The sequence below is a fragment of the Streptomyces acidicola genome (assembly GCF_009377235.1).
Lineage (GTDB): Bacteria > Actinomycetota > Actinomycetes > Streptomycetales > Streptomycetaceae > Streptomyces > Streptomyces acidicola.
This window is the reverse complement of the sequence record NZ_VMNX01000005.1, coordinates 56383-114053: the sequence shown is the minus strand read 5'-3', so window position 1 is coordinate 114053 and position 57671 is coordinate 56383. Positions and strand designations below refer to the sequence as shown.

Below are 57671 nucleotides of genomic sequence, written 5' to 3'. Positions count from 1 at the left end.
GAGTCGGGCAAGGTGCTGCGCGCCCAGGGCGAGAAGACCGTCAAGGGCACGCACTACTTCACGTTCCGTGCGCTGAAGACCGGCTCGGCGCGCATCGTGCTGAAGGAGACCGACGGCGACCGCACCATGACGTACCCGGTCGAGGTCAAGGACACCATCCAGGGCACCGTCGTGACGAAGGACGCCGAAGGGGCGTACAGCGAGGCGTACGAACCGTCCGAGTCCCGCAAGTTCGACGGGGACTTCGCGGGCACCGTCACCGTGCGCCCCGGCGAGCGGTTCCTCGTCGCCAACCGCTACTCCAACCAGCCGGGCTACACCTGGAAGGTCACCGGGGAGCCGGACGGCGCGGTGGCAGGGCTGGAGCCCGGCCCACCGCACACCACCGGCGACCCGGCCGCCGAACGGCAGGACTGGTACAGCTTCACCGCCCGGGAGAAGGGCACGACCACGGTCGAGCTCTTCGGCTGCTACCGCTGCGGGTACGACAGCGAGCCCACGTCGCCCGAGAGCGAGAAGTTCTCCGTGACGAAGACGCTGATGGTGGTGGTGCGCTGAGGCACCCGGCGACGCGTCGGCGGAGGCCCGGCCGCCGCGCGCAGGACTCGCACGATCCGGTGCATGTCCTCCAGCGCGTCACGGCCGGTGTCGGCGATCGCCTTCAGCGCCGAACCAGCCTTGTCGGGATCCGACTTGAGGGCGTAGCCTGCCCCGTCGGCCTGCAGAATCATCACCGCCAGACTGTGGGCCACCACATCGTGCAGCTCCCTGGCGATCTCCGCGCGCTCCTCGGCCGCCGCGATCTGCACCAGGTGCTCACGCTCCCGTTCGGCCGTGGCAGCACGCGCTTCCAGACTGGCCACGTAGAGCCGGCGTGTCCGCAGCACCATGGCGGTCAGCCACACGGCCGCACAGACACCGCCGATGGCGACGATGTCGCCGACGCTCTCGCCCAACTCCTCGCCGAACGGCAGGAGCCCGCCGAAAGTCACCACCACGCCCAGCAGCACGATCGCGCCCGCCGTGTAGGCGTCCCGCATCGACCGGGCATGGGTGACCACCGAAACCATCGCGATGAGCAGCGCCGCGTCGTACATGGCCGGGGCGGTCGCCAGCACGGACTGGATCAGCGCAAGCCCCGTGACCAGCCACATCACCTTCATCGGCCGGTGCGGCGGAACAACAGCACCAGGGCCATCGCCCCACCGATGACCGGGTCGAAGGCCTGGTCGTAGGACGAGGTCATATAGACCACCAGCACCGCGAGAGCGACGTCGTACACCGTGTGTATCCACGGCAGGGCCAGTAAGCGGCGCACCATGGCCGACAGGCTACGACACCAAGTGGTCAACTCGCGGCCCGCGCCCATGACTTCGGCGCTCACGCAAAACCGAAGGCCGTGCGGCGCTCATCACGTACTGCACACCGTCCGCGGTGCCGCGTGTCTGGAGGGCTGCGCCTCCTGCACCTGCTGTACGTCTTCGAGGAGGCCCCGTATGTCGAGGTCCTCGTCGGCGGCGGCCCTGGCGATGGTCAGCAGGACGGCCTCGTAGAAGGCGTCCCGCACAGCGGGTGCCATGACGTCCGAGGCGTCCAGGCAGAGGGGGACGTCACCGGTGAGCCGTTTGGCGATGTCGCGCTCGGCCGGGCCGTCCTTCGGCCGCACCTGGCGGTTCGCCGAGAAGACGTCCGCGGTTTTGGCCCACTCCTGCTGGCCCTTGCGGGAGGCCAGCCGTTTGATCAGGTCCAGGGCCCGCGGGCTGCTGCTGAACAGCGCGGCGAAGTCGCCGGTCACCTGGTGGGCGCGGACCGAGTACGGGCCTCCGGGCAGCAGCGGAGCGGAGTCCTTCAGGCGCGCGTGCTTGCGCTCCCCCCGGTAGAAGGAGCGGGCGAAGGAGCCCTGGTGCTCCAGGGTGCACCCGTCCCGGCCCTCGAACAGCAGTCCGTTGCGTTCGGGGTCACCGCGGTGATCGGTGAGCAGGGCGTGCTCGGCCGCCTTCCTGTTCTGCTGGAGCAGGCCGGCCCACGCCTCCCATGCGGTGCGCACCGCGTTCCCGGTCCACTTCACGTCGTCGTCCCCCCGCGCCCACTTCCCGTAGACGCCCGGGCCCTCCCGTTGCAGCACGAGGTCCTCGATCCAGTCGCTGCCGGGCCAACCGGAGGCTCCGTCCTCCCCCATGCCGATGCACCAGCTCTCCATCGGTGCCGGTGAGTTGGCGGGCTTGTTGCCCTCGCGGTACCAGACGATGCTCTTCAGGTCCGCCTTGACCGGGACCCAGTACACGTGTCCGCGGCGCGTGCTCGCCGCGTTCCAGGGAGAGCCGTACTCCTCCTCTTCGTAGTAGCCGTTCAGCGGTTTGAGGCGCTGCTGCTCCGCGTACTCGGCGAGTTCGCCGACGCCCGGCATGATCGCGATGTCCGGAGGCTCCCCCGACTGCACCTTGGACAGCAGCACCTCGCGCTGGGCCGCGGTGCCCTGGTACTCAAAGGGGATGCCGAAGCCGTCCAACAGCTCCTTGAACTGCTTTTCCTGGTCGTCGGTCCACGGGCCCAGGATGGTCACCGGCTCGTCGTCCGGCCGTGCCCAGACCGCCACCAGGCTGCCGGCACAGACCAGCAGCACCGTGAGGAGCGCCAGCACCTTGAAACGCCGGGTCACGGTCGCCTCCCGTAGTCGCTGTCGAGCCGAAGACCGAGCCCCACCACGGGCAGGACGACGACCAGGAGGCCGCCGGTCAGGGTGCCCTGGTACACCCGGTCGGTCCAGGTTTCATCGGCCAGTTGCCGCCGGATGTCTTCGGACTTCTCCGTGACGGTCTGCTGTGCCTCGGCCAGGGCATCGACGCTGCAGGATCGCAGGGAGGGCCCGTCGCAGGATTGCCGGGAGACCAAGGTGATCTGCTGCAGATCCCCGACCGCGCCGTCGAGGTCGTCCTGGGCGGAGAACATCGTCAGCAGCGGGACCACCGCGAGCAGCACGGTGAGGGCGAAGGCGACGAGCAGATACGGGGTCCAGTCGCGGCCGCAGCGGTCGCGCAGCACGAACAGCGCGGAGAGCAGGGTCAGCGCCAGGGCCGCCAGGGCGAGTTCGGCGAGCCACCAGCCGCCGCGCTGCAGCCACCCCATGGTGGCGGTGGCTTCGGCGTGCCTCATCTGTATCCGCCGCAGTTCGTCCAGGCGGGGCACGAGTCCCACGTCCGGGCGGGTGAGCAGCGAGTGCGCCTCTTCGAGCTTCTGCTGCCGCATGAGGGGCCGGTCTCGGTACATGGCCGTGCCGAGGTTGATCGAGTTGCTGTAGGAGGCGAGCAGACCGTTGACGGTGCCGAGGTCCTGGTCCGTCCGGTCCGCGATCCGGGACAGGCCCTGGTCGGCGGCGGAGAGCTGGGCCCGGTAGGTCTCGCCCAGGCCCGCGACGCCGACGAGTGTCAGGTCATCCCGGTCATCCAGGCCACGGGCCTCCCGGTCATCCAGGTCACGGGCCTCCCGGTCATCCAGGTCATCGGCCTCCTCGTAGGCGCGCAGCACCGCGAGGCGAGCGGCGGCGAGCCCCTGCACGGCCGACGCCTCGCGGGACGCGACCGCCTCGGTGCCGTCCAGGACCTGACGGCAGGAGACGAGCAGGGCGCTCACTCCCACGGCCGCGCACACCGCCAGGACCAGCAGGTGCGCCTGCAGCAGCCGACGGGTCCGGAAGGGGCTCAGGCGCCTGCGCCAGAAAGCGGCAGGCGAGTAACTGCGCCAGGAGGCGGCGCGTGCGGTCGTCACAGCAGCTTCTCCCCACAGACGATGCAGTAACGGGCCTCGCTCCCGGCCGGGGCGTCGCAGTGACCGCAGCGCGGACCCTGCTGCGGACCGGCGGTGTCCGGCAGCGGTGCGCCAGGTAGGGACCCGGCGCGCAGGATCATCGAGCCGAGCGTGTCGGCCGCGACGGCGGGTCGCAGCTGGACCCGCCCCGAGGCCGCGTCCTCGATGTCGGCGACCAGACCGATCTCGCGCAGAACCCAGTCCTCGCCGAGCCGCACCGCCAGGCGTGCGGCCTGCCCCAAGTAGCGTTTGGCTGCGTCAGGTTGGTGTTCCCAGAGGGTGAGTCCCTGGCGCAGGGCGTCCCTCATCACGGCGGTGGCCTTCAGGGTGGACACGCCGTCACTGCCCGCGGGGACGTGGGGCGGTGGCCGCCGGGGGCGGTGCCAGCGGGCGGTGACGGGCGCGTGGACATCGCCGATGGAGACCATGGCGAACTGCAGGTCGGTCTCCAGCGGGTCGGCGTGGGCGTCGGCGACGAGGGTGAGCAGGTAGTCGCGACGGCCCTGCTCCCACTGGTACGTCGGGAAGCTCCAGTGGCGCGGCCCGCCGGGCTGGGACAGTCCGCGCAGACGGTGCGGCCGGGGCGCCTTCTCGCTCAGCGCGACCTGACGCACCGAGGGCCGCACGGTCACCTCGACCGGCAGTTGGGGCGCGTGCACCCGGCGCAGCCGCCGGATGGCGGCGGTGATCTCCCGGCCGAGGCCGTCGTCCACGAACTGGGCGGTGCCGTGCAGCCGTTCTGCGAGGGTCAGCAGGGGGTCGGGCGTCCAGTCGGCGCCCACGGCGAACACGTCGCAGGTGAAGTGTCCGGCGCAGGCGTCCAGTTCCTCCTCCAGACGGGTCTCGCCCGGGGCGCTGGACCCGTCGGTGATCAGCAGCAGATGGCGTACGGACAGCGGGCGGCCGGCGAGCAGGGCGCGTGACCTGGCCGCCCAGGGGGCGTACCCGGCGGGGCGCGGACCGTCCCGGTGCAGCGGGACCGCGCCCGCGGCGAAGACGGCCCGGCGCTTCTCGTCCTCGTCGGCTACGGCCCACTCGGCGCCGCCTCGCGGATAGCACCCGACGGGCTCGGGGCCACCGCCGAGCACGATGAAGGAGATGCCGTCGGGCAGGGCGCGCAGTGCGGCCGGCAGGGCGTGCCGGACGGCCGCCCTGAGGGGCTCGGCGACATCCACCGCGATGACCACGGCGAGTTCGACCGCGGGCAGATCGGCGGGAGCGCCGGTGGCGGCCACCTCGACCCTCAGATGTGCCTCGATCTTCGCGCTGCGGTGCGGGCGCAGGTAGCCGTCGAGGTCGACGTGCAGCCGGATGTCCGGCTGCGTCGGCCGGGTGTGGCTGCTCATGTCGTACGTCACCGCTCCTTCCCCTTCGTCACCGTCCGGACCCGGGTGGGGGGCCGTGCGGGCTTTCGCTTGCCGTCCGGTCTGTCGTTGCCGTCCGGTCTGTCGTTGCCATGCGGTCTGTCGTTGCCATGCGGTCTGTCGTTGCCATGCGGTCTCGCTGCCGCACGGTGTCGCCGCTGTGCGGTGTCGCTGCCGTGCGGTGTCGCTGCCGTGCGGTCGGTCCCTGCTGTGCGGTCGGTCCCTGCTGTGCGGTCGGTCCCTGCTGTGCGGTCAGAACACGGTCTGAGGTCGTACCGCGTGCAAGAGGTCCACGAGGTGTTCGTGGGCGGTGGCCGACTCCCGGTGACGTGCGGCCAGTTGCCGGTAGTGCGCCTCGATCCGTTCGCGCAGCCCGCGTTCCTGCGCGCTCAGGTGCCTCAGGCCGCGAGCGTCGAGCCGTCCGGCGCCTCTTCCCCGGGGGCCGGGCCGGTCGCTGCTGCTGTACAGCGCGTCCAGCTTCCATTCGTCCAGTTCGGTGCGCAGGCGCAGTGCCTCGTCCTCGGACAGGCTCGGCTCGCCGGCGCCCGGTTTCTGGCGTACGAGGGCGTCCAGTTCGGCGAGCGCCGCGTCGACCTCGGTGGGCGCGGGCAGCGGATCGCCGTCTCCGGGCAGCCGGGCCGCGCGGATGCGCAGGGAGGCGATGCGCACGACGGTGTGGTCCAGGGTGCCGGGGCGGACCCGGCCGAGCACGTCGAGGGCCGCCCGGCGGTCTCCCGCGCGGAGCGCGAGCCGGGCCAGGCCGAGGGCGGCGCCGCCGTGCGCGGGGTTGCGGGCGAACACCGCCTCGTACAGTTCCCTGGCGCTGGGCCCGGCCGTGTCGTCGCCGAGCCGCTCCCCGCAGTAGGCGAGGGCGAGTTTGGGCGCGTACTCGCCGGGCACTTCGAGGCGGACCCGCGTGAAGTGGGTCTTGGCCTCGGCGACCCGCCGTGGGGCGTCGTCGAGGTCGGCGCGGCGCAGCGCGACCAGGGCGCGGTGCCACTCAAGCCGCCACCGGCGCACGGCGGACGGCCCCGGAAGGGAGTCGGCGGTGTCGAGTTCCTCCTGGGCCCGCTCCAGGTCCTCCCGTGTGTTCCGGCCCAGCAGGACGCGTACGTTGTGGAGGCGGATCTCCACCGAGGGCGGCTTCTCGCCCTCCTGGCCGAGGAGCTGGCCCGGGTCGTAGCCGCTGCTCACCTCGAACCGCGCGGTCTGCGGATCGCCCGGATAACGCCTCGGCACCGGCAGCCAGCGGGCGATCTCGGTGGGGGTGGGCGCGCCGAGGTCGAGGGCGGGGGCCACGGGCGGCGCGTACCGGTCGCGGCGGGGGCGGTCCAGCCAGTGCTCGATGCCCGGCACCGTGCCGAGCCGGGCGCCGAGCAGCTGCGGGGACGGCGAGAAGTAGTCGGAGGGCTCGGGCGGGTCGGTCTTGCCGCGCAGCGCCCGGATCTCCCGCAGTGCGCCCCGCAGTTGGGCCGCCATCTCGCGGGCGTCGGCGAAGCGCAGCCCCGGGTCGCTCCGGGTGGCGCGCGCGACGACGCCGCGGAAGGAGGCGGTGCCGAGGCCGGGTACCTCGTCGACGGCCCAGCCGGCGAGTTCCCGCAGGGTGACACCGACCGTGTGCAGGTCGTGGGCGACGGTGGGCACGGCCGAGGACCCGGTCTCGGGCGCCATGTAGTCGGGTGTGACATGGGCGGGCGGCTGGCTCTGGCCCTGCTCGCGCATGCCGCCGAGATCGATGACCTTGACGCCGTCCCCGTGGTGCACGACGTTCGAGGGCTTCATGTCCCCGTACACGAAGACCCGTTCGCCGCCGGCGTGCAGATGGACCAGGGCTTCGAGGATCTGGCAGCCGTACGCGGCGACGTGCTCGATGTCGAGGACCGACTCTCCGCGCCGGGTCTCCTCGACGACCTTTTCGAGGGTGCCGTCGCCGACGTCGTCCATGACGATGTAGCCGCCGGTGACCTGCCCGGTGTCGTCGCGGCGGGCGACGAAGTCGCGGATCTGGACGATGCGGGGGTGGCGGATGGCGACCAGGTTGCGTCGTTCGACGTCGGCGAGCCGGGCGCCGTCCTGCTCGTAGCGGTTGAGCAGTCCCTTGACGGCGACGACGTCACCGAGATGCGTGTCCTCGGCGAGATAGACCCAGCCCTGGCCGCCGTGCGCGATGGGGCCCATGATCCGGTACTGGTCGCGCAGCACATCGCCCCCGGCGAGTTCGGGCCGGTACGAGTACGGGTCGCCGCAGGCCGGGCAGTGGCCCTCCATCGGCACCGGGCCCACGGTGTAGGGCGGCGCGAAGGTGATGCCGCACCCGGAGGACGAGCAGCTCATGCGGATGCGCAGCGACGCCTCGGGATGGATGAGGCGTTCCTGTGCGGGGCGCGGCGCGCGCTCGGGCAGTGCGAGGAGCTCGTGCGGGCCGAAGTCCCGTGGGTCCTCGGGCAGGGCGGGCAGCCCGGGGCCGTTCTTCGCGCGGCCGCACTCGGCGCAGTGGCCGGTGGGCAGCAGGGTGCCGCCGCAGGGGGCTCCGGTGAAGCGCCGGTGCGGGCAGACCGCCGTCTTCTCGTCGTCCTCCTGCCCGGGCCGGGCGGAGCTCTTCATGACCGTCCTCCGGAGCGTCCCAGGTCGGCTCGCAGGGTCCTGATCAGCCGGCGCGACCGGGCGAGCTGCTGCTGCGGGTCCGTCAGGTCGTCGATTGCGCGGCGCTCGCCCCGGCGCCGGTCGGCCGTCTCCGACACGGAACCGAGGGAGGCGCTGTCGACGACGTCGAAACGGACCGCCCGGCTGAACTCCGCGCGCTCCAGTCGGGCGAGCAGCGCGTCCGCGTGGCCGAGGAGTGCGGGCCGCAGCAGGTCGTCGCGGGCCGCGCTCCAGCCGGTGCCGCCCTCGTGACGGAAGACGAGCAGCAACCGGAAACCCAACACCCGCAGCCGGGCGAGGAGTTCGATCAGTGGACCCGGCTCGGGCTCCTCGTCGAGTCCGTCGACGAGGACGGTGACCTGGCGGCCGGGGGCGAGCGCGGGCACCTGCGCGGGCGGGGGCTTGGTGCCGAGCAGCCAGTCCCAGTACGCCAGGTACTGGCCCGGCGGGAAGTCGATGTGGCTGAGGGCGTGGTCGGCGAGGTCCGGCCTGCTGGAACCGCCGCCGCGGCAGACGAGGTGGGCGCGGTGCAGCAGATGCCGCAGCGAGCGGTCCTTGCCGCTGCCCGGGGACACCACGGTGATCTTCACCGGGTCCTCGTCCGGATCGTCGAACCACCGGGCCAGCCGCTTCTCGAAGCCGTGATCCCATGCTGCCGGACTGCTCAACTCCCTTATGGCTGGTGAGAGTTCGGCGATGCGGTCGATGGGGATCAGATACGAGAAGGCGAGCCGGTTGTTCTCGGGCAGCAACGCGCCCATGTCACCGCGCCAGCTGACGACGAGGCCGACCACGCGGGCGGGACGTCCTTCGTGCGGCCGGGTGCACACGCCGGCGCCGCTGAAGCCCTTGCGCACCACCTCCGCCCTGGTGACGGCGTCGAGCTGCACCCGCTCGCCGCTGGCCCCGGCGACACGGCCCCACAGGGTCATTCCCTCGTCGAAGCCCTCCGCGTAGCCGGTCGCGTACACCTCCATGCCGCTCCACAGCCTGGGTTCCAGCGGGGCCGGGCGCGCCCGTGGGCGCGGGCTGTCCAGGCGCAGTACGGCGACGTCCTCGCGGCCCTCGCTCTTCGGCAGCCAGCCGCCGGGCGGGACGCGTGCGGCCACCGGTTCGAGGCCGCTGTTCTCCGCGAACTCCAGCCACATCACGGCGTCCGGCCTGCCCACCACGTGTGCGCAGGTCAGTGCCGTGTACTGGTCGACGAGCACGCCGGCACCACAGATGGGTCCGTACGCGTCCTCGCGCCGCAGCCTGAGTCTCCAGTCGGCACGCAGTTCCCCCATACCGCCTCAGACTACGCGCGGAGCAACGTACGTCCCTAGACTTCGGACCAAGTTCGATTGGTCGATCAATCGGTCAATCAACGGAAGTCGGCGGTGTGTTGACATGGGGGATACGGAACCGGTCGGTCTCGCGGAGGCCATCGGCACGGTCCGTGCGGAGCCGGCGCGGGTCCAGGACCTGGGTGCCGCGAGCCGCCATCACGAGGTGAGCCGCGGCCGGCCGGAAGCCCGGGCGAGCACTCTCAGCGGTCGGTAAGCAGCCCGGCGTCGTGTGCGAGGACGGCGGCCTGTACGCGGTTGGCGCAGCCGGTGCGGGTGAGGATGCGGCTGATGTGCGCCTTGACCGTGCCGGCACTCAGGTGCAGCTGGTCGGCGATCTCCGCGTTGGACAGGCCCGTACCGAGCAGCCGCAGGACGTCCCGTTCGGCCGGGGTCAGCTCCTCGATCCTGCCCAGGGCGGCCTCGGTGTCCCGGCCGGACCGTACATGCCGGTCCAGCAGTTGCCGGGTGATCCGGGGTGCCAGTACCGGCTCTCCCCTCGCGGCGAGCTGCACGGCACGGATCAGGTCGGCGGGACCGGTGTCCTTGAGGAGGAAACCGCTCGCCCCTGCCCGCAGGGCGCGCGTCACGCTGGCTTCCTCGCCGAACGCCGTCAGCATCACCACACAGGTGCGGGGCGAGAGACGGGCGATGTCCTCGGCGGCCGCGATTCCGTCCAGGGCCGGCATCTGGATGTCGAGCAGGGCGACGTCGATGTCCTGGGCGCGGCAGGCCGCGACGGCCTCCCGGCCGTCGCCCGCCTCGGCGACCACCTCGATGTCCTCGGCGTTCTCCAGGATCAGCCGGATTCCCACGCGCATCAGCGCCTCGTCGTCGGCGACCAGGACTCGGATCATCAACTCATCTTAGGACTGCCTCGTCTTAGAACTGGCTCATCTCAGGACTGCCCCATCTCAGCACTGCCTCATCTCAGGACTGCCATGGTCAGCAGTACGACGAGGAAGCCCGCGGTCGGCAGGACCACGAGCAGCGCGGCGCAGCCCGACCCCAGCACGCGCGGCCAGGTCAGGATCTCGTCCGGCAGCGGGGCATGCGCCCCTCCCTGACCGGCTCCGCCGGGCTGAGGGCCGGCCGCGTCCGCGGGGGCGTCGGCACAGGCACCCGGGAGCGCGGCGGCCGGCCCGGCGGACTCCGGGCGTCTGCTGCCCTGGGCGGGCAGCCAAGCCGCCACGCGGAAACCGCCGTTCGTCAGGGCGCCCGCCTCGAACCTGCCGCCGAGCAACGAGATCCGCTCCTGGCAGCCGGCCAGCCCGCTGCGGGTTCCTCCCTGGGAGTGGCCCGCCGCGCGCGGCGCCTGGTTGGTGACGGACACCTCGATCCCCTGGTCCGTGCCCCTGACCTCCACCCTGGTGGGCGCGCCGGACGCGTGCTTCAGCACGTTCGTCAGCCCTTCGCGGACCACCCGGTGGATCGCCTGACGCGTACGGAGCCCCACCTCGGCCGTGTCCGGAACGGACCAGTCCAGCTCGACGGTGCTGCCTGTCTGCCGGGATTCCGTCACCAGAGCGGTGATGTCCTCACGCGTTCCCCTCTCGTTCCCCGTCCCGTCCGTCGGTTCCGTGATGTCCTCGTGCCGCAGGACACCGAGGATTTCGCGCAGTTCCTCCATGGCCGTACCGGCGGTCGTGCGCAGCAGCTCGGCCTGCCCGGCGAGGGCGGGTGCCTGCCGCGCGGCGCCGAGCTCAAGCGCCCCGGCGTGCACCGACATCAGGCTCAGCCGGTGACCCAGGAGGTCGTGCATCTCTCCTGCGATCCGGGTCCGTTCCTCCATCCGGGCCGCCGCGGCGGTCAGCGTGCGGGCCTGTTCCAGATAGGCGTTGCGCTCCCGCAGCAGGCGGACCAGGGGCCGCCGCCGCCCCAGCAGGGTGCCGGACAGGGCGGGCAGCAGCAGAAGCAGCACCGCGGAGAGGGCGCCGTCGGCCAGTTCCCACGGCAGGTTCCCGGACCGGACCAGGGCACGGACAACAGCCAGGACACCGACGACGCCGCAGGCCACCCCGACGACCTGCCACGCACGCCGCGACGGTGCGATACGACGGGTGGCGGACAGCACGATCAGCGGCACCACCGCCAGCGTCCACACGTTGTGAACCACCACCAGCAGAGAAACGCACAGGACCGCACCGACCGGCCGGGCACGCCGAACCGGGACGAGCAACGCCGCCCACAAGGCCTCCAGCACCGCCCACACCGGCCGGTCCGGGGGGACCAGCAGCAGCGGTACCAAACCGAGGCCCGCCGCCAGGGCAGACAGCAACGCCTCGACGACGACCGTACGGCGCTCAGCGGCACGCACGGCGGCCCAGCTCGCGCGGACCTCGCGCCGCACCCACCGCGGCAACCCGCTCAGCGTGCGCCACAGCCGTACGGGCGGGCCCAACGGCTTTGCGTCCTCGTCCACCTGACTCACAATCACCCCTGCTCCGCCACCGTGGATCCCCCGGGAGGAACGGTAACCGCGGCAACCGCGGCGTCGATCACCGCACGACGCCCCCCGGATGTCACGCGCCCAGCCGGGAGCTCAACTCCGCCCGCAACGCGGCGAGGTCCACCTGGTCGGCAGCCAGCAGCCGTACGACCGCGCCACCGACCCCGGCAGCCGTGTCACCCGCATCACCCGCAACGTCCGTCACCGGCTCGTCGAGCAGCGCGGAGAGCAGGTGGACCGTACCGACCGTGGGCGAACCGTGCTCGGCGGCGGACAGCCGCGCGACCGCCATGATCCGGTCGGCGGCGGCGGACAGCCACACACCGTCGCCGTCACCGTCGCTGTCGGGAAGAGCAGCGGGCTGGGTCTCCGAGGCCGAGGAGACCAGGGAAACCTGCCGTACGCCGTGCCGGCGCAGCAGGGCCGGAGCGGCGTTGGCGTCCGCCAGACTCGCGGGAAGCGAGCGCCCGGCAACGGACAGTGCCCGGTCCAGAGCCAGTATCCCCAGCAGAAGATCCACCGGCTCCACCGCGGCACGCCCGCACCGTACCGCTTGCCGGACGGCCTCGTTGGTCACCGCGAACACCACCGGTGAGCCGTTCACCGTGGACCCGGAGGTCCACGAAGCAAACGCGCGTGTCAGGCGGTTACCGCTCTTGCCCAGCGTTCCGCACCGTCGGAGAAGAGTGACGCCACGGGACTCCGGTCCCTCGGTCTCCGCCGCGGCGCTCGCGTCCAGTGCGTCGAGCGCGGTTGCCGCGGCGGCCAGATCCAGCCGCTCCAGCAGCAGGGCTTCCCGTGCCCTGCTGTCCGGCAGGTCCACCAGGGCACGGGCCACATGTCGGCAGCGCACCGAGATCGTCCCCTCGGCGCGGGCCTTGCCGATCGCGAGGAGCAGGCACGCGCGCAGCGCCCCGGTCATCCCGGGCAGCGCCTGGTCGCTCCCCGGGGCCGAGCGGCGCGAACCGAGGCCGAAGCGCCAACATGCCTCGCGCCAGGTGGCATCGACTGTTTTCTCATCGGCCTCCCGATGATCCTGCTGCTGGTCCTGCTGTTGGGGCTGCTGTCGGGCCTCCTCATCGGCGCCGTCCGCGCCGTGCGCACCGCGCACCTCGTCGTCGCTCACCCAACCGCGACCCGCGTGGCCGGTGATCAAGCCGCTGAGCGAACCGGCCTTCCGCATCCCCGGGGCGATCGCCTCACCGGCGTCCGTGTCCCCCAGCACGAGCTCCCCCAGCAGGGTGTCCGTCCCCACGACCGACAACTCGCACCTGACCGCACGGCGCAGTGTCTCCACGAGCAGGTCCATGACGTCCTGCTCGAACTCCGTGGTCGCCCCGACCACGGCCGTGCCGTCGGCGTGGGCTCCGGTCGTCTCTCGCTGCCCCATCAACGTTCCCCTCAAAGCGCGGTGGCCTGGTCACCACGACGCTAGCCCCACCCTCATCGACACCGCGTCGGCCGACCGGCCAGATTCCCGGTCCGATCGGCACACCGGTTACGCACATCGGCCGGGACACATCAGCGCCCCGGCATGCCCTCCCACAGTCACTCCCCGTGGTAGAGGCGGGGCGGGTCGATCAGTTGGATCGTGGGGTCGCTCTTCGCGAGGCGATGCAGTTCGTCGGTGAAGCCGGTGCCGCTGAAACAGTGCAGCCGGGTCGCCTCGGTGGCCGTACCACGTGCCGTCAGGAGGTTGCGGATGTGCCGGAGGCGTTCCAGATGGCCGATCCCCATCACGTCGTTCCACTTCGCTTCGCCGATGGCGAGCAACGCCTCGCGGCCGTCCCAGGTTTCGCCGTGGACGGCGACATCGACTTCGTGGCTGGTCCTGGCGGCCGGGTCGTTGACCGTGCCGCTGGCGACCCGTGTGACGTGCCCGCCGTGCGTGTCGGGCGCCGCGTGCCAGCGGGCCCATTCCCGGCAGACCTGTTCGAAGTGCGGGCCGACGACCTTGCTGCGGAAAGTGGACTGGGCGCGGTGCCAGACGGCTGGTGCCCGACCGGGACGTTCCAGGTCGCCCCATGCCGGGCGCATGACCGCGTGGTAGAAGGTGACAAGCGGCTCGGCGATGCGGTAGGCGGAGCGGTTACGACGGAAGGCGTCCGCTTGATGGGTGATCATGCCAACGTCCTGGAGAACGCTCAGCGGATGGGCGAGGTCGGTGGACTTGCGTCCCAGGTAGTCGGCGATGCCGCCACGGGCGGAGTTGCCCGCGGCGATGGCGGCCAGTACGGAGTGATAGAGCGCGGTGTCGTGGAGTTCGGGCTCTTCGGCCAGCAGGTAGCGGGCTTCACGGAAGAGCGGACGGGCCGGGTTGAGGACCGCGCGGGTGACCCAGTCGTCGAAGTCGTCCGGTCCGGCGGGTGTGTCGCCCTGAGTGAACTCACGTCGGTAGGCGGGTGTACCGCCGACGATGGCGTTGGTCAGCAGGGCGGTGCGTGGGTCGGCGATCTGCCAGAACTCGGCCGCGAGGCGGAAGTCCAGGGTGGGAACGACGAGTTCGAGGCCGGCCCTGCCACGCAGTGGGGCGTTTCCGGACAGCAGCTTGCCCATGAACGACAACGCGGAGCCGCACAGCAACAGGCGTACAGAAGTGTTGCTGTGCTGGGCGGCGGGGTCGAGAGCACGCTGGATGATCGAGGGCAGGGACGGTGAGGCCTTGGCGAGAAAGGGGAACTCGTCGATCACCGCCACGGTGGGGTTGCCTGCGACAGCGATGCGCATGAGTTCCGTGACGGCCTCGTCCCAGTGCGCGAAGCGGAACGGGGTGGACTGGCCGCGATAGCGGGCCAGCGCCTCACCGAACTGACGCAGCGCGTCGGCTTCTGTGGTCTCGGTAGCGGTGAACATGAAGCCGCCCGCGGCACGGGTGACCGCGTCGAGCAGGAAGGTCTTGCCCTGACGGCGACGCCCCGAGACCACACCCAGCGTGGCCTGCGGGCCGGGCAAGGCGGCGAACCGGGTCAGCTCGGCCCATTCGAAGTCACGGTCGAACATCTCAGGAGGCTTGTCCACAGCACCACCCTCGCACATATAGGTGCAGTTATTATGCCTGCACCTATCAAACCTTGCGATCTCCGACTCGCCGAGTGGTCCGACCCAAAGCCATCTCCGCACCTCTGCAACCGTGCGACCATCACGAGCCGTGATGGAGACCAGATGTGAGACCGGGGGCCGACGCGCGGGCAGTGCGCTCCCCAAAAAAAGCACCCACTGCGCAAATAACCCCAAGTCAGAAACAATCCGACCTGGGGTTTTAAATGGAGCCGCCTTCGGGATTCGAACCCGAGACCTACGCATTACGAGACCATGAGCGTTCGCGTTACGCAGTGCCTCGTCGTGCTGTCCGGTGACGTTTTGCTGATCAGAGCACAAGCGACAGGTTAACCCGTGCTACCCCGTGACGCACCGTCCAAAGGCGTCCGTCCACCGGCTGTCCACCGACGGGGCCGCTTGACCGGCCGCCTCTCGCCGCCCCATCACCTCTGGCGAAACCCTCGACAGGGGCGGAGCCCGGCACGAGGACGACTGTCCATCTCTCACAAGGAGTGACCGCGCGGCACGTCGCCATGACCGCCGCATCCTCCCTCCATGAGGAACCCCGATCGAAACGATATCTACTACTGGCGATGAATGGTATCGTTTCACTGGCGGAAGCATCTCCGAGAGGATCATCCACATGGCCAGAACCGTCATCGACCTCGACGAAGACATGGTCACGGAGGCCATGCGCATCTTCGGCACCAAAACGAAGGCCAAAGCCGTCCGCCTGGCCATGGAAGACGCCGTCAAGAGGCACCTTCGGCAGGAGGGCTTCGACGCCATGGAGGCCGGCGAGCTCGACTTCAGTGAGATCGTCGAGAACACCGGCCCCCGCAACGCGGACGGCTCCCTCAAGCGCGACGGCGACCGCGACGGAGGCCGGGCCGCCTGATGCAGGACCGCTACCTGATCGACAAGTCCGCCCTCGCCCGCTGGACGAAGCCGAACGTCAAGGAGGTCCTCAAGCCCCTGCACGAGCGTTACCTCCTCGCCGTCTGCCAGCCCACCGAGTACGAGATGATCCACTCCGCACGGGACAGCTCGGAAGCAACTCGGATCAGCACCTGGCTCCACGCCTTCGACTACCTCCACGCCGACGACCGCGCCTTCGCCCGCGCCCTGGAAGTCCAGCGCCACGCTCTCAACGCAGGCTTCCACCGCGCCCTGTCCCTCCCCGACCTGCTGATCGCCGCCACGGCAGAACTGCACCGGCGGACGGTCCTCCACTACGACGGCGACTTCGACATGATCGCCTCCCTCACCCGTCAACCCACCGAATGGGTCGTACCGCCCGGCAGCGCCGACCGTTGAGCAGACCGGCTGTCTGCCGGGAGAGGTCGGCGAGGGCGAGATCCAACGGGAACGGGACAGAGATGGGCAACGAGTCGCGGTGACCGCCGGTGGCCACGTGCACCCGGGTGGCGTCGTCGAAGCCCGTAGGTGAGCACGACCGGCAGACCTGATTCACCCTCGATGCGCCACAGATGGGGGACCCCGGCGTCGGCATAGAGCCCCGGCTTGTTCTCTGGCCCAGCCCGGCGCCGTAGGCCGTGATAACCGCCTGGATACGGGTCGTTGAGCGTCTGTGGCCCGGAGTCTTCGGGGGCGGGCTGCCTGGACGGGGCGACGCCCTGGCTGGTCGCCTCAGCCGACGAACCGGTTCCGGCCGGGGCGTAGCTTCGCGACGAGGCCGCGGAGCCGGAAACCGCAGTCATCCGTTCCGCAGCGACATCAGCCATGCCAGGTCCGCCGCCGCCTGACGGCGGACCGTCTGCTCACGGGTGAACAGCTCCTGGGTCTTCGTCAGCACCAGCGTGTACGGGCGCCCCTGCCGCCTGGTCTGGTGGCGCACCGGCAACTCGGCCGAGTCGATCCTCGTGTGCACATGCCGTCGCCCCTCCTTCGCCAGTGGCCATTCGAGGACCCGCCGCGACCGGGACCCGAGGAAGGCGCCGAGAACACCGCACAGCTCGCAGCCGCACCCGGCCCAGGCCACTGCCCAGTCGTCGGCAGCGCGCGGCGGCCGCGCGCACACCGAGCGGAGCCGGTCCGCGCTGTCCCGGGCGATGACGTCGAGCCCCGCCGCACCCCACTCGGCCGACGTGCTCGCCTCCGCGGCGTGGCGCAGCAGCGGCATCAGGCACTCGAGTACCGTGTCCCCGCGTTCGCGCAGCACCGCCAGGATCCCGTCCCGCAGATCTTCGTCGGCCGCCACCAAGACGTGTCGCAGCGGCAGAGTCAGCTGCTGCAGCCGCGCACGGCGGATCTCGGCAGGCCCGGTCGTTGTCCACAGCCGCAGACCGCTGTCCACCGCGGCCCAGACGCCGACGGACAGCAGCCGTGCCACCGCCGACGCCCGATGCGCACGCAGCGCCGTGCACAGCTCCGGCAACCGCTCGGTCCACTCGTACTGCTGCGACGGGAGGCGGTGCTCCGAGGCGAACCAGGCGTCGACAACCGAGCGCATCCACCCGGTCCCGTACCGGTCGGCAACCGCGGCGAGTCCGTCCGCGTGCTCCGGGTCCAGCGCACCCGCCTGGAACGGCTCCAGCAGCATTGCCGCGGTCTCGGCCGCATCCAGGCCTGCGGTCACCCGCAACGCGCAGTCCAGCAGCTCGGGTTGCGGACGGGTGCTCTTCCAGAACGGTGCGAGGGACTGGGCCTGGTCGCGCGCCTGGTCGAGGTCGCCCCGCGCGATACTGGCGCGCAGTTCCTCCAGGGCCCACCGCGATCCGGCCTCGCCGCGTGCCGCGAAGGCACGCTCGCGCGGCCACACGACGACCGCGGCCCGCCGGTACCACCGGTCCAGTGTGTTGCCGTAGTTGCCCATGTAGCCCTCGTACTGGGAGTCGTAGGGCGTCAGGTCCGCGTTCGCGGTGCTCGCGCACACCTCGTAGTCGTGAACCCGCAACGAGATCGGCTCGCCACCGGTGCCGTCCGGACCGGTCCACCAGCCCAGGGTGATCTCGTCGTCGACCAGCTCCTGGAGGACGTAGTCCCCGTCCTCGCCCGCATCGCCGCTCTCCTCCTCATCATCCTCGTCGTACCCATAGTCGTCCCAGGGGTCGTCCCTCTCGGGATACGCATCCCAGGTCTCCTTCACCTCGGCCAGCGCGAGCACCGACTCGCACCCGGCCTGCCCGGCAGCGGCGCGCAGCAGAGCGGCACGCCCCGCGTCGGCGCCCTTGAGCCGCTCCCAGCTCAGGCCCCGCTGGGTGTACTCGTGATCGAGCAGGTACACGAGCCGGGTCGGCGGATCCAACTCGCGGGTGCCGTAGCGCGGTTTGGCGGGCGAGCCGAAGTGTCGGCCCAGACTGTGTGCAAGCTCCGCCAGCGGTCCGGACGCCTCCGCCGAAGTTCCCGGCTCGGCGAGCAGGTTGAAGGTGAGCGTCACCCGGTACCCGGTTCGGACCGGAGTGACCTGGTGCCGGCAGTCGGCGTAGAAGGCGACGAGAGTCAGATCCGTCTTCGAGGCGCGGTAGGCGCACTCCTGCCCGGCGTGCTCGACGACCAGTTCTCCCCCCGTGTGCGCCGAAGGCAGGGAGAGCACCAGCGTGCCCACCATCGCGTCGTCCTTCTCCGAATCCTGGTGCGGAAGGAAGAACTGGCCCTTGCCGTACACCAGCATCGCGTGCGGCTCAGCCCGCAGCCGGGTCGCCGACGGGAGACCGAGAGCGTCCCGGAAATGCTCCAGCGCGCCGCTCAGCAGCGACGACCAGGAAGGACCGGCAAGACTGAGCTGATCCGGCAAGATCTGCCAGGTGTCACGCACACTGGTGTCGCTCAGCGTCTGTTCGCCCCGCCCGAACAACGCCGGCCGTGCCGCCGAGATCAGCCGCTTCACCTGGGGCGCCCGCAACGGAAGGCGCACCGGCCCGACCCCGACCACCTCAAGGCCAAGGCCGGCCACCGGCGCCTCCAGCCGGGCGCTGAAAGCCCCCGCCGCCTTCGCCCCGCCGAGCAGCCCAGCCAGCCGGTCCCTCGGTGTCACCACACGCCTGCCCTCCGCCGCCCCCTGCGGGCCCGTCGGTCTCGGCCCGATCCTACGAACCCGACGGCACTGCCAGGACCGTAACCGTGGACGGGGCCCCGAACGAGGGACCACATCCAGGTCCCGTGAGATGAGCCGCAGCGCCTGTCGATAGTCTGCACGGATGTGAGCGAGTACCAGTACTACGAGTTCCAGGCCGTCGACCGACCGTTGACGAAGGACGAGCTCGAAGGGGTGCGAGCGCTGTCGAGCCGGGCCCGGATCAGCGCGACGCACTTCGCCAACGAGTACCACTACGGCAACTTCCGCGGCGATGAGCGCAAACTGATGGAGCAGGTGTACGACGCCCACCTGTACTTCGCCAACTGGGGCTCGCGGCGCCTGATGCTGCGCCTGCCCACCACACTGCTACCCGCCCGCAGCGCCGAACTGTACTGCGCGGAAGACGCCTTGACCTGCTGGACCAGGAAAGGGCACCTGCTGCTCGACTTCTCCTACGAGGCCGAGGACGGCGGCGAGTGGGACTTCGAGACCTCCTTCACCCTCGCCTCCTTCACCACCCTGCGTACCGAACTCGCCGCAGGCGACCTGCGCCCCCTCTATCTGGCCTGGCTCTCCGCACTCACCCGCTGGGAGCTGGAGGAGGACGTCGACGAGGACGAGTACACCTCCATCCTCGAGCCGCCCGTACCCACCGGTCTTGCCCACCTCACCGGCCCGCAACAGAGCTTGGCCGACTTCCTTCACGTCGACCCACACCTGCTCACCGCGGCCGCCCGCGCCAGCGGTGCCGCCCCTTCCCAGGCAATCGACAGGGACGCACTCGCCACCTGGATCCGCTCCATGCCGCAACGAGAGAAGGATGCCCTGCTGCTGGACGCCGCCCTGGGCACCGCCCCGCAACCGGGCCCCGCTCTGCTGGCCCGCCACCGCGCCGCGTCCCGCGGTACGGCCGAACCGTCCACCGCCACCCGGCGCCGCTCCGCCGCGGAGCTCCTCGACGCCGCCTACGTGGTGCGCACCGAGTACACACGGCAGCAGGAACAGGCCCGCGCCCAGGCCCGCCGGACCGAACAGCGGGCTCGCGAGAGCCACCTGGACCGCCTGACCGAGAACACCCAGCAAGCCCGGCAGGACATCGCCCACCTGATCGGGCAGAAGCAGCCCGGCCCCTACGACACCGCTGTCACCCTCCTGAAGGATCTCCGCGAGATCCACGACCGGGCGGGCACCCCCGAGGAGTTCACCCGGCGGCTTGACGACCTGCGCGAGCAGCACCGCGGCAAGCCCTCACTGATGCGCCGCCTCACCGACGCCGGCCTGACGCCCCGCTGAGATGAGTGATTCCAATCCAAGGGGTCAGTGATCACAGGCGGGTAGTGAGCGCAGGACTGGCTGTCCGGTGTGGTCGTCGTGCCATGATCGCGACGGTCAGCGCGAGGATGCGCTGCATGACGCGGACGGGCAATAGCCCTCCTCCGCCAGCCAGGCGCGGGCCCGGCCGCGCTGTCGCTCATCGCTGAGCCGGTGGTACCGACGCCAGGCGCGCTCATCCCGGGCGAGGACGTCCTTGAAGCGTCGGAAGGCGCCCCGCCCGGCGATGGCGATCCGCAGCCGGTCGGCGAGGGCGACGTCGCCGAGCCCGTCGATGAACAACTCCATGTCCCGGTAGCCGGCCCGGGAACCAAGAGCCGGCACGTACAGCCACCGCTCGGGATCGTCCGCCTCCTCGGCCTCAAGCCCGGTCCCCAACTCGTCTGTGAACGCCGGCCAGCACTCCCCGTTGGACAGGTCGATCCGGCCACCCGTCTCAGCCACATCCCCCTCCAGCAGCATGGCCAGCATCTCCAGATCGACCGCGAGCGGGCGCAGGAGGGGGATTGCCGCATCTCCCCTGGCCGCGCGCAACTGGTCCGCCAGTTCCTCGTCGCCCCGGAAGCCGCGCTGCTGGAGTTCGCCGACGAACGAGGCCGCCATCTCCGCAGCCCCCGGCAGGCCTCGCGCCGCTGCCCCGGCCACACCATTGCCGGCCAGCTGCAGCACCTCACACGCGGGACCACGACGCAACGCGGCAAGCAGCGCCACCCCGTCCTGAGCCTGGAGCGCGCCTCGTACGGCTCGCAGCCCGCCCTCGGCCCAGCCCTCGGCCATGACTCCGACGGTAGCGCGCGCCACCGGGGACGTACGACGCCGGATCCACCGGTTTCCCTCCGCCCGACGCCGTGCCGGCGGCAGTCTCACCCGGCGCCTTCATGAGCAGGCGGTCATGCCCTGGTCAGCGGCGCCGCTTGCGGCCACTCTTGGCGGCGGTGCGCCGACGTTTCCGGGCGCGGCCGAGTCGGCCGGGGACGAGCAGCCAGCCACCGGCCAGAAGTACGGTCACGTATTGTCACGACATGACTACGTTTCATTGATCCGCTCAGTGAGCCAAGGGTGACGTCGGCACGCTTCAAGGCAACGGGGCGCGATGGAGGGCCCGGGTGCGGAGGTGTGCGAGGACCCTTTCCGCCGACTCGCGAGAGACCCACCGGCGGATGCCCGACCGCCGAGTCTGCCCCAAGGGGCCGACTGCCGACGGATCGCCCGAGCCGGCTGTGAGATCTGTCGCGAACCGGACAGTCCCCACGATGCCGATCGCTCCATCTGAGACCCGTGGAGTTCACCCGTCGACACAGGGGCAGCGAGAAACTCCTGATGGAGCGTCACGCACGGCTGTCCACCGGTTGTCCACCAGGACCCTTTACGCCACCATGATCCATCCCCTACGAGCGGATAAAAGACCAGGTCAGAACCTTGATAGTCGACCTCGTTACAGAGACCGAACCTCCGACCCACGCATTACGATGCGCAGACCACGAGTGCCTGATTGGCCAGGATTCCAAGGTCAACGAATATAAGAAACCCCAAGTCAAAGGCCCGACCTGGGGTTTACCAGAGAGCCGCCTTCGGGATTCGAACCCGAGACCTACGCATTACGAGACCACGAGCATTCGTGGTGTGTAATGCCTCGCCGTGCTATCCAGTGATGTTTTGCCTGATCAGAGCACATGCAACAGGTTGACCCGTGCCACCCCGTGATGCGCTGTCCAAAGGCGTCTGTCCACCGGCTGTCCACCGACGGGGGCATCCGGAAGAGGTCAACCAGCGCGCTGAGTGGCTGCACGCGTAGCTGCTGACGAAGCCAGACGAGCACACGAGAGTGCTTGTCCGACCTCGACACAAGCGCCTCTGAAGCAGGTCGAGCTGCAGCAGCGGTCGACACTGATGGTTAGGAGGTCGCTGCTTCTCGTTCCCTGTCGGTCAGAGGCGGGCCTTGTAGGTGGGGCCTCTTGGGACCGAAGAGCATCGGGATCAGCATGTCCGGGGAGAGCAGGCGAGTTGCCGGCTTTTCCATGCTCATCACGTCGAGCAGTGCCCGCATGGCGCGGGGGTTTCGGGCTCCGGTTGCGACAGCGCGGTCGACGAAGCGGGCAAGCAACTTTTCAACTGAGGTGGGTGGGGTGTCTGTGGCGCCGGGGTAGAAGGCGTCTTGACCGACAGCGAGGTCCCAAGCTGCGGCCACAGGACGTGAGGCGGCTCGCTGGAGGCGGCGGGCTGTGCCGGGCACTGCGAAGCCAGTGGAGCGGAGTACGTCGCGGACAGCGGTCGCACTCTGAGCTGCGACGGTCAGGCCGTGTCCGTAGACGGGGTTGTAGGTGGCGACGGCGTCGCCGATGACGATGAATCCGTCCGGCCAGTACTTCGCTTTCTCGTAGTAGCGGCGGCGACTGGCGGTACCACGGGTGGTGACGATGTCGCTGATGGGTTCGAGCTTCTCAAGCAGTTCGCCTATGACCGGGTGGTCGAAGCCCAGGGCGAAGGCAGCGAAGGCGTCCGGGTCGGCAGTGGGTTCGCCACCGCGTGTGCCTCCCAGAGTGACGAGCCACTGGTTGTTCTCGATGGGGAGGATGATGCCGCCCCGGCCCGGGGCCTGTCTGGGGTTGGCCTGCACGTTGATCAGAGGGAAGTCGCTGCCGACACGACTCGGAGCCTTGTAGAGGCGAGTGGCGTAGGTGACGCCAGGATTGACTTCCCGTTCGGTCGCTCTGGGGAGACCCAAGCCAACCAGCCACTGCAAGGCGTGGGAGCCGCGGCCGGAGGCGTCGACGACGAGGTCGGCGTTCACGGCGAACGTCTCCTCGCCCGTACGGACGCGGAGGCCGGTCACCTGGGTGGCGGTGCCCTCCAGCGACAGGGCAGTGGTCTTGTCTCGGATCGTGATCCGCGCATTGGTGAGGACGCGATCACGTATGACGGCGTCGAGCAGGTCTCTGGAGCACACCACGTTGCGGTGGTGAGTGGACCGGAAACGGCGGAACCACACCCCGTTGGGGGAGCGGGAGACCATGTCACCCATGATGTGGGCCATGCGCCCACCCCGCGCAACGATGTCGTCGGTGAGACCGGGCAGAAGGTCGTTGAAGGCCCGGACGCCGCCGCTCCACACAACGTGCGCATGCCGTGCCTGGGGAACGCCTCGGCGCGGTTCGGGCCCTTTGGGCAGGGTGTCGCGTTCGATGACTTCGACGTCGGCGAACTCAGCGAGAGCTGCGGCGACGAAGAGCCCGGCGGCGCTGGCGCCGATGACGACTACGGTAGGCCGACGGGGGGTGGCGCTGTTAGGCATGTGCGCTCATGCTTTCTGTTCCGGTTGCCCGCTGGCGGAGGATGTTGGCGGTGGCAGGGCTGTCTAGGGTGACGGAGATGGCGTCGATGTGGTCGGTGATCTCGGTACCGATCTGTAGGGACTGCTTGCTGGCGGAGATGGGTGTGCCCTTGCTGTAGGCGGCGATCGCGTCGCGGATGGCGACGGCTCCGGCGATGGCACTAGCCTTGGGCTCGGTGTAGGTCGCGGCGGCTTCCGTGTACGCCTGGTGGTACAGGGCCGTGTTGTAGTACGGGGCGAGCAGGCGCAGCGAGTCGTGGATGCGCTGGCGGCGCTGCATCACGCGCAACTCCAGTGGAACCCAGTAACCGAACCGTGCCGTTGCTGCGGCGGGGGCCAGGACGAGTACCGCGCGCCACAGCGGCCTCAACCGGCGGTACTCGCGCCAGTTTCGGCTCCACTCCTTGAGGGCCGGGCCGGCCTGGGGAGTGATGAAGCCTACGGCTGCGAACACCCCCTCCATGAGTGCCAGAGGTGGTGCGGCCTTTGTACTGAGCCAGTCCCAGTCGGCGCCGGACCAGCGGGCCATGATCGCAGTCAGTTTGCTTATGTCGAAGGCCAGGCCTAGGACGAAAGAGCCTTGTAGGAAGACGACCCCTGACTTCAGCCAGGGGTTCTCGACTTCCTTGAACCACTTCCAGAGCATGAACACTGAAGCGGAACACGTGGTGAAGTGCGCGAGCAGGTAGAGCAGGATGTGTTCACGCATCCAGGGGGTGCTGGCGTAGTAGGTGTCGAGGTCGTAGATCCGCACGTCCGGCGTATCGGCAAGGAAGAAAGTGACCCACAGAACTACGATCACGCCGGTGTAGATGGCATAGATGCGCCGGATCTTGCGCCGCCGGTGCTCGGACGGTTCCTCGCTCCAGCGCATGATCATGGCCAGGCCGGTGGCACCGGACGCGGTCAGGAACGAATAGGCCCAGGGTGCCGCTATGTTCGGGACACCCGTGACTTCGTTGAGGCGCTCGATGTTGACGGGGATGATGACGGTGATCGCAGCCGTGGCCCAGACAAGCAGCAGGGTTGTTGCTCTTACCTCGGGGTTGCGCCAGGCTCGGATGAACGTCGGGATCTTGAAGAACAGCGCAAGCGCCAGCAGGACGGCAGGGACCGAGTAAGGGACGTAGATCATAAAAGTATGCGTCCACCGCGGTTGGTGAGCGACACGTTGATACGTCCCTCGAGAGTCGACTCACTGACGGGCCCCTCGGCGTAGCGGCCCTTCACCCATGCGCGGACCTCGCTGCCGAACAGCAGGCCAAAGGTCTCCGCTGCCGCCTCGTGCTCCGCAAGGGACTCTGCACGCGCCGCGCCCATCTGGATCGCTTCGCGTGGCACCTCCTGGTCGGTCAGGATCTGATCGACTACCCGCTGCAGCGTGCCGAGGGCCTGGTCGGGCACGAGCGCGCGGGCGGCAGCCGCCAATCCGGGGATGTGGTGGCCGCCGTCGCCTTGTTCCTCGTGCCACAGTTCGTGTCCGAGGATGACCAGTTGTGCCTCCGGAACGGTTGCTTTCTCGACCACGATGATCGACCGATCCCCGCAGTCCAGGCGCATGCCGGACACGGGAATGTCTGAGGGAAAGCGCCGAAACAGGAGTGCAATCGGGCGTCCGGTGCGAACACTCATCGCCCGGCAGAACTCCCGCATGACCTCCTCCGCGTCTGCCGGCCGGTCGACCGAATGAGCTGCTTCTCTCCCGAGCGCAGACAAAAGTGATTTCATGGCTCGGATGCTCATCGGGCTGAGTCTCCCCCCGGGGGCAGGACCGACCGGATAACGCCGGCAAGGAGTACCTCAAGCTGCTCAGGTGTCAGGGAACCGGCGTGCCTGAGGTCGGCGTTGACGACGCCGTACTTCTTCATCAGCGCCTGGACAGGATCGGACGCGGGGTTCTCGTACTTCTGAAGGATCGGCTGGAGAACACGATTGAGTGAGTCCTCCGCTGACATGGTGAAGAACGTCTCCCCGCCTTCGACGTCGAAGAAATCCGCGAAGTCGTGGAGCAAGGGCACGTTGGGCATCTTCTCGCCCTTGAGTAGCTTTCGCGCCCAAACTTCGGAGACCGCGAGGCGATCAGCGACCTCAGAAACAAGGTCGCTCAGCTTCTTGTCCGTACGAGACAAGTAGTCCTCCGCCAGGGCCTTGATGCGCGCGCAGACCCTTTGCTGCACAGTGTCCGGTGGCGGGCTACCACCGCGAAGCAACTCACGGACGATGTTCTCGGGAAGAGCCGTCTGAGCTGCCAGCTCTCGGGAGTTGAGACTCTCCGTCTCACGGTGCGCACTGAGGCGCCGAAGAGTTTCGGTGAGAGGTTGCTCCACCAATCGCTCCCAAGGTCGGTGTGCCTGTCCCACGCACACTACTCGGCTCTTCAGCAGTCCCTCAAACGATCGTTCCGTGGCAGGAAACGATCGTTGACACGCCTGCGGGGGCATAGCAAGATCCGGCAGCGGAATCGTTCGGTCCGACGAGTCCACGTGATCGTCGATCGGTAGGCACCCACTGAAAGAGCCATCTATGCCTAGAGAGTCACCGGCGTGTGCGACGTTCACGCATGCGCATTTTCCTCACACCGCGGGCCAGGCGACCCGAGGGCGCTTGGCAAAGACTTTTGATCATGGATCAGTGCTGGTCGGCCGGAGGCCGAGGCCCGCTGGTAGGGCGAGGGCTGTGGTGCGGAACTAGTGAATAACGAGGTTACGCAGGAGCCATGCTCTCCGGGACGTGACCGGCGCGGACCTTGGAGACGTCCTCACGGGCGGCGGTGTCCCGGAACAAGTGGAGCGGGTTTTCGATCACCCAGTGCGCCCTCAGGTTCTTCGCGATCCGCTCGGGGGATACCGGGCCGCTGGTCAGGTCGGTGATGACGTAGACCGTCTCCCGGCTCCGTTTACCGGTCCTGGTGTCGATGCGATGCCGTACCGCCCTGACGACTTGATCGCCGCACCGGTCGCCGACGCGTTTGCCGGTGACTGAACACACGAGCCCAAGCCTAGCCCTGATCACGTTCGCCCCGCGTGCCCCGTTCCGGACGGCACGAAACTCATCCGGACAGGACCCCCACGGCAGCGTTGTCACGACTCCCGGCTCGCACAGCCCACCGGCCCATCGAGGACCGCAATACCGACCAGGCAGATTTCGGTCCCGCGCCGACCACGCGGAGGCCAGCCGCACGGGGCTGCCTCGGTCATCACCGCGCCGATAAGTCAATGACTTGGCGCGTTTTTTGAGCACATCCGAACTATGGGGGGGAAACAGCAGGATGTTACCTGTATCTGGTGTCGCGAATGTCCGCCGACAGAGCGGTGAGACCACGACACCGCTCTATGTCCAGATCAAGGTGAGACTCAGAGCAGACATAGCGTCCGGCCTATATGCCCGGGGAGAGCAACTTCCCCCGGCGGACCAACTCGGCAAGAAATACGGGGCCAACAAGAACACCGTTCTGCGGGCACTGCGGATGCTGCGGAGCGAGGGAATCATCGATTTCGGCCGTGGCCGCGGCCCCGTCGTCCTCCATTCCTCACATCCGATGAACATGGACGACATCTCCGCACAACTCCAGCAGGTCGTCAACCTGGCGGATGTATCCGGCATTTCACGCACCGCGATCATCTCCGCCATCGAGCGAATGCCTCGCGTGGTGGCGCGCCACGGGCGGACGCAGTGCGGTCCACTCCACGCGCCGCAGGCCCGGCGAACTCTGTGACACCACTGCTGGATCGGCGTGATGCCAATGAAGCTCATACGGAGTGTGAAGAAGAACCTAAGAAAGCCAGGTCGATCCACTGCGCCGGGTCTACCCGCCCCACGAGTGGACGGCACGTCTTCGCGCTGGTGGCAGCCATGTCGGTGGACGCCGAACGGCGGACCGGGCGTGGCCACCCAAAGTGGTGGGCCCGGACTGCTTCTTGATCGGTTCTCGGAATGGGACCAAGATTTTCTCTGTGAGCGGCACCGATTTCCCGAAATCGAGTGCCGCCCCGTCAGAAATTCCCGTGAGAGAAAGGACAAGGAATATGGCCAGGAAGGTCTACGAGGTTCCGGCGCTGTCCAAGGCCGGCGACTTCCGCAAGGACACCGGATTCCTGAAGCGCGGGCCGCACGAGCCCAAGGTCCGTCTGCCTCTGGGCCTGTAGTCCGATGACAGACCACGGCGAGGGATGGTTCACGCTGTTCCCGGACTGTGAGGCCGCCCTCGCCGTGGCCTCTCGCATGGTGACACGTGCCGCTCGAACCATCGCCCACCCCTCCGGAAACCCGTTTATCTTGGGCGACTGGCTCACCTCCGTCCAAGCCCGCAACGGACACGGCCTGTTCGTGGCGCTGATCGGGCACACGCCCGTCGGTCAACGCGAACTCGAAGCCCACATCGCCGACGTGAGGGACATCGACGCACTCGACCGCCTGACCGCGCGCCTGCCCGGCGACTTCCACGCCGTCGTGGAGGCACACGGCGAGATCCACGCCCGCGGCACGGCTGGCGGGTTGCGCCGCCTGTTCCACGCCACCGTCGGCGAGGTCACCGTGTCCGCCAACCGCGCCGACACTCTGGCGCGGTTGCTCGACGCACCACTGGACGAAGACATGCTCGCCCTTCGTCTCCTGGACTTCGTACCCCATCCGCTGGGTGACGTGCCGCTGTGGCGCGGTGTGCACGCCGTCGTTCCCGGCGACCTCCTCCGGTTCGGCCGGGGCAGGACTGGGACGGTCCGCTGGTGGGAACCCCCGCACACCCATGTCCCGCTCGTCGAGGGTGCCGAGGCACTGCGCGAGGCACTCGACGACGCCGTACGTTTCCGGGTGGCCGCGGCCGAAACGGTCAGCTGCGACCTGTCCGGCGGCCTGGACTCCACCACCATCTGCGCCCTAGCCGCCCGAGCGAGCGCGGAGCCGCTGCCCGCGCTCACCATGCCCAGCCGGGACATCGGTGACGACGACGTGCACTGGGCCCGGCTGGCGGCGTCCGAGATCGACGGCCTGGAACACATCCTGCTGGACATCGACGAGATCCCGCTGTTCTACAGCGGTCTGCTCGACGTCACCGGTCCCGTCGACGAACCGCTGCCCACGATCATCGACCAGCCCCGCCAACTGGTCGGCCACGACGGGCTCCTCGCCCGTGGCTCGCGGCTGCACTTCACCGGCATGGGCGGCGACCACGTCCTGTGGGGGCACCCCGCCCATCACCGGGATCTGCTTACCACCCGTCCGCTCAAGGCGCTGCGCAGCATCCGGGGTTACCGTGCCCAGAACCGCTGGTCGTTGCGGGAGACGGTGTCGGTGCTCACCGACCGGCGGCCGTACGGCCAGTGGCTGGCGGACACCGCCGACCGGATCACCGCCCCCCGGCCGGCTCCGCACAGTCCAGACGTCTTCGCCTGGGACATACCGCCGCGGTTGCCGACGTGGGTCACACCCGACGCCGCCGACTCCGTAGGCAGGAAGCTACGGGAGGCTGCGGCGACGGCCGAGCCTCGTGGCGCCACCCACGCACTGCACAACGAACTCCAGACGCTTCACCACGGGACGCGTGCCACCCGCGTTCTGCACCAGGTGGCAGAGCACAGCGGACTGCCATTGGCCAGCCCGTTCCTGGACGACCGGGTCATCGCGGCGTGCTGGTCCGTACGTTCCGAGGAGCGCACCACCCCTTGGGAGTTCAAGCCGCTGCTGAAGACAGCGATGCGCGGTCATGTACCCGACGCCCTGCTGCGGCGTACCACCAAGGGCGAGGCATCGGTCGACGCGGCCAACGGCCTGCGGGAGAACCGGGTGCGGTTGGCCGAACTGTGGCGGGAGTCGCACCTCGCCAAGGCCGGCCTCGTCGATGCCGAACGCCTCGTGGACATCACCCTCCGGCCCTCGTCACCCGAACTGCGGCACGGCGGCATCGACGCCACGCTCGCCTGCGAGATCTGGCTTCGCACCATCTGAAGGGGAACATCTCCATGCAATTGCGCAAGGACGTGTCCTTGGTCGACACGGACTACGGCAAGGTCCTGCTGAACGGCGGTACGGGCGAGTACTGGGAACTCAACCCGACCGGTGGTCTGATCCTGGCGGCCCTACTCGAAGGCAGTCCGGCCGAGGAGATCATCGGCACACTGTGCGCCGAGTTCGAGGTGGACGAGGACCGCGCGACGACCGACGTGGCCGCGCTGCTGTCCGCCCTGCGCGAGGCCCGGCTGGTGAGGGCATGAGCTTCCACCCGGTGCCGGAGACGCATACGGGAACGTCGTTCGGGCAACGCGCCCAGGCCCGTGTCGCCGTCGCCGTGGCGCGGCCGCTCCTGCTTCTCCCGCCAGCCCGCCTGGGCCGGCTGCTCCGCCGCGTGGCGCGCGGAGCCCGCCCGGCCGGTCACGACAGAGCCCTTCGCGCCCGCCGAGCGGTCACCACCGTCAGCGCGGTGTGCGCCGGACGGGAGGGCTGTCTGCCTCGTTCCGTCGCCACGGCCCTGCTGTGCCGGGCCAGGGGAGAGTGGCCCACCTGGTGCGTCGGCGTCCGCAGCGCGCCGCCGTTCGGCGCCCACGCCTGGGTCGAGGCGGATGGCCGACTGGTGGGCGAGGAGCTGCCCCAGGACTACTTCCAGGTGCTGATCGGTGTGAGCCCCGGGGCAGGGAAGAGGGGTCGCTCATGAGCGGCGACGTCAAGGCGACCGCTGCCGGGGTCACCGGGGCGGTCCAGGACCAGGCGGGGTCGGCCCAGGAGACCGACGGCCCACGCATCGGCGATCTGCTGCGCCTGCTGCGGGGCAGCGGCCGTACTGTGGTCGCGGCGCTCGTGCTGACGGTCACGGGTACGGTGGTCGGCCTGTTCCAGCCGCTGCTGACCATGCGTCTGATCGACCGGGTCTCGGCCCACGAAGCCGTCGCTTCGCTCGTCGTGGCCCTGACCGCTCTCTTCCTCGCCCAGGCGGCGCTGGAGGCCGGCGGTCAGTACCTGCTGGACGTGACCGGCGAAAGCGTGGTCCGGCGGCTGCGGCGCCGGCTCGTCGAGCGACTGATGTTCGTCCGGATCCAGGAACTCGACGGCCGGCGGACCGGCGATCTGCTGTCACGGGTCGGGACCGACACCACCGTGCTGCGCGACATGGTGGCCGGCAGCTTCGTCCAACTCGTCACCGTAGGCGTCACCGGCGTCGGTGCCGCGGGGCTGATGCTCTGGATCGACCCGGTGATGTTCCTCATGGTCGCCGCAACACTTGTGGTCGCCGCCGTCCTCGTCGCCGGCGTGATGGCCGGCATCCGCAGCAGCACCGAGCAGGCCCTCGCCGGCGTCGGAGCGATGACCGCCGACCTCGAACGCGCGCTCGGCGGCATCAGGACGGTCCGGGCCGCCCGTGCCGAGCGCCGGGAGGCCGAACGCATCGGAGCGGACGTCGACACCGCCTACACCGCGGGACTGCGCTCCGCGCGGCTGGGCTCCGTCGTGGGACCGGCCATGGAGATCGCAGTCAACGGTTCGTTCCTCCTCGTCCTGTTGATCGGCGCGGTCCGTGTGTCGAACGGATCGATGACCGTCAGCGAGCTCGTGGCGTTTCTCCTGTTCGCCACCTACCTCGTCATGCCGCTCGCGGGACTCTTCAACGCGCTCAGCCTCATCCAGCGCGGCCTGGGATCGCTCGGCCGGATCGAGGAAGTCCTGGGACTGCCCATGGAAGAGGTCACGCAGGCGTCGGCGACGCCACCCGCGGCTTCCTCATCGACGCTGCTCGATCTGCGGAACGTCACCTTCTCGTACGGTGAACGGCCCGTGCTGCGCGACGTCTGCTTCACGGTGCCGCGGACCGGCATCGTCGCGCTCGTGGGACGCTCCGGCGCCGGTAAGACCACCATCGTGTCGCTCGTGGAGAAGTTCTACGAGCCCGACGGCGGACACATCGCCTTCGACGGCACGGACATCCGCGACGTCGATCCGCGCGCACACCGTGCCCGGATCGGTCTCGTCGAGCAACACGCGCCCCTGCTGCACGGAACCCTGCGCGACAACCTGGTGTACGCGACTCCGGCGGCGGACGAAGAAAGCATTCGCGAAACGCTGCGAATGGTCAACCTCGAAGAACTCGTCGAACGCCTTCCGGACGGGCTGCGGACAGAAGTCGGTGACCGCGGTTTCAATCTCTCCGGCGGAGAACGTCAACGAGTCGCCATTGCTCGCGCGTTGCTGGGCCGACCGCATCTCTTGCTGCTGGACGAACCCACATCGCAACTCGACCTCATCAACGAACGGGAAATCACCGAGATGTTACGGAAGATATCCCGGAAACACGCTCTGCTGGTGGTGGCCCATCGAATGTCGACGGTGCGCGCGGCCGACCGGATCGTCGTCCTGGACGACGGCCGGGTCAGCGCCATGGGCACGCACGAACAATTGCTCACTGACGACCCGTTCTACCGACGGCTGACCACAGACCATCTCAAACATCCTGACGCGGACAGGAGCATGGCAGCACCGTGAGTGTCACCGGCGCACCCCCTTCCGGCTCCGCATGCGCGGAGCCGCACTGGAGACCGGCCCTGGACCGAGTGGGCCGGCTCACCCCCCGCGAGCAGGAGACCTTTCTTCTACTCGCCGAAGGACTGTCCAACGAGGCGATGGCGCAGCGCCTCCACGTGAGCGAGCGGACCGTACGTGCCCATGTGGCCGCCGTCATGGAGAAACTGGAACTCGGTTCCCGCCTGACCGCCTGCCTGGCGTCATACACATTCTTGACGGAAAGGCGATCCGACGCCCGCCCAGGCGAGCTGGATAAATCCAGAAGCTGACTCCGGAAATATTGTCGCCACGGCCAATAGAAACTCCCTGACACGATTCGACATGATTCTTCGCACGCCGGGAAAACACCGGCGCTCCCGGCCGGCCTCACGGCCGGGAAAGGAATCACGAAAGGAAATGAAATGTCGGACGCATTCGACCTCGACGCCCGGATCTCCGCTCCCTCCGCCGGCCCCGCTGGTGAGCAGGCGCCCCTGCCGTCCATCTCGCAGATCGCGACCAAGACGGTCTGCACCAAGAGTGTTTGCCAGGTCACCAGCACCTGTGCCTGCACCTCGGTGTGCACGGTCTTCTGCTCGCCCGGTAAGTGATCTCGAGCTGAACGCCTGACGGGTGCCGCCGTGCCCGCGTCACGGCGGCACCCGTCATACAGGGCCCGAGAGACACGCCGAACAGACAGGGACAGACCATGCAACTCGCCCACCACGGTACGGGGACCAGGATCCGCGCGGCCGACCTCGGACTCGTGCACCGCGTACGGACAGCCGTCCAGCACGTCGTCGCACAGACGTCGACCACGGCGCAGGTCGACGACCTAGCGTTGCTCGCTGCCGAACAGAGTGACACGTCCGGCGGCTGGTACCCGCCCAGTGTCGCCCACGGGCAGGCGGGTACGGCGCTCCTGCACCTCTACGCCGCACGGGCAGGCATGGGCGACCTCGACACAGCCTTCGCACACATGCGCGAGGCGGTTCTGTCCACACAGGTCGAACCGCTCGACCACCATGGTCTGTTCGCCGGCACCAGCGGCCTCGCCCTCGCGCTCGCGGACATCACCCGCGACGAGCCCCGCTTCCGCCCCAGCCTGGACCGGCTGTACGAACAACTCGCCGACCAGATCCTCGCCGCGCCACCGCGACAGACCGAGCGGGCCGTCAGCGACCTGGACTACGACCTCGTGAACGGAGCGGCCGGCACCCTCGTCCAGCTCAGCTCCCTCACCGAACCGACCGACCGGATCTCCGAGGCCGCCGGCGCACTCGTCGACTACCTGATCTGGCTCAGCCGACCTGCCGAGACCGCGGGCACACCGCACCGCTGGCTCATCACCCCGGCGTACTACCCGCCCGTCGCCGACTACCACGCCAAGTACCCGCACGGCTACCTCAACCTGGGCCTGTCGCACGGAGTTCCGGGGGTGGCCGCCGCCCTCGCCGTCGCCTGGGAGGCTGGCCACCGCCGCCCGGGCCACCTGGAGGCCGTCGCCACCTTCACTCGCTGGATCCGGGCCCAGGCCGCCGTCGACGAGCACGGCCCCGTGTGGGGCGACGGCACGCCCGTCGACGAGCACGGTCAGGAGGTCACCTCCGGGTCCGGACACGATCGGGTCGCCTGGTGCTACGGCAGCGTGGGCGTCGCCGGCGCGCTCCTGACCATCGCCACGGCCACCGCGGACGAGGAACTGCACGCCACTGCCGTCGCGGCCTTCGACGCCGCACTGACCCGTGCGCGAGATCTCGCACCGCTGTCACCCACTCTCTGCCACGGCCTCGCCGGACTCGTCATGCTCGCCCTAGAGTTCGCGCCCTGGAGCGCGACCGCCCGCGACCGGCTGCCGGAGCTGGTCGGGCAGTTGCTCGACCGACACGATCCGGACCGCCCGCTCGGCTTCACGGACGTGCCCCGCCCCGGACAGGCCGTCGACGATCCGGGGCTCCTCACCGGGGCCACCGGCGTCGCCCTCACCCTGCTCGCCGCCGTCGGCGAGGAGCGACCCAGCTGGTTCCGCATCTTCCTCGCCCGGTGACGGCCATGTCCCCGTACGAGCCCGCCGGGTTCTTCCTCCTCCGCTCCCCTGTCCTGCCCGTGGAAACCTATCTCGACATCATGGCCGACCCCGCCCGCACCCCGCAGGCCCTGGTTGACCTCGCCGGCCGTCCCGACATCGCCCGCGCTCTGCTCATCGCGAGCGAGGATCTGACCGGCGGTCTCGACCGGCTCGACAGCCTGAGCAAGAAGCGCACCCGGCGGCTGCACTCCCGGCTGCTGCGGTACGCGACGCGCATGGCGACTCGGCCCACGCCCTTCGGCGCGTTTTCCGGCGTGGCGATGGGAACGTTCGGACCCGGCTCGGAAGCCCGGCTCGGCCGGCCCCAGGAGCACCGAGTCCGCGTGCGCGCCGACATGGGCTGGCTGCTCGCCCTGATCGAGCGGCTGGAGACGAACCCCGCCCTACTGCGCCAACTCCACCTCGTCCTCAACCCCATGGCCCATCTCGCCGGCGACCGCGTCGTCCTGCCGCAGGCCGACAAGTACGGCCGGCACGACGCGCGCACGGTGCGCGTCCGGGCCACCCCCGCCGTGGACCTGGTCATGCGGACGGCCGCCGTACCTGTCCCCTACGAGCGGCTCACGGCCGAACTGTCGACCGCCTTCCCGGAGGTGTCGCCGGAGTCCGTCGAGAGGCTGGTCCGCCAGCTGTGGGACCTCGGCTTCCTCACCGGCGACCTGCGGCCCCCGCAAACCGCGGAACGCCCTGAGCTGCACGTCCTGAAGAAACTCACCGGCGTCCCGGCCGCCACCGCCGCCGTCGAACAGCTGCGTGCGGTGGCCGACCTGGCCGACCGTGTCCACGACACCGAGTCGCTGCGGCGGCTGTCGGTCGCCCAGCGCGACTTGGTCCCCGAGCACACGGACCGGACCTACCAGGCCGACACCGCACTGGACCTGCGCGATCCGGTCCTGAACGAGTCGATCGCGCAGGAGGTCGCCGAAGCCGTGGGCGTCCTGGTCCGGCTCAGCGCGGCCCACGGCACGCGCACCCCTCTGACCCGCTACCGCGAGGAGTTCGCCGAGCGCTACGGCGCCGGGACACGCGTACCGGTCCTCAGCCTGCTCAGTCCCGACACCGGGCTGGACGCGCCGCCCACCTACACCAATCCGCCCCGCGGCATCGCGTTGCCTCCCGCGCCCGCCGAGGACACCTCCCTGCTGGACGGCGCGCTCGTCGAGTTCGCCCAGCAGGCGTGGTGGGACCGGGCCGTCGAGGTCGAGCTGACCGACGCCTGGCTGGACCGGCTCGCCCCGGCCCGCCCCGGACCGGGGGACCCGCCACCCGCGCTGGAGGCGTACGTTCAGATCGACGCCTCGGACCGCGAGGCCCTCGACCGGGGCGAGTGGCGGGCGGTCCTGCGATCCGACAGCCTCGCCTACGGTGGACGGACCTTCGGACGCTTCGGCGACCTGCTCGGTGAGGCCGCCGGGGACCAGCTGCGCGACTATGCGCGGCGCGAGGAGGCACTCTTCCCCGATGTCGCCTACGCGGACCTGGCGTTCCTGCCGCCGTACGGCCGGGCGGCCAATGTGACACTGCGCCCCGCCATCCGGCCGTACGAGATTCCCGTCAACACGACGCCGTCGGTGGCCCCGGACCGGGTCGTCCCGCTGGACGACATCCTCGTCGGTGTCGCCGACGACCGGTTCCACCTCTGGTCCCGGCGACTGGACCGGGAGATCGTGGTCGCCCAGCACCACATGCTCAGCCCGACCCTCGCGCCGAATGTCGCGCGCTTCCTCATCGAGGTGTCTCAGGATGGCTGCATCCAGCCGACCGGATTCCACTGGGGGCCGGCCGAGGCAGCTCCGTTCCTGCCACGGGTGACCCGCGGCAGGGTGGTTCTGCGCCCCGCGCAATGGAGGCTCACCGCAGGCACCGCCGACGACCTCGACGGCTGGCGGGAGCGGTGGCGCGTACCCCGCCACGTCTACCTCGTCGAAGCCGACCAGCGGCTGTTGCTGGACCTCGACCACTCCGCCTGCCGAGTCGAACTCCGCGAGGAACTGGACAAGCAGCGCACCCTCGTCCTCCACGAGATGCTGCCGTCGTTCGACGGCATGTGGCTCCAGGACACCGCCGACGACCGCTACGCGACCGAGCTCGTCGTACCGGTCGTGCTCCGGGACGCCGTGCGTGCCACCCGTCGCTCGCTGCCGCGCGGCAGGCGGGAAGTCCCCGTGGAACGCCATCTGCCGGGCGGCGAGTGGACCTTCCTCAAGATCTACGCGGCACCCGAGCGGCAGGACGAGATCATCGCCGGCCCGCTGCGCGACCTCGTCGCCGAACTGCGGCGACAGGGCCTGCTCGACCGCTGGTTCTACATCCGTTACGCCGACCCCTTTCCCCACCTGCGACTGCGGGTACGGGGGACGGACGCCGCCCGCACTCTGACCCTCGTAACGGCCTGGGGCCGGAGCCTGGTCGGTCAGGGGCTTGCCAGGGACATCGAACTGGCTGGCTACGCACCGGAGATCGCCCGCTACGGGGGCCCGAAGGTCTTCGACGCCGCTGAGCTGATGTTCCAGGCCAGCAGCGAGACCACGGCGTCGCTGCTGGCTCGACGACTCGACATCAGACCGGAGTTCCTCGCCGTCGCCGCCCTGGACACGCTGTACACGCAGTGGGGTGGCCGACCGTCCCTGCGCACTGGGCACACCGTCGACCAGGACGATGTCCATGTACGTGACACCCGGCAGCTGTTCCACGCGCACCGCGCCTACCTGTGCGAGCTTCTCAGCCCCTGGGATCGCGCCCCGCACGAGGAGGGCAGGAGCCACCGGCTGCTGCTCCATGAGATTTTCGCGGACCAGGCGTCCTCCGCCGGGCGGATGGCCGAGGCCGTACGCCAGGCGGAGCGGGACGGCGTGCTCGTCGGATCGGAGGACGGGATCCTCGCGAGCCTGGCCCATATGCAGATCAACCGCCTGTTGCCCATAGACCTGGACCGGGAGGCTCGCAGCCATGCCCTGTGGGCGCACGTACTGCGCGCGATCCGCGGCCGCGCCGCCGCGGCGGCCAGGGAGGAACGATGATCTGGCTCCGCGTCACCGTCCTGTTCTGGGGACTCAGCCCCCTGCGGGTATCGGGCTTCGCGGCCGTGTCCATGCTTCTCGCCCTCGTCCCGGCCGCCCAGATCGGGCTCGTCGCTTCCGCGGTGCAGAGCGTGGCCGACGCCGTCGCCGGTGATGCCGACGCCGGGCGGTCCGCCTTCCTCTCGGGTGGCCTCCTGATGGCGGTGAGCCTCGCCAGCCACCTGCTGGGCACCTGCCTCCAATACCTCGACTCGCTCCTGCGGCTCGAACTCACCGCCCGCGTGGGCGAGTGGGTGATGCGCAAGGGCACGATGCTCGATCTGCAGCAGTATGAGGACGCGGCGGTCTACGACAACATGCAGCGCGCCTTCCAGGAGAGCAGCGGCGGCCGTGTCTATCAAGTGTTCACCCAACTCCTTGAGGTCGCCCGGGAGCTGGTCACTCTGGTGACCGTCAGCGTGGTGCTGTTCTCCTGGAGTCCCTGGATCGCCCTGGCGATCCTGTTCTCGCCCGTCCCATCGGTGATCTCGTACATGTTCTTCAGCCACAAGGGCTACGAGATCGAGTATGAGCGGGCCTCCGACCGACGCCGCCTTTACTACTACCAGCACCTCACGACCAGCGACCATTCGTACAAGGAGATACGGCTCTTCCAACTGGGCCCGCACCTCCTGGACCTCTACACCCGCCTCGTGCGGACCTTCTTCGACACTGACCGGCGTCTGGCCCGTCGCCAGTCCCTGCTCGGTGGCACCCTCGGCTTTCTCAGCGTCGCCGCCTCGTCGAGTGCCGTGTTGTGGGCCATCCACACCACCATCGACGCCGGCCGGATAGGGCAGCTCGCGGGCTACCTCCAGGCCGTCGGATCGATCCAGGTGTCCGCGCATGCCATGCTGCTCGGCATCGCTGCCCTGTACAAGGACAGCCTGTTCCTCGGCAACCTCTTCGACTTCTTCGCACTGCCCGAACGGCAGCTCAAGGGCGGCACCAGGCCCTTCCCCGACAAACTCCGCAAGGGCATCGAGTTCCGCGACGTGCGCTTCGTCTACCCCGGAACCGATCGCGTCGTCCTGGGCGGTGTCAGTTTCACCATCCCCGCAGGCCGGTGCGTTGCTCTGGTGGGGCAGAACGGTGCTGGCAAAACCACGCTCGTCAAACTCCTCACTCGCCTGTACGAGCCGAGCGGCGGCCGGATCCTCATCGACGACGTGCCCATCGAGGAGTACGACATCGACGACCTGCAACGTCACATGGGCGTCATTTTCCAGGACTTCATCCGCTACGAGCTGCCGGTGCGCGACAACATCGGCTTCGGCCGGGTGGAGGCTCGTCACGACACGGAACGAGTCGCCGAGGCAGCACGTGCGGCCGGAGCCGAGAGCATCGTCGAGTCGCTGCCGCAGAAGTACGACACCACGCTCGGACGCCACTTCGAGGACGGCCACCAGCTCTCCGGCGGGCAGTGGCAGAAGATGGCGCTGAGCCGGGCATTCATGCGACGCGCACCGGTCGTCGTTCTGGACGAGCCGACGGCCGCCATCGACGCCGAAGCGGAAGCGGAGATCTTCACCCGGCTGAAGGAAATCGCCCGCGGCGCCACGTCCCTGGTCATAGCCCACCGATTCTCCACCGTCCGGATGGCGGATCACATCGTCGTGGTGGAGAACGGCAAGGTGATCGAGCACGGCGTGCACCAGGACCTCGTCCGGGCCGACGGTGTCTACGCCCGTCTCTTCCGTCTCCAGGCCTCGGGCTACCTGACCGAAGCCGTGTCCCCCTAGAGGTCGAGCGATGCGTGTGTCCGTCCTGTACCCCGTCATGCCGACGGATCCTCGATCGGTGGTTCCTTTCGCCGAGTTCGTTCGTGACGGGTGGGCCGCCCGTTTGTGGCAGGGCCAGTCCCTGAGCGCGGACACCCACCAGGTGTTCGCCTACCTCGCCGGAATGGGGTATCGCGTACCGGTCGGGACCAGCGTCGTCCTGATGCCGCTTCGCCACCCCATGGACGCCGCGATCCAGTCCCGCTCCCTGGCCATGCTCACCGGACACCGCATGGTCCTGGGTCTGGGGGCGGCGACGCCGGACTTCGTCGCCGGGCTACACGGGAAGCCGTACGACAGCCCGCGTGACGCCTGCGCCGCCTACCTCGGCGAGGTCCGCCGTCTGCTGGACACCGAGCAGACACAGTCGCCCGGTGACGACGGTGGTGCCGTCAGCCTGCCGGGAATGCCACACCCGTACGTGGAGACCGGGCTCGGCGTGCTCCGGCCCGCCCTCGCGCACGCCGCCGGCCGCGTGGCTGACACAGCGATCAGTTGGATGACTCCGCCCGGTTATGTGCGCGACACGCTGCTGCCCGCCATGGCGAAAGGGGCGGCCGAGGCCGGTCGGCCGGTGCCGCGCATGGTCACGGTCGTGCACGCCGCCGTCGACCGCCCCCACCGCAACGCGTATCGGCTCGCCTACACGGCGGCCCGCGCCCACCTCGCCGGCCCGCATTACACCGACATGCTGCGCCGGGCCGGCCTGCGTGTGCACCCCAGCCGCCCGAACCTCGGCGCCCGTGCCCTGGTTGATTCGGGCACCTTCGTGCACGGCACGCCCGAGGAAATCGCCGCACAACTGGCCGAATACGGTCGGGCCGGCGTGGACGAAGTTGTCCTCAACCTCGCTGGCGTGTATTCCGAACATGGCCAACCGGAAGCCGTGCAAGACCTCCAGGACATCCTCGCCTCATGCCGGGTCTTGGAGAACGGTCACCCGATCCGGTAGGGCATCCCGGACCCGCCATGCGCCGCCCAGCCGCCCGACGAGAAGAGACACCGAGTGCCCGACGACATCGCGCGCTGGCTGACCGAGCACGCCAGACCGCTCAGCACGCTGACACCGGGCGCTCCCGCCGACGACCTTGAACCGCTCCGCGACATCCTGCGCGGTGTGCGGATTGTCGGCCTCGGCGAATCCACCCACGGCACCAGCGAGTTCTTCCGGCTGAAGCACCGGATCATCGAGTTCCTGGTGCGAGAGGCGGGATTCGGCGTCCTCGCCATGGAGGCCAGCGAGTCCGCCGCCCACGCCCTGGACACGTACGTGCGGCACGGCACCGGCGACCCCGCACGGCTCGTCGCCAGGCTGGGATTCTGGACCTGGCGCACACAGGAGATGCTCGACCTCGTCGAGTGGCTGCGCAAGCACAACCGCGCTCTCCCCGAGGAACGGCGGGTCCGTTTCGTCGGCACGGACCCCCAACGCAGCACCGACTCAGTCGAGGCGGTCGCCGCCTTCCTCCAGCGGGTCACACCCGAGCGGACGGAGGAGATACGTGAACTCGATGTACTGAAGCAAGCTCGACCGGCGTCCCAGCCCGACCCGCGACAAACGCTCATGCGCCGCGCCGAAGCACTCGCCGACTTCCTGGAGAGCCTCCGCGAGAAGTTGTCCCGGCACACCTCGGACGAGACATCGGAACCGGCGGACGGCATCGACGAAGCCCTGGAACATGCACGGATCCTCGTGCGTGCCGCCGATCTGGTGACCCGCTCCCCGGACCCGCGCTCCGGCGCGGACAGCGTATTCGCCGTACGCGACCGCTACATGGCCGAGGCCGTGGCACGGCTCGTGGACGACAACCCCAAGGCGCGGGTCATGCTCTGGGCGCACAACGGACACATCGCGAAGAGCACATACGGCGAAAACGTGCCCGCGCTCGGCAGCGGGCTCCGCGAACGCTACGGCGACGCCTACTACGCGCTGGCCCTGCTCTTCGGTAAGGGCTCCTTCCTCGCACGACGCGGTGACGATTTCCAGGGCTCGCCGGTTCAGCATCACATCGGCACGGGATTCCGGTCCATCGAGGCACAGCTCGCCGACAGCGTCCTCGGTGACTACTACACCGACCTGCGAGCCGGCGGTACCTCACCCGAGGCCGCACAGTGGCTGTACGCCCCTTATGCCCAGCGCGGCTTCGGTGCCAATGTGCCGCGATTCTTCTACCGCTTCCATGTGGCGCCGCTGGTGCCAGTGCAGGACTACGACGGCATCGCCTTCGTCGCCCGCTCGACCTGCTCACACCTGCTGCCGCCGGAGGGGTGAGCGACGCCTTCACTCCTATGGCCACATGGCGAGCACGGCTTGAAGAGTCAACTTCCACATCGGCTCGGCTCCGGTGCCGAAGGCCGCGGCGAGCGCGTATCCGATGGCCGCGTCGCGGGGCTCCGGGGCGGCGTCTGGCTCCCATTCGGCCGTCACCACCCCGTCTCCGGTCGACGTGAAGGCACCGATGAGCATGCCGTCCCGTAACAGGCGGCTGCTGCCAAGGGAATCGGGCACCAACCGGTGCATGGATCCCGTTCCCTCGGACTCGGCATCCACGCGGTAGGACCGGCGGGTCAGGAATCCCTTGGCAGGGCGCAGAGTCACCGCCGTGTCATCGACCGTCATGACCAGGCACTGCCGATCACGCGTACCGATCGGCACATGGCTCTCCAGCGGTGTACCGACGGCCCGCGTCATCTCGGCCCGCGGAAGACCACCGCCGTCGACAACCAAAGCCCCGTTCTCATGGTCCAGTTGGATGCCGATCGAACCGAAGAGCGGATCGTCGGCGGACACATGTGTGAACGAGTACATCAACAACTCCTTGCTTCATGATCACCCTGTTGATCAATGTTCAGGCCAGCTTCCGGCAAGTCGCCGGACGTTGGGTGATTTTCCAGTCGGCAGGGCCCTCGCCATGGGGAGCTGCCGCAGTGCGGCCAGTTTGTCTCTCTGCTCCGTCAACCGTCAGCTGCATGCCCCTCGACGACGCACGACCTCCGGCCAGCGCCGTCAGGGCCGCCGCACCCCTACAGGAGAGCGTCGTCCGGCTTGTAGTGGCACTTCCTGTGGAAGCTGGAGGCCGGAGGCGGAGCCCACACATGCTGCGCTGGTTCCGCGCCGGTCCATGCTGAACGCGGACTCGCCAGGAACGCTGTGCCACAAGGGAACAACAGGCAGCAGTGCGGCCTACCGGCCGATCCTGACCCTGTGCCCCGATTGGCTACTGAGTGGATTCACAGCCTTGATCAACTCCAGGACCCGAGCTGGACGTGAGACCTATCGGCATCGGACAGTCCCACCACTCCCGATCGCCCCATCGAAGACGGTCTCACTTCACCCGTCGGTCCCGGGGCAGCGACAGCTCCCTGATGGAACGTCACGCACGCCTGTCCACCGGTTGTCCACCGAAACCGACCGCGTATGCCTGACCCGACCCTCTCAGATGAGCAAAAGCCCAGCTCAGAGACTCAAGCCGTCTTCACGATCACGGAAACCACACCCCCGACCTACGCATTACGATGCACAGACCGCACGTACTCAATTGGGTCGATTTCAAGGTCATCCGAAACACGAAACCCCAGGTCAAAGGCCTGACCTGGGGATCACCATGGAGCCGCCTTCGGGATTCGAACCCGAGACCTACGCATTACGAGTGCGTTGCTCTGGCCATCTGAGCTAAGGCGGCACGCTGTCCGCACTATGGTGCGATCAGCAACGTCGGTAAGTCTACACAGTTTCCGGGGCGCTCCGTACCAGCCGTCGGAGCACCCCGGAAGGGGCTGGTGATCAGGGCTGTGAGCAGCGCTTTCCGCTGGTGGGAGGGGTGCCGTCGAGGAGGTAGGTGTTGATCGCGGAGTCGATGCAGCGGCTGCCGCGAACGTACGCCGTGTGGCCGTCGCCGTCGTAGGTGAGGAGGCGTCCCGAGGACAGCTGGGAGGCGAGGGCGCGGGCCCAGTGGTACGGGGTCGCCGGGTCGCGGGTGGTGCCGACGACGACGATCGGGGCCGCGCCCTTCGCCTCGATGCGGTGTGGAGTGCCGGTGGGCTTCACCGGCCAGTACGCGCAACCCAGGGACGCCCAGGTCAGGAAACGGCCGAAGACCGGGGATGCCTTCTCGAAGGCGGGGAGCGCCTGCCGCGCCTGCTCGGGGGTCGAGAACGCCGACGGGGAGTCCAGACAGTTCACGGCGGCGTTGGCGGAGATCAGGTTCGCGTACTCGCCGTCCGCGCCCCGCTCGTAGTAGCCGTCCGAGAGGGCGAGCAGGCCGGAACCGTCCTTGTGGTCGATCGCCCGGGTGAGGGCTTGGCGCAGCCTCGGCCACGACTTCTCGTTGTACATCGCCGCGACCACCCCCGTGGTGGCCAGGGACTCGCCGAGCGCACGGCCGCCCGAGCCGCGGGCCGGGATGGGTTTGGCGTCGAGCCGGGCGAAGAAGGCCCTCAGATTCTGGCCCAGTTGGGCCGGGGTCGCGCCGGCGTCGCCCAGCGGGCAGTCCGACCGCCGCACGCAGTCCCTCGCGAACGACCGGAACGCCGTCTCGAACCCCGCCGTCTGGTCCTCGTTCAGCTTGCGGGCTGGCAGGGACGGGTCCATCGCGCCGTCCAGGACCAGCCGGCCGACCCGCTCGGGGAACAGCCCCGCGTACGTCGCGCCGAGGAACGTCCCGTACGACGCCCCGACGTACGTCAGCCGCTTGTCACCCAGCACCCCGCGCAGGATGTCCATGTCCCGGGCGGCCTCGACCGTCGAGACATGGCGCAGCAACCGGGCGGAGTGCGCGCCGCAGCCGTTCGCGAACTCCCGGAAGGCGGCGACCAGTTCGTCGGTCTCCCGCCGGTCGTCGGGAGTGAAGTCCGTCTGCGTGTACGCGTCCATCCGGCGCCCGTTGAGGCATTCGACCGGCTCGCTGCCGGCGACGCCGCGCGGGTCGACGGCCACCAGGTCGTAGCGGGCGCGGACCGCCGTCGGGTAGGCCATGCCCGCGTACGCCTGGAGGTACTGGACGGCCGCGCTGCCCGGGCCGCCGGGGTTGAGCAGCAGCGAGCCGAGACGCTTGCCGGGGCCCGTGGCCTTCTTGCGGCTGACGGCCAGCCTGACGTCGCCCCGGCCCGGCTGGGCGTAGTCGAGTGGCGCCTTCACCGTGGCACACTCGAAGCCGCGGCCACCGCAGCTGCGCCAGGTCAGCTTCTGCCCGTAGTACGGGGTCAGAGCCGATGGTGTCGCGCCGGGCAGCGCTTTGAGCACCGGCGTTCCCGATGTCGCCGGGGTCCCTGTCGCCGGGGTCCCTGTCGCCGTGGTCCCCGTCGCTGCGGCCCTTGCCGCCGCGGTCCCTGTCGCCGATGCCGCCGATGTCGAGCTGCCCAGGGAGCAGGCCGAGATGAGCAGTGCGGAGGCGAGGAGGAATCCGGTGGTCGTACGCAGGGTTCGGTTCCGGCGGTCGGGGCGAGCGTGGGTGGTCGTGCCACTGGAGGGCAACCGAGGGCAGCTCCTGATGTACATTCCGTGATCGTAACTCTGCGCGATGAGTTGGTCACTATTCGCGAGAGGAAGGGGAGCGGCTCGTACGGGTGACGGCGACGACACACCGGTCCGCCGGACGACGCATCGGCCCGCCAGACGACGCACCCGTCCGCCAAAGGGACCAAACCCAGCCGAGCAGCGGTGCCCGCCGGACCGGAACCTCAGCCTGCCCGCAGCGCCAGCGTCATCGCCTCCACGGCCAGCAAGGGGGCCACGTTCCGGTCGAGGGCGTCGCGGCAGGCGGCGATCGCGTCGATGCGGCGCAGCGTGGACTCCGGTGTGGTGTCGCGGGCGATGCGCTCCAGCGTGTCGTGCGCCTCGGTGTTGGCGAGGGCGACACGGGAGCCGAGCTGGAGGGCGAGGACGTCGCGGTAGAAGCCGGTGAGGTCGGTGAGAGCCAGGTCGAGGCTGTCGCGCTGCGCACGCGTCCGGCGGCGCTTCTGCTTGTCCTCCAGGTCCTTCATGACACCCGCGGTGCCGCGCGGCATGCGGCCGCCCTGGACCGCGCCCAGCGCCGCCTTCAACTCCTCGGTCTCCTTGACGTCGAGCTCCTCGGCGAGCTGCTTGGACTCCTCCGTGGCGGCGTCGACCAGTTCCTGCGCCGCCTTGAGGCAGCCGCCGATGTCCTCGACGCGCAAGGGCACCTTGAGCACGGCGGCCCGCCGCTCCCGCGTGCGCGGGTCGGTGGCCAGACGGCGGGCGCGGTCGACGTGCCCCTGGGTGGCGCGGGCCGCGGCGGCGGCCGCGGCGGGCTCGATGCCCTCACGCCGTACGAGCATGTCGGCGACCGCGTCCACCGAGGGTGTGAGCAGACTCACGTGGCGGCAACGGGAGCGGATGGTGGGGAGGACGTCGTCGAGCGAGGGTGCGCACAGCAGCCAGACCGTGCGGGGGGCGGGCTCCTCGACTGCCTTGAGGACGGCGTTGGCCGACTTCTCGTTCAGCCGCTCGGCGTCCTCGACGAGGATGATCTGCCAGCGACCGTTCGCCGGCGACGTGAACGACTTGCGGACCGTGTCCCGCATGTCCTCGACGAGGATCTGCGAGCCCACGGCGGCGACCGTGGTGACATCGGCGTGGGTGCCCACCAGCGCCGTATGGCAGCCGTCGCAGAAGCCGCAGCCGGGGGTCCCGCCCAGCGCGCGGTCCGGGCTGACGCACTGGAGGGCCGCCGCGAAGGCCCGCGCGGCCGTGGTGTGTCCGGCGCCGGGCGGGCCCGTGAACAACCAGGCGTGGGTCATCTTCGATGCCTCGGGCAGCGGCGCGTCGGCGGCGGCCGCGGTGACGATCGCGTCGGCATCCCGGGCGGCGGCTTCGAGCTGCGCGCTCAGCCGCTCCTGGCCCACCAAGTCGTCCCACACGGGCATGCGGCACCGCCCCTTCCGTCACACTCTGCCTTGCCGCAACCCATTGTGCGCGAGGCCACTGACAGTCGGGGCCGGACCGGTGCTCATCGCCGCCGCCAGCCCCGGCCGGACGTACTCAGCGGCACCGCCCACCCGCACCGCCCGCCCCGGCCCGACCGTGATCAGCGGCACCGTCCACGCCGGCCCGACCGTGATCAGCGCCGCCGTCCGCCCCGGCCTCGGCCCCGGCCACCACGGCCCTCGCCGCGCCCGTCGTCGTCCCGGCTGCCGTCGGCCCCGTCCTCGTGGCCGTCGCGCGGCCCCAGCAGTTCGTCGGCCAGGGTCGGCAGGTCGTCCAGCGGAGTCTCCTCCGCCCAGTCGGACCGGGGACGGCGACGCGGGGCTCCCTCGGCGTCCACCTGGGGCAGCTCGCGCGTACGGTCCTGCGAGCCACCGGGCCGCTCGTCCCGGAAGAAGCCCGACGGCATCCGGTCCGCCGGGTCGGCCGAGCCGCCCGCCGGAGCCTGCCGCGACTCCTGGCCCGCGTTCCGCGCACCACGCGGAGCGGCACCCTCCTCCCTTACGGGAGGAAGCACGGCCGTCTCGTCGGCCGCGCCGTCCGGAGCCGGCTGCTTCCGCAGCACGGTGGTCTCGTCCCCGGCGCCCGGAGGCGCCGGCGGCTGCGGCAGTTGGGTGGTCGTCTCCGAGTCGGGGCCACCGGGGCGTACCGGCGGCAGCACGGCCGTCTCGTCCACGGGCCCGCCCGACAGGTTCGACGGGGTCACGACGGGCGTGGGGACGGTCAGCTCGTTGTCCGGCGAGGACGCAGGTGACGCGGACGGGGACGACGGGGATGACGGAGAGGGAGACGGCGAGGACGAGGCGGACGTCCACTCGGAGCCCCGCTCCCGCGACGCATCCGCCCCGGCAGCAGCCGCAGAGCCCCCGGCCGCACCGGCCGAACCAGCGGCACCACCCGCACCGCCGGTCCTCGACGCCGTCCCGGCCGAAGCCGCGGCCGCGGCCTCCGCCGCCACCCGCCGCGCCTCCTCGGCCCGCACCAGGGCCTCCTCGGCCTTGCGCTGCTTCTCCAGGCGCCGCGCCTCGGCCTCGGCCCGCAGCCGGGCCTCATCCTCGGCCTGCCTGCGGCGACGGTCCTCCTCGGCCTTGCGGCGCGCTTCCTCCTCGGCCCGGGCCTTCTCCTCCGCGAGGAGCCGGGCGCGCTCCTCCTCGGCCCTCCGCCGCGCTTCCTCGGCCCGCTGCCGGGCCTCCTCCGCCTGCCGCTCGGCCTCGCGCCGCTGGGCCTCCTCCAGCTCGCGCTGCTTGCGCTCCTCCTCCTCCGCGCGCAGCCGGGCGAGCTCCTCCTGGCGCTCACGCTCCAGGCGCTCCTCCTCGGCCTTGCGGCGGGCCTCCTCCTCGGCCTTGCGCCGCGCCTCTTCCTCGGCCTTGCGGCGGGCCTCCTCCTGGGCCTTCACCTCGGCCTCGGACAGCGGCAGCATCAGGTCGAGCCGGTGCCGGACGACGGTGGTCACCGCTTCGGGCTCCTGGCCCGCGTCCACGACCAGGTAGCGCCCCGGGTCGGCCGAGGCCAGCGTCAGAAAACCGGCCCGCACGCGCGCGTGGAACTCGGCCGGCTCCGACTCCAGCCGGTCCGGCGCCTCCGTGAACCGCTCGCGGGCGGTCTCGGGGGAGACGTCCAGCAGCACCGTCAGATGCGGGACCAGTCCGTTCGTCGCCCAGCGCGAGATCCGCGCGATCTCGGTGGGCGACAGGTCCCGGCCCGCGCCCTGGTAGGCCACCGACGAGTCGATGTACCGGTCCGAGATGACGACGGCGCCCCGCTCCAGGGCGGGCCGTACGACGGTGTCCACGTGCTCGGCGCGGTCGGCGGCGTACAGCAGCGCCTCCGCGCGGTGCGACAGTCCGGCCGACGACACGTCCAGGAGGATCGAGCGGAGCCGCTTGCCCACGGGGGTGGCGCCCGGCTCGCGCGTCAGCACGACCTCGTGCCCCTTGGCGCGGATCCACTCCGCGAGCGCCTCGGCCTGGGTCGACTTGCCGGCCCCGTCGCCGCCCTCCAGGGCGATGAAGAAGCCCGTGGAAGCCGGGGCCACCTCCGGGTCGTCCCCGCCCCGCAGAGCGTCCAGCAGGTCGTGCCGCAGCGGAACCCCGGAACGGTCGTCCACCTTGGCGAGCACCAGCGCGGCCACCGGCAGCAGCAGCGCGCCCACCAGCATCAGCGTGAAGGCGGCACCCCCGTGCGCGAACACGAACTTGCCGCTTTCCAGCCGGTGCGGCCCGATCAGCGCGGCCAGCACCGGGGCGATCACGGCGCCGATCGCCACGAAGACCCGTACGACCGCGTGCAGGTGCTCGGTCGTGCGCGTCCGGCGGGAGTCCTCGGCCTCCTGGTCCAGCAGCGCGTGCCCGGTGTTCGCGGCGATGCCCGCGCCCACGCCCGCGAGGGCGAGGAGCAGGACCACGGTCGTCACGTCCGGTACGAGCCCGGCGGCGAGCAGCGCCACTCCGGTGGAGGCGATCGCCAGGGCGAGCAGCCGGCGCCGCGACAGTGCGGGCAGTACCGACGGCGCCCTGCGGATGCCGACCGCGACGCCGCCGGTCAGCGCGACGACCAGCAGCCCGTAGGTGACCGGCCCGCCGCCCAGGTCCTTGGCGTGCAGTACGGCGACGGCGACCGCGGCAGCGACGGCGCTCGCGACCGCCGCGCAGGCGAGCACCAGGATCGTGATCGCGCCGGTGCGGCCCTTGTCGGCGCCCGTGCCCGACTTGGGGCGGCGCAGACCCTCCAGCGGCGACCGCGGGCGCGGCGTGCGCGTGTCGGGCAGTTCGAGGAAGACCAGGACCGAGAGGGAGGCGGCGAACAACCCGGCCGCCACGTACGAGGCGAGTGCCGCCTGGTGCTGGCCGAACCAGTCGATACCGGCGCCCAGCGCGTTGTTGAGCAGCGAGACCACGACGAGGCCGCCCGCGGCGAGAGGCACCGCCACGAATCCCGTACGCAGGGACAGACGCCGCAGCGCGTCCATGTGGTCCGGCAGCGGGCGCACGGTCGCGCCCTCCAGCGGGGGCGTGGGCAGCAGGGCGGGCGCCGCGCTCTCGCGGCACACCGTCCAGAAGCGCTCGGCGACTCCGGTCACGAAGGCGGTCACCAGAAGAACGGCGAGCGCGTTGTCCGGAGTCCAGTCGATCCACAGGGGGGCCACGAGCAGCAGCGCCGCGCGCAGTCCGTCCGCGCCGACCATGGTCCAGCGGCGGTCGAGCGGGCCCTCCTGGGACGTGAGCGACGTGAGCGGTCCGAGGAGGACTGCCCCGAAGAGCAGTGTGGCCAGAAGGCGCGTCCCGAAGACGGCGGCCACACAGAGGGCGACCCCGCGGTAACCACCGCCGAACGAGCCCTGGGCGATCGCCGCCTGGAAGGCGAGGAGTACGAGGACCAGCAGCGCGAGGGCATCGCCCACGCCGCCCACGAGCTGTGCACTCCACAGCCGCTTGAGCTGCGGCTGACGCAGCAGGGCGCGGACGGCGCGCTCGCGGGAGTCCGCGACCAGGACGTCATCGGGTGCCGGATTCTGGGCCGTTGGCTGCTCGGCTCGGGTCATCTCTCTCTTCCGTCCGGAGAACCGTCGCATCCCTCTACTGGGTGATGGTACGCGGGCTCTCCGTCACGCTAGTTTGGCCAAGTCCGGGCAACCGGGCCTGCTGCCGGGTCGGCGGGACGTCACGTCTGTGGAGTTGGTGCCAGGCCGCGGATCGGGTACCCCGTAGATCGGGTACCCCGTCCTGCAGCGGTCGACATTGAAGCAGAAAGCGCCCTGCCGGGGAGGACCAAGCGTTCAGCCTAGCGGGGAGCGAAAACCAAACTTCACAAGGCTTCTACAAGTCGGGCCCCGGCGGCTGCCGGGGCCCGACCTGCTTCTGTCTACTGTGCCGCTCTCTGCTCGGCGTCCTCCACGGCGGCCTCTACTCGGCGTCGGCCGTCTTGGCCGCCGCCTTCTTGGCGGGCGCCTTCTTCGCCGCGGTCTTCGACGTCGTCGTCTTCTTCGCGGCGGCCTTCTTGGCCGGGGCGGCCTTCTTGGCGGTGATCTTCTTGGCGGTCGTCTTCTTCGCCGCGGCCTTCTTCGCCGTCTTCTTGGCGGGCCCCTTCGCCCGCTTCTCGGCGAGCAGCTCGAACCCGCGCTCCGGCGTGATCGCCTCGACGCTGTCGTCCGACCGCAGGGTCGCGTTCGTCTCGCCGTCGGTGACGTACGGGCCGAAGCGGCCGTCCTTGACCACGACCGGCTTGCCGCTGACCGGGTCCGCGCCGAGCTCCTTCAGCGGCGGCTTGGCCGCGGCCCGCCCACGCTGCTTGGGCTGGGCGTAGATCGCCAGCGCCTCCTCCAGCGTGATCGTGAAGAGCTGCTCCTCGGCCTGGAGGGAACGGGAGTCCGTGCCCTTCTTCAGGTACGGGCCGTAACGGCCGTTCTGCGCGGTGATCTCCTGGCCCTCGGCGTCGGTGCCGACGACGCGGGGCAGCGACATCAGCCTGAGCGCGTCCTCAAGGGTCACCGTGTCCAGCGACATCGACTTGAACAGCGAGGCCGTGCGCGGCTTGACCGCGTTCTTGCCGGTCTTCGGGGTGCCCTCGGGGAGCACCTCGGTGACGTACGGACCGTAGCGGCCGTCCTTGGCGACGATCTGGTGGCCGGTCGAGGGGTCGGCGCCCAGTTCGAAGTCACCGCTCGGCTTGGCGAGCAGTTCCTCCGCGAGCTCGACGCTCAGCTCGTCCGGAGCGAGGTCGTCCGGGATGTCCGCGCGCTGGTGGTTCCCGGAGTCCTTGTCGCCGCGCTCGATGTACGGGCCGTAGCGGCCGACCCGGAGCACGATGTCGCTGCCGACGGGGAAGGACGACACCTCGCGCGCGTCGATCGCGCCGAGGTCGGTGACCAGCTCCTTCAGGCCACCCAGGTGGTCCCCGTCGCCGTTGCCCGCCTCGGCGGCGCTGCCGTCGCCGTTCGCGCCTTCGCCGAAGTAGAACCGCTTCAGCCACGGCACGGACTGCGCCTCGCCGCGCGCGATGCGGTCGAGGTCGTCCTCCATCCTGGCGGTGAAGTCGTAGTCGACGAGCCGCCCGAAGTGCTTCTCCAGGAGGTTGACGACGGCGAAGGACAGGAAGGACGGCACCAGGGCCGTGCCCTTCTTGAACACATAGCCGCGGTCGAGGATCGTCCCGATGATCGACGCGTACGTCGACGGGCGGCCGATCTCGCGCTCTTCGAGCTCCTTGACCAGGCTGGCCTCGGTGTAACGGGCCGGGGGCTTGGTTGCGTGCCCGTCGACCGTGATCTCCTCGGCGCTCAGGGCGTCACCCTGGTTGACCTGGGGCAGCCGGCGCTCGCGGTCGTCGAGCTCGGCGTTCGGGTCGTCCGCGCCCTCGACGTACGCCTTCAGGAAGCCGTGGAACGTGATCGTCTTGCCGGACGCGCTGAACTCGACGTCCCGCCCGTCGGCAGCGGCGCCGCCGATCTTGACGGTGACGGAGTTCCCGGTCGCGTCCTTCATCTGCGAGGCGACCGTCCGCTTCCAGATCAGCTCGTAGAGCTTGAACTGGTCGCCGGTCAGCCCCGTCTCGGCGGGCGTGCGGAAACGATCGCCCGAGGGCCGGATCGCCTCGTGCGCCTCCTGCGCGTTCTTGACCTTCCCGGCGTACGTACGCGGCCGGTCCGGCAGGTAGTCGGCGCCGTACAGCTGCGTGACCTGGGCGCGGGCCGCCGAGACCGCGGTGTCGCTCAGCGTCGTGGAGTCCGTACGCATGTACGTGATGTAGCCGTTCTCGTACAGCTTCTGCGCGACCTGCATGGTCGCCTTCGCGCCGAAGCCGAGCTTGCGGCTGGCCTCCTGCTGGAGCGTCGTCGTACGGAACGGCGCGTACGGCGAGCGCCGGTACGGCTTGGACTCGACCGAGCGCACGGAGAACCGCGTGCTCTCCAGGGCGGCGGCCAGCGCGCGGGCGTTGGCCTCGTCCAGGTGCAGCGTGTTCGCGCTCTTGAGCCGGCCGAGCGAGTCGAAGTCACGGCCCTGGGCGACCCGCCGGCCGTCGACCGCGGTCAGCCGCGCGACCAGCGAGGACGGGTCGGACACATCGCCGGCGCGGCCGGTGCCGAAGGTGCCGGTCAGGTCCCAGTACTCGGCGGAGCGGAACGCCATGCGCTCCCGCTCCCGCTCCACGACGAGCCGAGTCGCCACGGACTGCACACGGCCCGCCGACAGCCGCGGCATGACCTTCTTCCACAGGACCGGCGAGACCTCGTAGCCGTAGAGGCGGTCGAGGATGCGGCGGGTCTCCTGGGCGTCGACCAGCTTCTTGTTGAGCTGGCGCGGGTTGGCGACGGCCTCGCGGATCGCGTCCTTGGTGATCTCGTGGAACACCATCCGCTTGACCGGGATCTTGGGCTTGAGGACTTCCTGGAGGTGCCAGGCGATGGCCTCGCCCTCGCGGTCCTCATCGGTGGCGAGGAAGAGCTCGTCCGATTCCTTCAGGAGGTCCTTGAGCTTCTTGACCTGGGCCTTTTTATCGGCGTTGACCACGTAGACGGGCTGGAAGTCGTGCTCGACGTCCACGCCGAGGCGGCGCACCTCGCCGGTGTACTGCTCGGGCACCTCCGCGGCGCCGTTCGGAAGGTCACGGATGTGCCCGACGCTCGCCTCGACGATGTAGCCGGGGCCGAGATAGCCCTTGATCGTCTTCGCCTTGGCAGGCGACTCGACAATGACGAGTCGGCGGCCGCCCTTCGCGGTCTCGCTGGTCGGGGACAACTTCGCTCTTCTCTCCGGTCGACGCTGGGGGCACCCCAGGGCTGGGGCCACGGGATGTGGCGCGCACGTACTGACGCTGCGGAGTGTGACGGTAAATCCCGCCCCCGTGTCAAATGACCGAAGTACACAACGGCCACTCGAACGGTCTCCCAATGTAACGGGTCAAGCCTCAGACTAACCTGGGGCCGGAATGAAGGCTCATCGGTTCTTCTCACCATCCGTAGCCTTCTTGTGGCAGTATGCACACGCGGGCCCGGCGTCAGGACACGAGGACAACGCTCGTGTGCCGGGTGTATCGCCGAGCATGGTTTCCGAGGGTAACTCGGGAGCGCCGCTTCCCGTCGGAGAGGCGGCAAGGGTGCCTCATCTGCTCGTATGCGCGGAGCCCGCGAGTCTGCTCCTCATGCCCGCGAGGGAAGCACGTATGCCCGGGAGCCTGCTGGGGGAAGCAGTCGTCTACGTGTGATGCGCTACTGGAGATCGTCCGGGCCGGCGTGCCGTTGGCCGTGCGCCGTCGTCAGAGTTGTGCGAAGCACCACGCCGCGAGCGCCAGTGCGCTCACGCCGGCGAGTGTCGCGACCACAGCGGAGACCTTGGGGTGCACTCCGTCGGCGACCGCCTCGTGGCGCCATACCCGGTGTCCGGTCCACAGGAGCAGCGACGATCCGAACAGTACGAACACGGTGCCCGTGAAGATCGCCGGTGCGGTTTCCATGTCTCTTCCATGTCCTGTGTGCTCGGATCCTCGGGCCAGAAAGCCTCACAGGCCCGGGAGACCGGAAGACGAACGCGTGGTGAACACCCCGGCCGTCGTGCACGAGACGGCCGGACGGACGCCGTCAGCCTCAGCCGGCGGGTTCGAGGAAGCCCTGTTCCACCAGCAGCCGGATCTGCGCCGGGGTCCGGTCGCGCAGCAACACCGGGTCCTCGCCGACCAGTTGAGCGATGGCGTCGAGGATCCGGCCCGCGCTGAGCGAGCCGTCGCACACCCCTGCGAAGCCCGCGCCGATCGTGTCCACCTTGGTGGCCCGGCGCATCCCGCGGTTCTGCCGCAGCACCACGTGCTCGGGGTCCTCGGCGCCCGGCAGCCCGACCTGCTCCTGGACGATCTCCTCGACGAGCCTGAAGTGCCCGGCGAGCAGGGCCGCGTCGTCGTGCTCGCGCAGGTAGTCGAGGCGCTCGAAGTGCGCGCGCACCGTGTCGCCGAGCGGCTGTTCGACCGGATGCGGCCACTCCTCCACGGTGATCGACGGCTCGGCGGCACCGGTCCTGCGCAGGGTGATCCAGCCGAACCCGACGGCCCTGACCTTGCGCGCCTCGAACTCGTCGAGCCACGCGTCGTACCGCGCCTGGTACTCGGCGGGGTCCGCGCGGTGGTCGCCCGCGTCGCGCAGCCACAGCTCGGCGTACTGCGTGACGTCCTGCACCTCGCGCTGCACGATCCAGGCGTCGCACCCGCGCGGCACCCAGGAGCGCAGCCGGTCCGGCCAGTCCTCGCCCTCCACGTGCTGCCAGTTGGCGAGGAACTGTGCGAACCCGCCCTCGTTCAGCCGCTCCCCCGCCTGCTGGACCAGCGCCCGGCACAGGTCGTCCCCGCCCATGCCGCCGTCGCGGTAGGTGAGCCGGGCGCCGGGAGAGATCACGAAGGGCGGGTTGGACACGATCAGGTCGTACGTCTCGCCCCGCACCGGCTCGAACAGCGAACCCTCGCGCAGGTCGGCCGCCGGTGCGCCGGACAACGCGAGCGTGAGCGCGGTGATGTGCAGCGCGCGCGGGTTCACGTCGGTCGCGGTCACCCGGGTGGCGTGGCGCGTGGCGTGCAGGGTCTGGATCCCTGATCCGGTGCCGAGGTCGAGCACGGAGGCGACCGGGTTCCGTACGGTGATTCCCGCAAGCGTGGTGGACGCCCCGCCCACTCCGAGTACGACACCTTCCCCATGGCTGCCGATGCCGCGGGCCCCGCCGACCGCACACCCCAGGTCGGACACGATGAACCAGTCCTCGCCACCGGGACCGCCGTACGGCCGTACGTCGACGGTGGCGGCGAGATCGTCCCCCGCGTCCGGAGCGGCGCGCACCAGCCAGCCGCTCTCCAGGCACGCGTCGACCGGCAGCGCGTCCGCCACGCGCGCGTGCGCCACGGGCTGCTGGAGCAGGAAGAGCCGTACGAGCGCCTCCAGCGGCGTGTCCCCGCGCGTCGCCCGCAGCGCCGGCACGGTCTCGCTGCGGGCCAGCGCCGCGTACGCGGGAGCGCCGAGCAGGTCGAGCAGGCCGTCGGCGGTGAAGCCGGCTCCGATCAGGGCGTCCCGGAGCCGGGCGGCGACGTCGGGGCGGTCGGTGGCGGGCAGGGGCGACAGGCTGGAGTTGCTCACGGTCCCATTGTGTCGGCTTCCGCGACATGGCGCGCACACCTGTGGACGGCATATGCCAAGGGTCCGGCACGCGCGCGTACCGGACCCTTGTGAGGTTGACGAACGATCGCCCTCCTCAGGCGCGCCACTTCACGAGGGGCGCCCTTTCACGCGGACGTCAGCCCTTGCCCGCCGAGGACGAGACGGCCGCGGTCTTGCAGCTCTGCTGCTGGGACATCGCCTTGCCCACGTCGCCCTCCTCCAGCTTGGCGAGCGCGTCGCTGCCGCTCCTGCTCAGCTTCTCCAGCTCCGTGGCGACGCCCTTGAGGCCGTCGGCGAACTTCGCCTGGTCCTTGGTGTCGAGGTCGTCCGACTTCTTCTTCAGTTCGGCGTAGGCGGTGGAGAGGGTGTTGAGCTCCTTGACCGCGTCCTGCATCTTCTTGTCGCCGTTCTCGACGTCCGGCGCCCCGGCCTTCTGGACGGCGGTCGCCATCGCCTTGTAGGCGTCGGAGATGTCCTGGAAGGCCTGGGAGTCCACCTTCTGCACGGCCTCCGGTGTGCTGTCGTCCGAGGTCTCCTGCTGGATCGCGGCGTTGGCGGCCGTGATCTTCTTCGTCTGCGGCTGCACGGCGTCGCAGACCTGCTTGGCCCAGGAGTTCAGCTGTTCGCTGTTGTCGTCGCTGCTGCTGCATCCCGACAGCGCCAGTACCAGTACCGCACCGCCGGACAGTGCGGCCGCGAGCTTCTTGTTCACCGGATTGGTCCCTTCCATGGCTCTCGGCCCGGAACATACACGCCGAACGGGTGACACCCCGATGTCATATGCCCGTTATCACACCATATGATCCATTTGCACGAAAGAGAGAAGGCTCACGGACAGGGCACACAAACGGCAGAACGGGCGGATGACGCGTCAACACGCGCCAACCGCCCGTCCGTTGGCCGGCGCGAAGCCGGCCCTCGTACCGCCGTCTACGAAACCACCGCGGGATCCACCGACTTGGCCGTCCGGTCGGTGTTGTCTTCGTCACCCACGGCGATACCGCGCCGCTTGGACATGTACACCGCGCCGACGATCACGCCGAGCGCGACCACCGCGATGAGCACACGGAGCACGATGCTCTTGTCCTCGCCGTAACTGAACTTCACGACCGCGGGCGCGATGAGCAGCGCCACCAGGTTCATCACCTTCAGCAGCGGGTTGATGGCGGGGCCCGCGGTGTCCTTGAACGGGTCGCCCACCGTGTCGCCGATCACGGTCGCCGCGTGGGCATCGCTGCCCTTGCCGCCGTGGTGGCCGTCCTCGACGAGCTTCTTGGCGTTGTCCCAGGCGCCGCCGGAGTTGGCGAGGAACACCGCCATGAGCGTGCCCGTGCCGATCGCACCCGCGAGATAGGCCCCGAGCGCGCCGACGCCGAGCGTGAACCCGATCGCGATGGGCGCCATCACGGCGAGCAGTCCCGGTGTGGCCAGCTCCCGCAGGGCGTCCTTGGTGCAGATGTCGACGACTCTGCCGTACTCGGGCGTCTCGGTGTAGTTCATGATCCCCGGCTTCTCGCGGAACTGCCGGCGGACCTCGTAGACGACCGCACCGGCGGACCGCGAGACCGCGTTGATCGCCAGCCCCGAGAAGAGGAAGACGACCGCGGCGCCCGCGATGAGCCCGACGAGGTTGTTGGGCTGTGAGATGTCCATCATCAGGTTCATCGGCGCGCCCGCGCCGGAGACCTTCTCGCCCACGTCGTTCGCGGCCGTGAGGATCGCGTCGCGGTACGACCCGAAGAGCGCCGAGGCCGCGAGTACGGCCGTGGCGATGGCGATGCCCTTGGTGATGGCCTTGGTCGTGTTGCCCACGGCGTCGAGGTCGGTGAGCACCTGCGCGCCCGCGCCCTGGACGTCGCCGGACATCTCGGCGATGCCCTGAGCGTTGTCGGAGACCGGTCCGAAGGTGTCCATGGCGACGATGACGCCGACCGTGGTGAGCAGACCGGTGCCGGCCAGCGCCACCGCGAACAGGGCGAGCATGATCGACGTACCGCCGAGCAGGAACGCCCCGTACACGCCGAGGCCGATCAGCAGGGCGGTGTAGACGGCCGATTCGAGGCCGATGGAGATACCGGCGAGGACGACGGTGGCCGGGCCGGTGAGCGAGGTCTTGCCGATGTCCCGCACGGGGCGTCGGGTGGTCTCGGTGAAGTAGCCGGTCAGCTGCTGGATCAGCGCGGCCAGCACGATGCCGATGGCCACCGCGACGAGCGCGAGGATCCGCGGATCGCCGCCCTTGCCGAGGATCGCCGCGTCCGTGACGCCCTTCAGGCCGGCGTACGACGACGGCAGATAGACGAAGACCGCGACCGCGACCAGCGCCAGCGAGATCACCGCGGAGATGAAGAAACCGCGGTTGATGGCACTCATGCCGCTCCGGTCGGCGCGCCGCGGGGCCACGGCGAAGATGCCGATCATCGCCGTGACCACACCGATCGCGGGCACGAGCAGCGGGAACGCCAGCCCCGCGTCACCGAACGCCGCCTTGCCGAGGATCAACGCGGCGACGAGGGTCACGGCGTACGACTCGAAGAGGTCGGCAGCCATGCCCGCGCAGTCGCCGACGTTGTCGCCCACGTTGTCGGCAATGGTCGCGGCATTGCGCGGGTCGTCCTCCGGAATGCCCTGCTCGACCTTGCCGACCAGGTCGGCGCCGACGTCGGCGGCCTTGGTGAAGATGCCGCCGCCGACCCGCATGAACATCGCGATGAGCGCCGCACCGAGACCGAAGCCCTCCAGGACCTTCGGCGCGTCGGCCGCGTACACCAGCACCACACAGGAGGCGCCCAGAAGACCGAGCCCCACCGTGAACATGCCGACGACGCCACCCGTGCGGAAAGCGATCTTCATGGCTTTGTG

General features: G+C 69.8%; 44 protein-coding genes, 1 tRNA gene and 1 pseudogene (2 of these 46 only partly in view). 17 read left to right on the top strand and 29 right to left on the bottom strand.

What is annotated here, in order from left to right; all coding sequences use genetic code 11:
- A protein-coding gene (locus FPZ41_RS03750; protein WP_152859044.1) for a hypothetical protein crosses the window boundary here: on the top strand, positions 1 to 558 show its 3' portion. Its footprint begins 297 nt before the window's first position; only the last 558 of its 855 coding nucleotides appear in the window; its start codon lies beyond the left edge, outside the window; it ends in the stop codon at positions 556 to 558.
- Here the strand turns inward: FPZ41_RS03750 and FPZ41_RS03745 are convergent.
- The 11 genes from FPZ41_RS03745 to FPZ41_RS03700 all read right to left on the bottom strand — a co-directional run bounded on the left by FPZ41_RS03745 (position 471) and on the right by FPZ41_RS03700 (position 14585).
- Positions 471 to 1163 carry a histidine kinase gene (locus FPZ41_RS03745; RefSeq protein WP_228022414.1) on the bottom strand — a complete coding sequence of 231 codons (693 nt, stop codon included), beginning with the start codon at positions 1161 to 1163 and terminating at the stop codon, positions 471 to 473. The two genes, FPZ41_RS03750 and FPZ41_RS03745, sit on opposite strands and share 88 nt — an antisense overlap.
- Positions 1160 to 1321 (bottom strand): hypothetical protein, encoded by a 162-nt coding sequence (locus tag FPZ41_RS47875; protein ID WP_228022412.1) that lies wholly within the window; start codon positions 1319 to 1321, stop codon positions 1160 to 1162. Before FPZ41_RS47875 ends, FPZ41_RS03745 begins: the two co-directional genes overlap by 4 nt.
- Positions 1322 to 1411: 90 nt before the next feature.
- Positions 1412 to 2659 carry an ABC transporter substrate-binding protein gene (locus FPZ41_RS03740; protein WP_322619791.1) on the bottom strand — a complete coding sequence of 416 codons (1248 nt, stop codon included), beginning with the start codon at positions 2657 to 2659 and terminating at the stop codon, positions 1412 to 1414.
- Complete coding sequence (locus FPZ41_RS03735; protein WP_322619790.1) at positions 2656 to 3765, bottom strand: hypothetical protein; 1110 nt, start codon at positions 3763 to 3765, stop codon at positions 2656 to 2658. The genes FPZ41_RS03740 and FPZ41_RS03735 overlap by 4 nt, the downstream gene beginning before the upstream one ends.
- Positions 3762 to 5150: a vWA domain-containing protein gene (locus FPZ41_RS03730; RefSeq protein WP_152859038.1), complete on the bottom strand. Its 1389-nt coding sequence runs from the start codon at positions 5148 to 5150 to the stop codon at positions 3762 to 3764. Before FPZ41_RS03730 ends, FPZ41_RS03735 begins: the two co-directional genes overlap by 4 nt.
- 270 nt (positions 5151 to 5420) lie before the next feature.
- A complete protein-coding gene (locus FPZ41_RS03725) occupies positions 5421 to 7772 on the bottom strand; it encodes a tetratricopeptide repeat protein (RefSeq protein ID WP_152859036.1) in 2352 nt (783 codons plus the stop codon).
- The gene (locus FPZ41_RS03720; RefSeq protein ID WP_152859034.1) at positions 7769 to 9097 is read right to left on the bottom strand and encodes a S1 family peptidase; all 1329 of its coding nucleotides are present in this window, start codon (positions 9095 to 9097) and stop codon (positions 7769 to 7771) included. Before FPZ41_RS03720 ends, FPZ41_RS03725 begins: the two co-directional genes overlap by 4 nt.
- Positions 9098 to 9339: 242 nt before the next feature.
- The gene (locus FPZ41_RS03715; RefSeq protein WP_152859032.1) at positions 9340 to 9993 is read right to left on the bottom strand and encodes a response regulator; all 654 of its coding nucleotides are present in this window, start codon (positions 9991 to 9993) and stop codon (positions 9340 to 9342) included.
- Between the two features lie 68 nt (positions 9994 to 10061).
- Positions 10062 to 11558 carry a sensor histidine kinase gene (locus tag FPZ41_RS03710; protein WP_322619789.1) on the bottom strand — a complete coding sequence of 499 codons (1497 nt, stop codon included), beginning with the start codon at positions 11556 to 11558 and terminating at the stop codon, positions 10062 to 10064.
- A 100-nt stretch (positions 11559 to 11658) separates the two neighbouring features.
- Positions 11659 to 12975: a Clp protease N-terminal domain-containing protein gene (locus FPZ41_RS03705; RefSeq protein WP_152859031.1), complete on the bottom strand. Its 1317-nt coding sequence runs from the start codon at positions 12973 to 12975 to the stop codon at positions 11659 to 11661.
- Between the two features lie 158 nt (positions 12976 to 13133).
- The gene (locus tag FPZ41_RS03700) at positions 13134 to 14585 is read right to left on the bottom strand and encodes an AAA family ATPase (protein WP_152859089.1); all 1452 of its coding nucleotides are present in this window, start codon (positions 14583 to 14585) and stop codon (positions 13134 to 13136) included.
- Between the two features lie 682 nt (positions 14586 to 15267).
- Here FPZ41_RS03700 and FPZ41_RS03695 point away from each other — a divergent pair.
- Positions 15268 to 15522 carry a type II toxin-antitoxin system VapB family antitoxin gene (locus FPZ41_RS03695; protein ID WP_062697603.1) on the top strand — a complete coding sequence of 85 codons (255 nt, stop codon included), beginning with the start codon at positions 15268 to 15270 and terminating at the stop codon, positions 15520 to 15522.
- Positions 15522 to 15941: a PIN domain nuclease gene (locus tag FPZ41_RS03690; protein ID WP_152859029.1), complete on the top strand. Its 420-nt coding sequence runs from the start codon at positions 15522 to 15524 to the stop codon at positions 15939 to 15941. The genes FPZ41_RS03695 and FPZ41_RS03690 overlap by 1 nt, the downstream gene beginning before the upstream one ends.
- Positions 15942 to 16341: 400 nt before the next feature.
- Here FPZ41_RS03690 and FPZ41_RS03685 read toward each other — a convergent pair whose 3' ends face one another.
- Entirely contained in the window at positions 16342 to 18624 is a 2283-nt protein-coding gene (locus tag FPZ41_RS03685) for a 2OG-Fe(II) oxygenase (RefSeq protein ID WP_322619788.1), read from the bottom strand.
- 162 nt (positions 18625 to 18786) lie between these two features.
- On the opposite strand from FPZ41_RS03685, the gene FPZ41_RS03680 reads away from it, so the two are divergent.
- Positions 18787 to 19956 (top strand): hypothetical protein, encoded by a 1170-nt coding sequence (locus tag FPZ41_RS03680; RefSeq protein WP_322619787.1) that lies wholly within the window; start codon positions 18787 to 18789, stop codon positions 19954 to 19956.
- Between the two features lie 24 nt (positions 19957 to 19980).
- Here FPZ41_RS03680 and FPZ41_RS50545 read toward each other — a convergent pair.
- From FPZ41_RS50545 to FPZ41_RS03650, 7 genes and pseudogenes are all read right to left on the bottom strand, one after another.
- Positions 19981 to 20098, bottom strand: a pseudogene (locus FPZ41_RS50545) (IS982 family transposase); the annotation flags it as partial.
- On the bottom strand, positions 20053 to 20772 hold the full coding sequence (locus FPZ41_RS03675; protein ID WP_152859025.1) for a UPF0158 family protein: 720 nt from the start codon (positions 20770 to 20772) through the stop codon (positions 20053 to 20055). The gene FPZ41_RS03675 and the pseudogene FPZ41_RS50545, both read right to left, overlap by 46 nt.
- Before the next feature lie 1117 nt (positions 20773 to 21889).
- Positions 21890 to 23287: an FAD-dependent oxidoreductase gene (locus FPZ41_RS03670; RefSeq protein WP_152859023.1), complete on the bottom strand. Its 1398-nt coding sequence runs from the start codon at positions 23285 to 23287 to the stop codon at positions 21890 to 21892.
- Positions 23280 to 24461: an MAB_1171c family putative transporter gene (locus FPZ41_RS03665; RefSeq protein ID WP_152859021.1), complete on the bottom strand. Its 1182-nt coding sequence runs from the start codon at positions 24459 to 24461 to the stop codon at positions 23280 to 23282. Before FPZ41_RS03665 ends, FPZ41_RS03670 begins: the two co-directional genes overlap by 8 nt.
- A complete protein-coding gene (locus FPZ41_RS03660; RefSeq protein ID WP_152859019.1) occupies positions 24458 to 25069 on the bottom strand; it encodes a toxin in 612 nt (203 codons plus the stop codon). The genes FPZ41_RS03665 and FPZ41_RS03660 overlap by 4 nt, the downstream gene beginning before the upstream one ends.
- The gene (locus FPZ41_RS03655) at positions 25066 to 25653 is read right to left on the bottom strand and encodes a hypothetical protein (protein WP_322619786.1); all 588 of its coding nucleotides are present in this window, start codon (positions 25651 to 25653) and stop codon (positions 25066 to 25068) included. The genes FPZ41_RS03660 and FPZ41_RS03655 overlap by 4 nt, the downstream gene beginning before the upstream one ends.
- A gap of 376 nt (positions 25654 to 26029) precedes the next feature.
- Positions 26030 to 26314, bottom strand: a complete 285-nt coding sequence (locus tag FPZ41_RS03650) for a hypothetical protein (protein ID WP_152859015.1) — start codon at positions 26312 to 26314, stop codon at positions 26030 to 26032.
- Between the two features lie 280 nt (positions 26315 to 26594).
- Between FPZ41_RS03650 and FPZ41_RS03645 the strand changes: the two genes are divergently transcribed.
- From FPZ41_RS03645 to FPZ41_RS03585, 13 genes are all read left to right on the top strand, one after another.
- Positions 26595 to 27041 (top strand): GntR family transcriptional regulator, encoded by a 447-nt coding sequence (locus FPZ41_RS03645; RefSeq protein WP_152859013.1) that lies wholly within the window; start codon positions 26595 to 26597, stop codon positions 27039 to 27041.
- Positions 27042 to 27351: 310 nt separating this feature from the next.
- Positions 27352 to 27471: a keywimysin-related RiPP gene (locus FPZ41_RS03640; RefSeq protein WP_009303044.1), complete on the top strand. Its 120-nt coding sequence runs from the start codon at positions 27352 to 27354 to the stop codon at positions 27469 to 27471.
- A 130-nt stretch (positions 27472 to 27601) separates the two neighbouring features.
- Positions 27602 to 29269: an asparagine synthase-related protein gene (locus FPZ41_RS03635; RefSeq protein WP_194235971.1), complete on the top strand. Its 1668-nt coding sequence runs from the start codon at positions 27602 to 27604 to the stop codon at positions 29267 to 29269.
- A 14-nt stretch (positions 29270 to 29283) separates the two neighbouring features.
- Entirely contained in the window at positions 29284 to 29535 is a 252-nt protein-coding gene (locus FPZ41_RS03630) for a lasso peptide biosynthesis PqqD family chaperone (protein WP_152859009.1), read from the top strand.
- Entirely contained in the window at positions 29532 to 29972 is a 441-nt protein-coding gene (locus FPZ41_RS03625) for a lasso peptide biosynthesis B2 protein (RefSeq protein ID WP_152859007.1), read from the top strand. Before FPZ41_RS03630 ends, FPZ41_RS03625 begins: the two co-directional genes overlap by 4 nt.
- Positions 29969 to 31792: an ABC transporter ATP-binding protein gene (locus FPZ41_RS03620; protein ID WP_152859005.1), complete on the top strand. Its 1824-nt coding sequence runs from the start codon at positions 29969 to 29971 to the stop codon at positions 31790 to 31792. Before FPZ41_RS03625 ends, FPZ41_RS03620 begins: the two co-directional genes overlap by 4 nt.
- Positions 31789 to 32100, top strand: a complete 312-nt coding sequence (locus FPZ41_RS03615; protein ID WP_322619785.1) for a response regulator transcription factor — start codon at positions 31789 to 31791, stop codon at positions 32098 to 32100. Before FPZ41_RS03620 ends, FPZ41_RS03615 begins: the two co-directional genes overlap by 4 nt.
- A gap of 132 nt (positions 32101 to 32232) precedes the next feature.
- Positions 32233 to 32421: an FDLD family class I lanthipeptide gene (locus FPZ41_RS03610; protein WP_152859003.1), complete on the top strand. Its 189-nt coding sequence runs from the start codon at positions 32233 to 32235 to the stop codon at positions 32419 to 32421.
- 98 nt (positions 32422 to 32519) lie between these two features.
- Positions 32520 to 33857 (top strand): lanthionine synthetase C family protein, encoded by a 1338-nt coding sequence (locus FPZ41_RS03605; RefSeq protein WP_152859002.1) that lies wholly within the window; start codon positions 32520 to 32522, stop codon positions 33855 to 33857.
- 5 nt (positions 33858 to 33862) lie between these two features.
- Entirely contained in the window at positions 33863 to 36919 is a 3057-nt protein-coding gene (locus FPZ41_RS03600; protein ID WP_152859084.1) for a lantibiotic dehydratase, read from the top strand.
- Positions 36916 to 38700 (top strand): ABC transporter ATP-binding protein, encoded by a 1785-nt coding sequence (locus FPZ41_RS03595; RefSeq protein ID WP_152859000.1) that lies wholly within the window; start codon positions 36916 to 36918, stop codon positions 38698 to 38700. Before FPZ41_RS03600 ends, FPZ41_RS03595 begins: the two co-directional genes overlap by 4 nt.
- Before the next feature lie 10 nt (positions 38701 to 38710).
- On the top strand, positions 38711 to 39691 hold the full coding sequence (locus tag FPZ41_RS03590) for an LLM class flavin-dependent oxidoreductase (RefSeq protein ID WP_152858998.1): 981 nt from the start codon (positions 38711 to 38713) through the stop codon (positions 39689 to 39691).
- Between the two features lie 54 nt (positions 39692 to 39745).
- Positions 39746 to 41011, top strand: coding sequence for an erythromycin esterase family protein (locus tag FPZ41_RS03585; protein WP_322619784.1), 1266 nt, complete (start codon positions 39746 to 39748; stop codon positions 41009 to 41011).
- 15 nt (positions 41012 to 41026) lie between these two features.
- Here FPZ41_RS03585 and FPZ41_RS03580 read toward each other — a convergent pair whose 3' ends face one another.
- The 10 genes from FPZ41_RS03580 to FPZ41_RS03535 all read right to left on the bottom strand — a co-directional run.
- A complete protein-coding gene (locus FPZ41_RS03580; protein ID WP_152858996.1) occupies positions 41027 to 41548 on the bottom strand; it encodes a hypothetical protein in 522 nt (173 codons plus the stop codon).
- A gap of 797 nt (positions 41549 to 42345) precedes the next feature.
- Positions 42346 to 42422 (bottom strand) — tRNA-Thr (locus FPZ41_RS03575).
- Positions 42423 to 42523: 101 nt separating this feature from the next.
- Positions 42524 to 44236 carry an alpha/beta hydrolase gene (locus FPZ41_RS03570; RefSeq protein WP_152858994.1) on the bottom strand — a complete coding sequence of 571 codons (1713 nt, stop codon included), beginning with the start codon at positions 44234 to 44236 and terminating at the stop codon, positions 42524 to 42526.
- A gap of 182 nt (positions 44237 to 44418) precedes the next feature.
- Positions 44419 to 45624 (bottom strand): DNA polymerase III subunit delta', encoded by a 1206-nt coding sequence (locus FPZ41_RS03565; RefSeq protein WP_152858992.1) that lies wholly within the window; start codon positions 45622 to 45624, stop codon positions 44419 to 44421.
- 194 nt (positions 45625 to 45818) lie between these two features.
- On the bottom strand, positions 45819 to 49223 hold the full coding sequence (tmk, locus tag FPZ41_RS03560; RefSeq protein ID WP_152858990.1) for a dTMP kinase: 3405 nt from the start codon (positions 49221 to 49223) through the stop codon (positions 45819 to 45821).
- A gap of 361 nt (positions 49224 to 49584) precedes the next feature.
- On the bottom strand, positions 49585 to 52416 hold the full coding sequence (topA, locus tag FPZ41_RS03555) for a type I DNA topoisomerase (protein WP_152858988.1): 2832 nt from the start codon (positions 52414 to 52416) through the stop codon (positions 49585 to 49587).
- 517 nt (positions 52417 to 52933) lie between these two features.
- Positions 52934 to 53131 carry a hypothetical protein gene (locus FPZ41_RS03550; RefSeq protein ID WP_131558646.1) on the bottom strand — a complete coding sequence of 66 codons (198 nt, stop codon included), beginning with the start codon at positions 53129 to 53131 and terminating at the stop codon, positions 52934 to 52936.
- A gap of 130 nt (positions 53132 to 53261) precedes the next feature.
- Positions 53262 to 54788: a class I SAM-dependent methyltransferase gene (locus tag FPZ41_RS03545; protein ID WP_322619783.1), complete on the bottom strand. Its 1527-nt coding sequence runs from the start codon at positions 54786 to 54788 to the stop codon at positions 53262 to 53264.
- A 157-nt stretch (positions 54789 to 54945) separates the two neighbouring features.
- On the bottom strand, positions 54946 to 55539 hold the full coding sequence (locus FPZ41_RS03540) for a small secreted protein (RefSeq protein WP_152858986.1): 594 nt from the start codon (positions 55537 to 55539) through the stop codon (positions 54946 to 54948).
- A gap of 200 nt (positions 55540 to 55739) precedes the next feature.
- Positions 55740 to 57671: the 3' portion of a sodium-translocating pyrophosphatase gene (locus FPZ41_RS03535; RefSeq protein ID WP_152858984.1), read on the bottom strand. The gene runs 474 nt beyond the window's last position; the window shows 1932 of its 2406 coding nt (coding positions 475-2406); its start codon lies off the right edge, out of view; it ends in the stop codon at positions 55740 to 55742.

Coding starts and splice junctions, on each gene's coding strand:
- FPZ41_RS03675 (WP_152859025.1), bottom strand. CDS start 20,772: ATGGCCGAGGGCTGGGCCGAGGGCGGGCTGCGAGCCGTACGAGGCGCG.
- FPZ41_RS03570 (WP_152858994.1), bottom strand. CDS start 44,236: ATGTACATCAGGAGCTGCCCTCGGTTGCCCTCCAGTGGCACGACCACC.
- FPZ41_RS03620 (WP_152859005.1), top strand. CDS start 29,969: ATGAGCGGCGACGTCAAGGCGACCGCTGCCGGGGTCACCGGGGCGGTC.
- FPZ41_RS03730 (WP_152859038.1), bottom strand. CDS start 5,150: ATGAGCAGCCACACCCGGCCGACGCAGCCGGACATCCGGCTGCACGTC.
- FPZ41_RS03610 (WP_152859003.1), top strand. CDS start 32,233: ATGTCGGACGCATTCGACCTCGACGCCCGGATCTCCGCTCCCTCCGCC.
- FPZ41_RS03705 (WP_152859031.1), bottom strand. CDS start 12,975: ATGGGGCAGCGAGAGACGACCGGAGCCCACGCCGACGGCACGGCCGTG.
- FPZ41_RS47875 (WP_228022412.1), bottom strand. CDS start 1,321: ATGGTGCGCCGCTTACTGGCCCTGCCGTGGATACACACGGTGTACGAC.
- FPZ41_RS03670 (WP_152859023.1), bottom strand. CDS start 23,287: ATGCCTAACAGCGCCACCCCCCGTCGGCCTACCGTAGTCGTCATCGGC.
- FPZ41_RS03660 (WP_152859019.1), bottom strand. CDS start 25,069: ATGAGCATCCGAGCCATGAAATCACTTTTGTCTGCGCTCGGGAGAGAA.
- FPZ41_RS03630 (WP_152859009.1), top strand. CDS start 29,284: ATGCAATTGCGCAAGGACGTGTCCTTGGTCGACACGGACTACGGCAAG.
- FPZ41_RS03700 (WP_152859089.1), bottom strand. CDS start 14,585: ATGTTCGACCGTGACTTCGAATGGGCCGAGCTGACCCGGTTCGCCGCC.
- tmk (WP_152858990.1), bottom strand. CDS start 49,223: ATGACCCGAGCCGAGCAGCCAACGGCCCAGAATCCGGCACCCGATGAC.
- FPZ41_RS03595 (WP_152859000.1), top strand. CDS start 36,916: ATGATCTGGCTCCGCGTCACCGTCCTGTTCTGGGGACTCAGCCCCCTG.
- FPZ41_RS03540 (WP_152858986.1), bottom strand. CDS start 55,539: ATGGAAGGGACCAATCCGGTGAACAAGAAGCTCGCGGCCGCACTGTCC.
- FPZ41_RS03695 (WP_062697603.1), top strand. CDS start 15,268: ATGGCCAGAACCGTCATCGACCTCGACGAAGACATGGTCACGGAGGCC.
- FPZ41_RS03565 (WP_152858992.1), bottom strand. CDS start 45,624: ATGCCCGTGTGGGACGACTTGGTGGGCCAGGAGCGGCTGAGCGCGCAG.
- FPZ41_RS03590 (WP_152858998.1), top strand. CDS start 38,711: ATGCGTGTGTCCGTCCTGTACCCCGTCATGCCGACGGATCCTCGATCG.
- FPZ41_RS03550 (WP_131558646.1), bottom strand. CDS start 53,131: ATGGAAACCGCACCGGCGATCTTCACGGGCACCGTGTTCGTACTGTTC.
- FPZ41_RS03640 (WP_009303044.1), top strand. CDS start 27,352: ATGGCCAGGAAGGTCTACGAGGTTCCGGCGCTGTCCAAGGCCGGCGAC.
- FPZ41_RS03580 (WP_152858996.1), bottom strand. CDS start 41,548: ATGTACTCGTTCACACATGTGTCCGCCGACGATCCGCTCTTCGGTTCG.
- FPZ41_RS03745 (WP_228022414.1), bottom strand. CDS start 1,163: ATGAAGGTGATGTGGCTGGTCACGGGGCTTGCGCTGATCCAGTCCGTG.
- FPZ41_RS03600 (WP_152859084.1), top strand. CDS start 33,863: ATGTCCCCGTACGAGCCCGCCGGGTTCTTCCTCCTCCGCTCCCCTGTC.
- FPZ41_RS03715 (WP_152859032.1), bottom strand. CDS start 9,993: ATGATCCGAGTCCTGGTCGCCGACGACGAGGCGCTGATGCGCGTGGGA.
- FPZ41_RS03720 (WP_152859034.1), bottom strand. CDS start 9,097: ATGGGGGAACTGCGTGCCGACTGGAGACTCAGGCTGCGGCGCGAGGAC.
- FPZ41_RS03645 (WP_152859013.1), top strand. CDS start 26,595: ATGTTACCTGTATCTGGTGTCGCGAATGTCCGCCGACAGAGCGGTGAG.
- FPZ41_RS03605 (WP_152859002.1), top strand. CDS start 32,520: ATGCAACTCGCCCACCACGGTACGGGGACCAGGATCCGCGCGGCCGAC.
- FPZ41_RS03690 (WP_152859029.1), top strand. CDS start 15,522: ATGCAGGACCGCTACCTGATCGACAAGTCCGCCCTCGCCCGCTGGACG.
- FPZ41_RS03625 (WP_152859007.1), top strand. CDS start 29,532: ATGAGCTTCCACCCGGTGCCGGAGACGCATACGGGAACGTCGTTCGGG.
- FPZ41_RS03665 (WP_152859021.1), bottom strand. CDS start 24,461: ATGATCTACGTCCCTTACTCGGTCCCTGCCGTCCTGCTGGCGCTTGCG.
- FPZ41_RS03725 (WP_152859036.1), bottom strand. CDS start 7,772: ATGAAGAGCTCCGCCCGGCCCGGGCAGGAGGACGACGAGAAGACGGCG.